52 protein-coding genes, 1 tRNA gene and 1 pseudogene are annotated in these 56,711 nt (G+C 66.8%); 31 read left to right on the top strand and 23 right to left on the bottom strand.

Annotated elements, in window-relative coordinates:
- Positions 1–131 precede the first annotated feature (131 nt).
- Positions 132–1,124: a DsbA family protein gene (locus tag F6B43_RS08630; protein ID WP_150448564.1), complete on the top strand. Its 993-nt coding sequence runs from the start codon at positions 132–134 to the stop codon at positions 1,122–1,124.
- A gap of 74 nt (positions 1,125–1,198) precedes the next feature.
- Positions 1,199–1,274: transfer RNA gene (locus F6B43_RS08625), tRNA-Thr, on the top strand.
- 55 nt (positions 1,275–1,329) lie between these two features.
- Here the strand turns inward: F6B43_RS08625 and F6B43_RS08620 are convergent.
- Positions 1,330–2,130 carry an SDR family NAD(P)-dependent oxidoreductase gene (locus F6B43_RS08620; protein WP_150448563.1) on the bottom strand — a complete coding sequence of 267 codons (801 nt, stop codon included), beginning with the start codon at positions 2,128–2,130 and terminating at the stop codon, positions 1,330–1,332.
- 467 nt (positions 2,131–2,597) lie between these two features.
- Here F6B43_RS08620 and F6B43_RS08615 point away from each other — a divergent pair, with 467 nt between their 5' ends.
- Complete coding sequence (locus F6B43_RS08615; protein ID WP_150448562.1) at positions 2,598–3,113, top strand: AfsA-related hotdog domain-containing protein; 516 nt, start codon at positions 2,598–2,600, stop codon at positions 3,111–3,113.
- Between the two features lie 144 nt (positions 3,114–3,257).
- Here the strand turns inward: F6B43_RS08615 and F6B43_RS08610 are convergent, their stop codons facing one another.
- The 3 genes from F6B43_RS08610 to F6B43_RS08600 are packed head-to-tail and all read right to left on the bottom strand — an operon-like array spanning position 3,258 to position 6,435.
- Positions 3,258–4,268, bottom strand: a complete 1,011-nt coding sequence (locus tag F6B43_RS08610; RefSeq protein ID WP_170285605.1) for a saccharopine dehydrogenase NADP-binding domain-containing protein — start codon at positions 4,266–4,268, stop codon at positions 3,258–3,260.
- Entirely contained in the window at positions 4,265–5,617 is a 1,353-nt protein-coding gene (locus tag F6B43_RS08605; RefSeq protein ID WP_150448560.1) for an FAD/NAD(P)-binding protein, read from the bottom strand. The genes F6B43_RS08610 and F6B43_RS08605 overlap by 4 nt, the downstream gene beginning before the upstream one ends.
- Positions 5,614–6,435: an AfsA-related hotdog domain-containing protein gene (locus F6B43_RS08600; protein WP_150448559.1), complete on the bottom strand. Its 822-nt coding sequence runs from the start codon at positions 6,433–6,435 to the stop codon at positions 5,614–5,616. The genes F6B43_RS08605 and F6B43_RS08600 overlap by 4 nt, the downstream gene beginning before the upstream one ends.
- Positions 6,436–6,533: 98 nt before the next feature.
- Between F6B43_RS08600 and F6B43_RS08595 the strand changes: the two genes are divergently transcribed.
- Positions 6,534–7,226, top strand: a complete 693-nt coding sequence (locus F6B43_RS08595; RefSeq protein WP_150448558.1) for a ScbR family autoregulator-binding transcription factor — start codon at positions 6,534–6,536, stop codon at positions 7,224–7,226.
- A gap of 163 nt (positions 7,227–7,389) precedes the next feature.
- Here the strand turns inward: F6B43_RS08595 and F6B43_RS08590 are convergent, their stop codons facing one another.
- Positions 7,390–8,028 carry a GntR family transcriptional regulator gene (locus F6B43_RS08590; protein ID WP_150448557.1) on the bottom strand — a complete coding sequence of 213 codons (639 nt, stop codon included), beginning with the start codon at positions 8,026–8,028 and terminating at the stop codon, positions 7,390–7,392.
- Positions 8,029–8,560: 532 nt separating this feature from the next.
- Between F6B43_RS08590 and F6B43_RS08585 the strand changes: the two genes are divergently transcribed.
- Together F6B43_RS08585 and F6B43_RS08580 are read left to right on the top strand one after the other, a co-directional pair.
- Complete coding sequence (locus F6B43_RS08585; protein WP_150448556.1) at positions 8,561–8,746, top strand: hypothetical protein; 186 nt, start codon at positions 8,561–8,563, stop codon at positions 8,744–8,746.
- Between the two features lie 107 nt (positions 8,747–8,853).
- A complete protein-coding gene (locus F6B43_RS08580) occupies positions 8,854–10,110 on the top strand; it encodes an MFS transporter (protein ID WP_170285604.1) in 1,257 nt (418 codons plus the stop codon).
- 206 nt (positions 10,111–10,316) lie between these two features.
- Here the strand turns inward: F6B43_RS08580 and F6B43_RS08575 are convergent, their stop codons facing one another.
- A complete protein-coding gene (locus tag F6B43_RS08575) occupies positions 10,317–10,889 on the bottom strand; it encodes a hypothetical protein (protein ID WP_150448554.1) in 573 nt (190 codons plus the stop codon).
- A gap of 5 nt (positions 10,890–10,894) precedes the next feature.
- Positions 10,895–14,017, bottom strand: coding sequence for a putative Ig domain-containing protein (locus F6B43_RS19745; protein WP_211368094.1), 3,123 nt, complete (start codon positions 14,015–14,017; stop codon positions 10,895–10,897).
- Positions 14,018–14,465: 448 nt separating this feature from the next.
- Between F6B43_RS19745 and F6B43_RS08565 the strand changes: the two genes are divergently transcribed.
- The 3 genes from F6B43_RS08565 (at position 14,466) to F6B43_RS08555 (ending at position 18,450) form a co-directional block, all read left to right on the top strand.
- Positions 14,466–15,185, top strand: a complete 720-nt coding sequence (locus tag F6B43_RS08565; RefSeq protein ID WP_150448553.1) for a GntR family transcriptional regulator — start codon at positions 14,466–14,468, stop codon at positions 15,183–15,185.
- Between the two features lie 700 nt (positions 15,186–15,885).
- Positions 15,886–16,548, top strand: a complete 663-nt coding sequence (locus tag F6B43_RS08560) for a GntR family transcriptional regulator (RefSeq protein ID WP_150448552.1) — start codon at positions 15,886–15,888, stop codon at positions 16,546–16,548.
- A gap of 378 nt (positions 16,549–16,926) precedes the next feature.
- Positions 16,927–18,450 carry an amino acid permease gene (locus F6B43_RS08555; protein ID WP_150448551.1) on the top strand — a complete coding sequence of 508 codons (1,524 nt, stop codon included), beginning with the start codon at positions 16,927–16,929 and terminating at the stop codon, positions 18,448–18,450.
- Between the two features lie 535 nt (positions 18,451–18,985).
- Here F6B43_RS08555 and F6B43_RS08550 read toward each other — a convergent pair.
- Together F6B43_RS08550 and F6B43_RS08545 are read right to left on the bottom strand one after the other, a co-directional pair.
- On the bottom strand, positions 18,986–19,777 hold the full coding sequence (locus tag F6B43_RS08550; protein WP_150448550.1) for a bestrophin-like domain: 792 nt from the start codon (positions 19,775–19,777) through the stop codon (positions 18,986–18,988).
- Between the two features lie 123 nt (positions 19,778–19,900).
- Positions 19,901–20,392 (bottom strand): M23 family metallopeptidase, encoded by a 492-nt coding sequence (locus F6B43_RS08545; protein WP_170285603.1) that lies wholly within the window; start codon positions 20,390–20,392, stop codon positions 19,901–19,903.
- A 1,253-nt stretch (positions 20,393–21,645) separates the two neighbouring features.
- Between F6B43_RS08545 and F6B43_RS08540 the strand changes: the two genes are divergently transcribed.
- The 7 genes from F6B43_RS08540 (at position 21,646) to F6B43_RS08510 (ending at position 28,481) form a co-directional block, all read left to right on the top strand.
- Complete coding sequence (locus F6B43_RS08540; protein WP_246159882.1) at positions 21,646–23,424, top strand: glycosyltransferase family 2 protein; 1,779 nt, start codon at positions 21,646–21,648, stop codon at positions 23,422–23,424.
- Positions 23,421–23,753, top strand: a complete 333-nt coding sequence (locus F6B43_RS08535; RefSeq protein WP_150448547.1) for an STAS domain-containing protein — start codon at positions 23,421–23,423, stop codon at positions 23,751–23,753. The genes F6B43_RS08540 and F6B43_RS08535 overlap by 4 nt, the downstream gene beginning before the upstream one ends.
- Positions 23,754–23,957: 204 nt before the next feature.
- Complete coding sequence (locus F6B43_RS08530) at positions 23,958–24,542, top strand: hypothetical protein (RefSeq protein WP_150448546.1); 585 nt, start codon at positions 23,958–23,960, stop codon at positions 24,540–24,542.
- 69 nt (positions 24,543–24,611) lie between these two features.
- On the top strand, positions 24,612–25,355 hold the full coding sequence (locus tag F6B43_RS08525) for a YcnI family copper-binding membrane protein (RefSeq protein ID WP_150448545.1): 744 nt from the start codon (positions 24,612–24,614) through the stop codon (positions 25,353–25,355).
- Entirely contained in the window at positions 25,352–25,972 is a 621-nt protein-coding gene (locus tag F6B43_RS08520; protein ID WP_150448544.1) for a copper resistance CopC family protein, read from the top strand. The genes F6B43_RS08525 and F6B43_RS08520 overlap by 4 nt, the downstream gene beginning before the upstream one ends.
- Before the next feature lie 158 nt (positions 25,973–26,130).
- Positions 26,131–27,393 (top strand): ice-binding family protein, encoded by a 1,263-nt coding sequence (locus tag F6B43_RS08515; protein WP_150448543.1) that lies wholly within the window; start codon positions 26,131–26,133, stop codon positions 27,391–27,393.
- Between the two features lie 83 nt (positions 27,394–27,476).
- Positions 27,477–28,481 carry a DMT family transporter gene (locus tag F6B43_RS08510; protein ID WP_425486826.1) on the top strand — a complete coding sequence of 335 codons (1,005 nt, stop codon included), beginning with the start codon at positions 27,477–27,479 and terminating at the stop codon, positions 28,479–28,481.
- Here F6B43_RS08510 and F6B43_RS08505 read toward each other — a convergent pair.
- Entirely contained in the window at positions 28,478–29,047 is a 570-nt protein-coding gene (locus F6B43_RS08505; protein WP_150448542.1) for a nitroreductase family protein, read from the bottom strand. The genes F6B43_RS08510 and F6B43_RS08505 overlap by 4 nt on opposite strands.
- A complete protein-coding gene (msrB, locus tag F6B43_RS08500) occupies positions 29,044–29,463 on the bottom strand; it encodes a peptide-methionine (R)-S-oxide reductase MsrB (RefSeq protein ID WP_150448541.1) in 420 nt (139 codons plus the stop codon). The genes F6B43_RS08505 and msrB (F6B43_RS08500) overlap by 4 nt, the downstream gene beginning before the upstream one ends.
- Positions 29,464–29,601: 138 nt before the next feature.
- Here msrB (F6B43_RS08500) and F6B43_RS08495 point away from each other — a divergent pair, with 138 nt between their 5' ends.
- From F6B43_RS08495 to groL, 5 genes are all read left to right on the top strand, one after another.
- Positions 29,602–30,624 (top strand): DUF2332 domain-containing protein, encoded by a 1,023-nt coding sequence (locus F6B43_RS08495; RefSeq protein ID WP_150448540.1) that lies wholly within the window; start codon positions 29,602–29,604, stop codon positions 30,622–30,624.
- Positions 30,625–30,702: 78 nt separating this feature from the next.
- Entirely contained in the window at positions 30,703–30,978 is a 276-nt protein-coding gene (locus tag F6B43_RS08490; RefSeq protein WP_150449503.1) for a DUF3263 domain-containing protein, read from the top strand.
- A gap of 46 nt (positions 30,979–31,024) precedes the next feature.
- The gene (locus F6B43_RS08485; RefSeq protein WP_150448539.1) at positions 31,025–31,618 is read left to right on the top strand and encodes a LytR C-terminal domain-containing protein; all 594 of its coding nucleotides are present in this window, start codon (positions 31,025–31,027) and stop codon (positions 31,616–31,618) included.
- Positions 31,619–31,818: 200 nt separating this feature from the next.
- Positions 31,819–32,019: a cold-shock protein gene (locus F6B43_RS08480; protein WP_018172554.1), complete on the top strand. Its 201-nt coding sequence runs from the start codon at positions 31,819–31,821 to the stop codon at positions 32,017–32,019.
- 186 nt (positions 32,020–32,205) lie between these two features.
- On the top strand, positions 32,206–33,825 hold the full coding sequence (gene groL, locus F6B43_RS08475) for a chaperonin GroEL (protein ID WP_150448538.1): 1,620 nt from the start codon (positions 32,206–32,208) through the stop codon (positions 33,823–33,825).
- Between the two features lie 151 nt (positions 33,826–33,976).
- Here groL and F6B43_RS08470 read toward each other — a convergent pair whose 3' ends face one another.
- From F6B43_RS08470 to F6B43_RS08445, 6 genes are all read right to left on the bottom strand, one after another.
- Positions 33,977–34,264: a WXG100 family type VII secretion target gene (locus tag F6B43_RS08470; protein WP_150448537.1), complete on the bottom strand. Its 288-nt coding sequence runs from the start codon at positions 34,262–34,264 to the stop codon at positions 33,977–33,979.
- A gap of 280 nt (positions 34,265–34,544) precedes the next feature.
- Positions 34,545–36,278 carry a sensor histidine kinase gene (locus F6B43_RS08465; RefSeq protein WP_246159953.1) on the bottom strand — a complete coding sequence of 578 codons (1,734 nt, stop codon included), beginning with the start codon at positions 36,276–36,278 and terminating at the stop codon, positions 34,545–34,547.
- Positions 36,279–36,346: 68 nt separating this feature from the next.
- The gene (locus F6B43_RS08460; RefSeq protein ID WP_150448535.1) at positions 36,347–37,039 is read right to left on the bottom strand and encodes a response regulator transcription factor; all 693 of its coding nucleotides are present in this window, start codon (positions 37,037–37,039) and stop codon (positions 36,347–36,349) included.
- 58 nt (positions 37,040–37,097) lie between these two features.
- Positions 37,098–38,762, bottom strand: a complete 1,665-nt coding sequence (locus F6B43_RS08455; protein WP_150448534.1) for a DNA repair helicase XPB — start codon at positions 38,760–38,762, stop codon at positions 37,098–37,100.
- A 128-nt stretch (positions 38,763–38,890) separates the two neighbouring features.
- Positions 38,891–40,615 carry a helicase-associated domain-containing protein gene (locus F6B43_RS08450; RefSeq protein WP_150448533.1) on the bottom strand — a complete coding sequence of 575 codons (1,725 nt, stop codon included), beginning with the start codon at positions 40,613–40,615 and terminating at the stop codon, positions 38,891–38,893.
- A 1-nt stretch (position 40,616) separates the two neighbouring features.
- Positions 40,617–40,886, bottom strand: a complete 270-nt coding sequence (locus tag F6B43_RS08445; RefSeq protein WP_150448532.1) for a multidrug ABC transporter ATPase — start codon at positions 40,884–40,886, stop codon at positions 40,617–40,619.
- 110 nt (positions 40,887–40,996) lie between these two features.
- Between F6B43_RS08445 and F6B43_RS08440 the strand changes: the two genes are divergently transcribed.
- On the top strand, positions 40,997–41,380 hold the full coding sequence (locus tag F6B43_RS08440; RefSeq protein ID WP_150448531.1) for a cold-shock protein: 384 nt from the start codon (positions 40,997–40,999) through the stop codon (positions 41,378–41,380).
- Positions 41,364–42,068 carry a DUF3027 domain-containing protein gene (locus tag F6B43_RS08435; protein ID WP_150448530.1) on the top strand — a complete coding sequence of 235 codons (705 nt, stop codon included), beginning with the start codon at positions 41,364–41,366 and terminating at the stop codon, positions 42,066–42,068. Before F6B43_RS08440 ends, F6B43_RS08435 begins: the two co-directional genes overlap by 17 nt.
- An 82-nt stretch (positions 42,069–42,150) precedes the next feature.
- On the opposite strand, the gene serC is transcribed toward F6B43_RS08435, so the two are convergent.
- Positions 42,151–43,263: a phosphoserine transaminase gene (gene serC / locus F6B43_RS08430; RefSeq protein ID WP_150448529.1), complete on the bottom strand. Its 1,113-nt coding sequence runs from the start codon at positions 43,261–43,263 to the stop codon at positions 42,151–42,153.
- A 96-nt stretch (positions 43,264–43,359) separates the two neighbouring features.
- Here serC and F6B43_RS08425 point away from each other — a divergent pair, with 96 nt between their 5' ends.
- From F6B43_RS08425 to F6B43_RS08415, 3 genes are all read left to right on the top strand, one after another.
- Positions 43,360–44,061, top strand: a complete 702-nt coding sequence (locus tag F6B43_RS08425; protein ID WP_150448528.1) for an iron-dependent transcriptional repressor DtxR — start codon at positions 43,360–43,362, stop codon at positions 44,059–44,061.
- Positions 44,062–44,342: 281 nt separating this feature from the next.
- Complete coding sequence (locus F6B43_RS08420; protein WP_246159881.1) at positions 44,343–45,257, top strand: M23 family metallopeptidase; 915 nt, start codon at positions 44,343–44,345, stop codon at positions 45,255–45,257.
- 356 nt (positions 45,258–45,613) lie between these two features.
- Positions 45,614–46,111 carry an HNH endonuclease gene (locus F6B43_RS08415; protein ID WP_150448527.1) on the top strand — a complete coding sequence of 166 codons (498 nt, stop codon included), beginning with the start codon at positions 45,614–45,616 and terminating at the stop codon, positions 46,109–46,111.
- A gap of 136 nt (positions 46,112–46,247) precedes the next feature.
- On the opposite strand, the gene msrA is transcribed toward F6B43_RS08415, so the two are convergent.
- The 3 genes from msrA to F6B43_RS08400 all read right to left on the bottom strand — a co-directional run bounded on the left by msrA (position 46,248) and on the right by F6B43_RS08400 (position 47,936).
- On the bottom strand, positions 46,248–46,805 hold the full coding sequence (gene msrA, locus F6B43_RS08410; RefSeq protein WP_150448526.1) for a peptide-methionine (S)-S-oxide reductase MsrA: 558 nt from the start codon (positions 46,803–46,805) through the stop codon (positions 46,248–46,250).
- Positions 46,802–47,275 carry a peptide-methionine (R)-S-oxide reductase MsrB gene (msrB, locus tag F6B43_RS08405; RefSeq protein WP_150448525.1) on the bottom strand — a complete coding sequence of 158 codons (474 nt, stop codon included), beginning with the start codon at positions 47,273–47,275 and terminating at the stop codon, positions 46,802–46,804. Before msrB (F6B43_RS08405) ends, msrA begins: the two co-directional genes overlap by 4 nt.
- A gap of 106 nt (positions 47,276–47,381) precedes the next feature.
- Entirely contained in the window at positions 47,382–47,936 is a 555-nt protein-coding gene (locus F6B43_RS08400) for a MarR family winged helix-turn-helix transcriptional regulator (RefSeq protein WP_150448524.1), read from the bottom strand.
- A gap of 40 nt (positions 47,937–47,976) precedes the next feature.
- On the opposite strand from F6B43_RS08400, the gene F6B43_RS08395 reads away from it, so the two are divergent.
- From F6B43_RS08395 to F6B43_RS08375, 5 genes are all read left to right on the top strand, one after another.
- Positions 47,977–48,915, top strand: a complete 939-nt coding sequence (locus F6B43_RS08395; protein WP_150448523.1) for an EamA family transporter — start codon at positions 47,977–47,979, stop codon at positions 48,913–48,915.
- Positions 48,912–49,469 (top strand): cysteine hydrolase family protein, encoded by a 558-nt coding sequence (locus F6B43_RS08390; RefSeq protein ID WP_150448522.1) that lies wholly within the window; start codon positions 48,912–48,914, stop codon positions 49,467–49,469. The genes F6B43_RS08395 and F6B43_RS08390 overlap by 4 nt, the downstream gene beginning before the upstream one ends.
- A gap of 223 nt (positions 49,470–49,692) precedes the next feature.
- The gene (locus tag F6B43_RS08385) at positions 49,693–50,475 is read left to right on the top strand and encodes a hypothetical protein (RefSeq protein WP_246159880.1); all 783 of its coding nucleotides are present in this window, start codon (positions 49,693–49,695) and stop codon (positions 50,473–50,475) included.
- Positions 50,476–50,623: 148 nt separating this feature from the next.
- Positions 50,624–52,252, top strand: coding sequence for a DNA polymerase Y family protein (locus F6B43_RS08380; RefSeq protein WP_425486840.1), 1,629 nt, complete (start codon positions 50,624–50,626; stop codon positions 52,250–52,252).
- Between the two features lie 132 nt (positions 52,253–52,384).
- Positions 52,385–55,945 carry an error-prone DNA polymerase gene (locus tag F6B43_RS08375; protein ID WP_150448520.1) on the top strand — a complete coding sequence of 1,187 codons (3,561 nt, stop codon included), beginning with the start codon at positions 52,385–52,387 and terminating at the stop codon, positions 55,943–55,945.
- A gap of 5 nt (positions 55,946–55,950) precedes the next feature.
- On the opposite strand, the gene F6B43_RS08370 is transcribed toward F6B43_RS08375, so the two are convergent.
- Positions 55,951–56,427 carry a hypothetical protein gene (locus tag F6B43_RS08370; protein WP_150448519.1) on the bottom strand — a complete coding sequence of 159 codons (477 nt, stop codon included), beginning with the start codon at positions 56,425–56,427 and terminating at the stop codon, positions 55,951–55,953.
- Between the two features lie 28 nt (positions 56,428–56,455).
- Positions 56,456–56,711: pseudogene (locus F6B43_RS19575) on the bottom strand (hypothetical protein); the annotation flags it as partial.

Genomic DNA, 56,711 nt, shown 5'->3' with positions numbered 1-56,711 from the left:
GCCCTATTATGTCACGGTCCTCGCGGAGCCTGCGTCTGGGTATTTCCCAGCCTGCCTGGTTAGCATCGTCGAGGTCGCTTTCCCTGTGCGGCCGTGCCGGTTCACCGGCCCCGCGTCTCTCAAGAGGTTCCATGTCCAGCGACGAATCACCCCCATCGCCTGCGCCGCAGGATCGGCGTGAAGCCGTCCGTGAGAAGGCGCAGCAGGTGCAGGCGAAGCAGTCGCGGGCACGCGCTCTTCGGCGCGTGGCGATGGGTGTGGGCGTCGTGGCCGTCGTTGCGGTTGCCGCAACCGTTGTGACGTGGGCGTTCACGTCGTCGTCGAAGCCGCAGCTCAGCCCGGCCAACATCAGCAACGACGGCTTCACCGTCACCAGCGTCGCTGGCGTCGCCGTCGACACAGCGAACGGTTCCGCCCCCGACGCCGGCGCGACGGCGTCGCCGACCCCGTCGCCGGCCGTCCCGACAGCGGCCGCGACGCCGGCCGCGACCAAATCGGCTCCGGTCGATATCCGCGTCTATGTCGACTACCTCTCGTCCGGCTCGCGCGACTTCCAGATGGCGAACGTCCAGCAGCTGTCCAAATGGGTGAGTCAGGACGCCGCGACTTTGACGTACTACCCCGTCTCGATGCTCGCCTCCAAGTCGAATGGCACCAAGTACTCGCTCCGCGCGGCCAGTGCTGCCGCATGCGTCGCCACACACGCCCCCGACACCTTCTTCGCCTTCAACGACGCCCTTCTCCGTAAGCAGCCCCCCGTGGACTCGGATGGCCTCAGCGACGCCGATCTCGCGACTCTTGCGATCGCCTCCGGCGCATCAGATCCGAAGGCGGTGCGCTCGTGCATTGAGACCGAGTCCTTCGCCTCGTGGGCCGCCGGAGCAACCGATCGCGCCCTTCAGGGTCTGCCCGACACCGACTCGGTCTCGCTGACTGCCACCCCGACGGTCCTCGTGAACGGGATGCCCTACGTCGGCAAGCTCGACGATCCCAAAGAGTTCGCGCAGTTCGTCCTCACGATCGCGAGTGATGCCTATTACAAGACCGCATCGCCCACCCCGACCGCGAGCCCGAGCCCGAGCACGACGATGACGACGACTCCTCTGCCGAGCTCCACGCGCTGACGTGGGGCCGACCGGTGACATGCGAAGGCGTCAGACGTCGGTTGCCGCATCCTCGTCGATAGAATGAAAGTCTTGCCGACTTGGCGCAATTGGTAGCGCACCTAACTTGTAATTAGGGGGTTACGGGTTCAAGTCCCGTAGTCGGCTCCATGAAATCTGCCGCGCCGGCTTCTGTGTCCTTGCTCAAGGAGGACCGGGGCGTCCCTTACGACTGACCTTGCGATCTCCTGATCGTGTCGGACATGTACTTGACGCCACCGCTCGAGCTGAATCCACCGTCGATCGGGATCTCCGCGCCGTTGATGTAGCTCGAGAGATCGGACAGCAGGAATGCCACGACGGCGGCGACCTCCGCGGGTTGTGCCGTGCGTCCGAGCGGGGTGAGCGCCCGTTGCGTCTCGGCCATGATCTCGGGCGCCGCGGCCATCATCGCTGTCTCGACGTACCCGGGGTGGACGATGTTGGTGCGGATGCCCCGGCCGCCGAACTCGGTGGCGGCGACGTGCGTCAGTCCGCGCAGACCCCATTTGCTTGCTGTGTAGGCGACAGTGTGATGGGCGTTCAGAGCCGCGAGTGACCCGACATTGACGATCGAAGATCCCTCCCTCAACTGCGGAGCAAGAGCCTGAATCCCGAGCATCGGGCCGGTGAGATTGATGCGCATAACTCGGTCCCAGTCATCGAGGTGGATGTCGCCGAGCCGTGCACGAAGCGGGATGCCGGCGTTGTTCACCAGACCTGTGAGTCCGAGGGGGAGAGTGAAATCGGCGACTCTTGCCCAGTCGTCGATCGAGCCGACGTCGAGCTGCTGATAGAGGAGGGTTCCGGGCAACCCCTCGGCGGCCGCCGTGAGGTCGTCAGTGATCGACGATGCGAGGTCGGTCGCGACCACGTGTGCACCGGACGCCAGAAGGACTAGTGTCTGGGCGACGCCTTGACCGCCCAGCGCCCCGGTGACGACAACGGTCTTGTCTGTGAGGCCGGGTAACCCAACGGGAACCGTCATTGCTCACTCCATTCAGTGCTGAGCCACGTCGTACATGCCACGCTATGGCGGACGGGTCGGCCGGAGAACCTTCTCTCCCTGATGGACGATATCGGTCTGATGGACGATATCGGTCCTGCTCATGTTCGACCGGGCTGCGGAACCTCGCCACTCACCCGCACGACACATCCGGACGTCGCCAACCGTCCAGGCTGACTGAATCCCCGAGATCGGGCGCATCAGAGGAGTCGAATTGCGGCTGCCGGCCACAGCAAGAGAGGAGGGCGCAGATTGGGGTGGTCTGCGCCCTCCGGTGAGAGGGGTGACCACTCTCGAGCTGGGGTGCTGAAAGTCTATCCTCTGAAATACTAGAATGCAAGTCGACCATCCGTGCGGTGATCTCGTCCGCGCGCAGTTGCGAATGGCCTCATTCCGCGGCAGTATAACTCTAGTTAGGTATACTATAAGTCAGTGAGAGGTGGTCGAAGATGATCGAGGCTGTCGCATCCGAACCACGACGCTCAGGGCGGTGGATGTCCGCAGAGGTTCTCATCGCCGACCATATGGTTGCCGATGGCCGATTGCAGGTCGATGTGTGCGTTCCCAGTGCTCATCCGCACGCCGTTTCGGGTGCGGGAGCGCTGTCGTCTGCACTTCTGCTCGAGGTGTGGCGGCAAGGGGCGTTTCTCGCGGCCCACGAGGTGATCGGTGTCCCGGTGGATTGGCAGTTCGAACTCGGGGAGATCACACTCACGTGGACACAGCCCCCGCCCTTGCTCTGCAGCATGGGCGCCCTATGGGGAGAGGTGTTCGTCACGACCGAGGCGGCGGATTGCTCGAGCGTCCCGAGTGCGATCACCGGGGAGTTCGAGTTCCAGGTGAACGGTCGCGTCGTGGCGGTCGGTAGATTCGCGGGATCGGCCTCGCCGTCCAACGCCTGGGCGAACCCGCGACACGGCGACCTCGCATCCTCCGCCGACGCTTCTTCTCGCTTGCGCCGGTAGCTCCGAAACGGCCCGGGCGAGGCAGATCGATGGGCACCGAACGTCGTGAACTATTCACCGGAGAACTCCGACGTCCGCGTCATCGCCTTTCGCACCGCACGCGGGGGAGTGCTCGCACGTGGCCGGCATCGGAAGACTCAGGCGTCAGATGCGAAGTATGCGAGCTTGAGCGGCAAGCTGACCTGGCCTGGTGCCGAGGATCTGGTGGGGCGTATATGTGCCGGCTCGCGGATTCAGGGCGAGTATGGCGGCGACGACCTCGGCGGTGTATCGGGCGCTGTCATCGGTGATGAGCGTCGAAGCATGGATGCTGCCGCCCGCCCCCGCGCAATAGCCCCAGAGTTGTGCGGTCCGCGCGGGAACGACAGGCGACGAGGAACCTCGCGGCCGCACCCGTGACGCGGCGACTCGGCGGATGAGGGGGATCATGAGGCGAGCAATCGGCGCGACGAGCGTGACTGTCGCGTACACCACCACATTTGCGGCTCCTTGCGAGCGAGTGAGCGCACAGAGATTTCCGTCTGCAATAGGCACCATCGTGACTCTGCCGATGCCGGGAAGGCTCGTCGAGCGGATCGCCGTGAGGTCCCGCGCAGTCGTGAGGTGCCCGTCACTGCGCCTACGAGGCGGGGTCTTCAGGATGAGGCGAGTCGAAGCGCGTGTCGCCTCGGTCCTCGGCCCCTGTCTGGTGCCGAGCACGATTTCGAGGTCCGCGGCCGCGCTCACCTGCGTGACGAGATGATCGGCAAGGCTCTCTGCGGCATGCGTGCCGAAGCCAGCGCCCGGGACGATCATGATCCCTCGTTCGATCGCTTCATCGTGAAGAGAATGCGCCATTCGGTGACTGTCCCACTCGTTCGACACGTCGAGGTAGTGAGTGCCCGAGTCGAGCGCCGCGCGGAAGAGCACAGCGCTCGTTTCACGAAAAGGGCCGGCGGCGTTGATGATTCCCGTGGTCTGCTCGAGAAGTCGGCGCGTGCCTGAAGGCTCGTGAAGGTCCACGACACGGTGAGGGATGCGGAGCTTTTCGGCCAACCCCACAACAGCGCTTTCCCGGCGCCCTGCGAGGACGACCGCGTGTCCGTGTTCTATGGCACACGAGGCCACGGCTCGAGCGATGCTGCCGGTGCCGTAGACAACCCACCGACGCGTCACCGCGCGCCCTCGGCATGCGCGGCTTCCCGGAGTGAATCCGCGACACGCGCAGCTTGACGTCGGAGCAGCGCGACGCCTGAATTCTCCCAAACCTGATCGCCGATCAGCAGCCCGGTGGCCCAGAGGCGCGTGTGAAGCGGGCCGGCCACGCGCCCGTCAGCGGTGAGGTCGATCGCCGGACCATGTGCGGTCGCGAATCCGTCGTCGATCAGTTGCGAGATGAGCCCGCGACCCATTCTCCGAGGGTCTCTGGACCAGCCCGTACAGTCGATCGTCAAGACGGGGTTCAGCGTCTTCGGCCCACTAGGTGTTTCGACGACGAGTCTCCCGGCATCGTGCTCGGTCACGCGGCCGCGAAGGATCGAGAGCGTGTCGTTCGCCTGTAACTCCGCAATCGTTCTGGTGGTGTGAGGCGGCATCCGGTGACGCAGTTTCTCCCATACCGGCAACACGTGGCGCACAAGCCGAGCTCGCTCCACCTCGGACATGTTGTTCCATACAGCAGGCAGATACCCGCGTAGGCCGTCGATCACCCGTTGCCATTGCTCCCCGCCGGCGCAGGCGGCGCGCGTGCGGTGGATGAGGTCGCTGGCACGGGAAGCCTCCGCGATCCTGGCGACGGTCGGTCCCGTGTCTGGCCATTGCAGCGACGCGGGGTGAGCGGCAGGGAAAGTCCCGCTCGGAGAGACGGCAACAATGGATGTGCAGCCTTGCCGCGCGAGCGTACCGACGATGTCGGCGGCGCTGAGCCCCGTTCCTATGACGACGATGGGCTGCGATGCACCCGCGTATCTCGAGATGGCAAGATCGCCCTCGCGTGACCACGGTTTGATTGCCACCTGTCGCGAAGGTGCCCGCACCGGATTCGGGCTCCCCCATCCGACCGCGAGGACCGCGAAATCGGTGGAGACAGTCTCGCCGTTGTCGAGTTCGATCGCCACGCCGTCGCCGCCGGTCCCGGGCTGCAGCCGGACCGCTGTCTGCTGACGATGGGTGAAGGCGGCTGCGGATGATTGCACCGCCCTCGCCAGCGTCGCGCGCAGATACTCTCCATAAACGAAGCGCGGCGCGAATGTCGTGGCCGTGCCCTTGCCTTGCTGCGAGAGGTAGGACGCGAAATGCTCAGGCTGATCCTCGTAGGCGCTCATCATCATTGCCGGGATGTTGAGCAGATGGTGCGGATCGTCGGTAGCGAATGCGATACCGGCCCCTAAGAGCCCTTGCGGCTCGACGACCTCGACGCGGTCCGCCGCGCCGAGCACGTCCAGCAACCGGATCGCGGCCAAGATGCCGGCTGCTCCACCACCCACCACCGCGACGGCCACACCCTCGACCGCGTCGGCAGTCACGGGCGAGACACCGTTTTACCCGATGCCACAACTTCAGAGCCTTGAGCGAACGTGAAGGTTCGAGAAGTGCTCGTGGTCCGGATGTGGGCCGCAACCAACTCGCTCAGCTCAGCGAACTGATGAAATCGCACCGTGAACGTGTCCGGGAACGGGTCGATACTGAGCATCGCGTCGATGAGAGCCATCCCGGGCACGTGATCGACGGGATGGTCGAAAAGAAGTGGGTCGTGGGGTTTCCACCCCACAACACGCTGCCCGTTGGGCCCTGCGGAGAGCGGCGCTGTCGGCACCTCCACACGCCGCTCGGGAACCGCAGCCCTCCTTCGGAGCGCCGGATAATTCGCCGCCGAGATGCAGCGCATGGAGGCTGTGGCGATCACCACGACGCTCCCGGCGACGATCCACGAGCCGGCGAACGTCAGCCCGCACACTTTGCCTTGCCGGTAGCGGACGCTCACCACCGCCACCTCCAGCTCTGCTTCGAACGGTGCGTCGCACGGCACGACCGGATGGTGGTCGGGAAACAGGACCGTGACCTCATCCAAGAGATACTGTTGGTCCAGCCCGACCTCGAGCCCGACGTGGGAGATCGCTAGTCCTGCTTGTCTCGATGCTTCGATCACGAGGGGTATCGGCAAAGCACCGCCTTTATGAGGCGCTCTCATGTGGCCCCGGGAGATTTGCACGCCACATGTCCACCGTTTTTCGCCCGCGGGGATAATGGAGGTGATGAACACCTCGCCGACGGCTCTGCGATGAACGAGCCGTCGGTCAACGCATGTGTCGAAAGACACCTGAGCGCGCGTCGCTTCAGACATTCGTGGACCGTTGGCTGTCCGGAACGGCAAGGTGTCCGACGGATACTGATAGATAGTGAAACATTGATATCACCCTCGTTTTGTTAGGAGACGAACACATGGTCGGTAACGCTTCGGCACTGGTCCCCCCGGATCGCGAACAAGAGCGTGCCAAGAGGACTCAGCATGAGATCCTGCTCGCTGCTGCGAGTCTGTTCGCTTCGCGTGGATATCGCGGGACTCGCCTCGTGGATATCGCCTCGCAGGCCGGGGTGACGACCGGTGCGTTCTACTTCAATTTCAAGGGCAAGAAGGAAGTTGCCCACTACATGGTGCAAGAGCAGCACCGCCTGTCCAGCGAGCGCGCTCAAGAGATCATGGGCCGAGAACTCCCCGGGGTCATTACTCTCATGCACCTGTCTGCGTCGATGGGGTACGACATCATCACCGATCCGATCGTTCGCGCAGGAACCGCCCTGTCCAGCGAGACTCAGTTGTTCCCCGAGGTCGATCGGCGACCGTGGGAGGACTGGATCAATGCGGTGAGGGGCTTTCTGCTGCGCGGTGTCGAAGACGGCGACGTGAGCTCTACCGCGAACATCGACGCGCTCGCGCACCTCATCGGCCCTGCATTCGCGGGTGTCCGGATCGCATCTGCAGTCCTCACCCAGTACGAGGATCTGCTCGAGCGTCTCCAGGATCTCACCGAGGCTCTCATTCCGGCGTTCGCGGCTCCCGGGAGGGCAGAACACCTCATCGAAGCGACGCGCTCCATCTTCTCCGAGTATCGCGAGCGACTGGCCCTCAGGTAGTCCAGAGAGTCCTTCCGGGCGGGCCGGTGCGGACGTTCGGTTCACACCGACACCTCCCCCAGCAGGGGGATGTCGCTCGAGCTGATCTCTCGACGTGAGCGCCGAATCGCAGACCCCCGCTCCGTGAGGCATTGAAGCACCTGAGCTCCGTGGGTGGCGCATCTCAGGCGCTTCCGGGCGCGGGAGTCCAGGTCGTGAGGGCAGCGAGTGCGTGATCAGGGTTCCGTGTGACCAGGGTGTGAATGACGGCGTTGTGCAGCCTGGTGTGCGCGCGAGGACGATGGGGAAGGGCGGGTTCAGCGAGGCGGAGTCGGTACGCGGAGGCGGCGGCACCGAGGGTGATCGTGGAGTGCGGCGCGGCCGTTCGAAGGGTATCGAAGAAGGTGAAGTTGCCGGCGCGCACGTGCTCGGGGTGAGTTTGGCCCACGAGGAGGTCGCGCACGCGGCAGAGCCGGTCGGAGAGATCTTCCAGGGGCTCTTTCACGAGTGCGACGGTGAGGGCATGGTGCAGAAGAGCCCAATCGCGTGCCTCGTATGCGGCTTGGTCGGCACCGTAGGCGCGAAGGCGGGTGTATCGGGCAGCGGCCACTTCGAGCAGGCCCATTCCGTGCAGATGTCGTACGGCCTCGCGGATGGGGGTACGTGAGACGCCCAACACAGATGCCCATTCGTGATCGTGGAGCACGTCGCCTGCGACGAGCTCACCGGCGGCGATCGCGGCGAGCAGGACTGCTTGGACCTGCCGCGCGATTGGTTCATCTCCGGTGATCTGCTGTCGATGCGCCATCTCGCGTATGTCCATCACATTGTCCTCCTCATCAACGGTGTGTGGGCTCACGCTATCACCAGAACATCACACTACTTAGGAATAGTAGTATCCCTGATGTAGCCGCGTGATCATTGAAGCCGCACGTAAGGAGCCAGATATGACAATGCGATACCCATCGCGCCCGCGAAGAAGAGTGCGGCGGCGATGAGGCCGGCGGCGACCAGGTCCCGTCGATTCTTCACTGCTCGCGCCCGCGACCCGCGCCCCGCAGCGTGAACCGACCCCGAAGGTCCGCGCGCGTTCTGGGGCTGTCTTGAGGCCCGCGCGAAATCATTGCCGTCCCTTGTTGTCGATGATCCGGCAGTCGCACCGCCGGTGGAAGTCCCGGTCTCTTACTATACTGATATATGTAATGTGCTATGCCTGGTTTCTCGCAGGCGAACTCGACCGGCGGGGAGCGTCAGGCACATTGGGAAGAAGGACTCACGACGTGACTCGCGACTCTCGCGGAACGAGCAGATTGTCGGCTCCCTCTCACGGGCAACGCCCTGTTCATGCTTGCACTTTGACGCTGGCAGCCGCGCTCATCGACGACACAGCATCGAACGCCGACACGCGCGCGTTCGATGCTGCTGTCTCTCTGCGGCAACGCGTGAGTCCACGTCGGGGCGGTGTGCTGCTTGCCGTGGGAGTCGCGGGCCTGCTGCCCAGCGCAGCAGCATTGTCATCGCTCGCCCCGTGCGCACGATGACGGCTGAACGAATGTCGACTCGCGTGAGCACCTCCCGCTCGGCTGCACGTCGAGGAATATTCGCGTGGGTGTCTTGGGATTGCGGCTCCGCGGCGTACAACACGACCGTGACGTCGTTCGTGTTCACCGTCTACCTGACAAGCGGGTCACTCGGGCAACCGAGCGTGGTTGAGTCTTCGATCGCGTGGTGCCTCACGGCGGCCGGCCTGATCGTCGCAGTTCTGGCACCGTTGGTGGGTAACATCACTGATTCGTTCGGACGCCCCGTCGTCTGGTTGGGTATCCAGACGGCGCTGGTGGTAGTACTCATGACGCTGATGGTTCTGGTTCAGCCCCACGAGGCCTACCTGTGGTTCGGACTTCTCCTGCTCGCCGCGAGCAACGTCGCGTTCTCGCTTGCGGGGGTCACCTACAACGCGCTGCTTCCGGGCCTGACTACTTCGCGGGACATAGGGCGCGTGTCGGGTCTGGGAATGGGCATGGGATTCGTCGGCGGCGTGGCCGTCCTCCTTCTTGCGCTTTGCCTCGTCACCACTCCCGCGATCGAACTGCTCGGCATCGGATCCGGCGACGATCTCAGAGTTCGTGTGGTGCCGGTAGCGGCGGCGGTGTGGTTTGCCTCCTTCGCGGCGCCCTTGTTCCTGCTCCGCTCGCAGGTCTCGCAGCGAGCGAACAACGCGCGGCGCCAGTACACGCCGAAGGCGATCCTCTCCACCTACGCCGGGATTGCGCGCCGCGTTGCGGCGCTGTGGCGCTACCAGCGGGCGACGGCCCTGTTCCTGCTCGCGAGCGCCGTGTATCGCGACGGCTTAGCAGGCATCTACACGTTCGGCGGCATCCTCGCTGCGGCCGGATACGGTCTTTCCGCTTCTGACGTCATCGTCTTCGCGATCGTCTCGAACGTTGTTGCAGCGGTGTCAACCATGGCCGTCGGCAGACTGGATACGAGGACCGGCGGCAGTTCGCTGATCCTGGTCTGCCTTGTCGCGTTGCTCTGCGCATGTACAGTGCTGTTCGTTCTGCATGGCACCGGACCGCTGATCTTTTGGATTGCGGGCCTGACAATGGCGGCACTGGTTGGCCCGGTCGAGTCGGCGAGCCGGTCCTTCCTCGGGCGACGAATTCCCATCGGGCAAGAGGGTGAGATGTTCGGGCTCTACGCCACGACGGGCCGCGCGGCTGGCTTCTTCTGCCCGGCCGCATTCGCGGTGTCCACGCTGATGGGCGGAACGATCTACTTCGGGATCCTTGGAATCGCGACGGTGTTGGCTCTGGGGCTGGGTATGTTCGTGGTGACCCTGATCTGGACACGAAACACCGTTGGCGTCGTCGAGGCTGCCGGGTCCGACGAGGCGCCCCGCTGAACCGTTCTCCGGCACGGTTCAGTGCCCGACCTTCGCGCCCGGAGACCATCCGCCCGCCGGCGGCGACGCGACAAGACCATTCGATCTGGATCGACTCGATCTGGATCGACGCGTCGGCCGCGCCAGCGGTCTGATGCGCAATGAAGGACGCCGTCCGGGGTGTCCCGGGCGGCGCCCTTCATTGTTGCCGGCGGTGAAGGAGGCGACTACTGGCTGGGTTTGATTTTGAGCTTGGCGAGTTCGGGGGAATTGGTGGTGGTGAGAAGGGTATAGGTGGTCGTGTCCGGGATGCCGATTTGGGTGCCGGTCTTTTCCGTGATCCGCAGGACTGTCGTGTCGGTGAGGAGGGTCCATCCGGCACCGTCGGTGTAGCCGGCTTCCCGGGCGGCGCCGTCGATCTGGGTCTTGTGAGCGCCGGGGATGAGGAGCGTGTGTTCCGCGGGTTCCGTGGCGCCGGATGGGAGGGTGCGTTGGCCTTGGGTGGTGGCGGCGCAGAGGGGTGTGTCCGGGAGGGTGAATCCGAGTTCACTGGTGGCGGTGTCGGTGGGGAGTTCTTCCACGGTGGCGTCTTGCGCGTTGATCGTGCGTTCTTTGGCGAGGTACTGGAGGAATTCGCCGGGGCAGTCCTGGGACTGTCCGATCTGCGCGTCCGGGATGCCTGCGGCTGCGGGCCGGGGTGTGGTGGTGCAACCGGCCAGGAGTGCAGTGGCGATGACCAGACCGCTGGCGATACCGATGAGCTGGTAGCGGGCACGGGTGGTGGGCGTGAGTGGAGACATCGTGCTTACCCGTTGTCCTTCTCTTTGTTCTTGACGTAGGCGTTGACGATCGGGACGCGGTCACCGTGGGTGATGAGGTCGGTGGTGAACATTCCGATGAAGCCGAATCGTGCGGGGTCGCCGAGGTACGCGCGGCCACCGGTGATGCGGAGCCCGTCGGTGACGATCGGTTGCGCGGCGGCGTTCTTGCCCGCGCTGCCGAGGGGGAATGCGCCTGACCCGGTGATGGCGGTCGCGTTGAGCTGGAGCCCGATCGCGGTCTCACCCATGTTGAAGAGCGCGGGACGCGTCTCGGTGACCGACTGCAACTCCAGCAATCCCTCGGCTTGCGTCTGGATGTACAGACCTTCGGTGCCGAAACCACCCGGCTCGTACGCGAGCTTGTTTGGGGAGACGGAGATGATTCCACTCGTCGCCGTGGAGAAGTCCGCGCCGGTCGCTTTGAAGACCGCCTTCACTGCCCGGTCCGTGATGTCCGTGGACGAGAGGAATGCTCCCTGGGAGGCTGCCTGCAGCGCGATGCCGTCGTTGGAGTACTGTCCACGCTCGTGCGTGACGCTCACCATCCGTCCCGGATCGGTTGCGCTGCCCAGCCCCGTGATCAGCCGGGAGTTCGTGTCTCGGAAGTAGACCCGGTCGTACAACGGCGCGTAATTCGGATCCATCGCATCCAAGCCCTGTCCGTTGGACGAGCCAAGGAGGCTGTACGTGAAGGGAACCTGATCCAAGCCGTTGGGTCGAACTGCCACATTCAAACTGTTTCCCGCCGTGCCCAGAATCAGCTTGTTCACGACTCCGGGTGCGGGTGGGGGTGGGGTGAGTTGGGTGGTGTTGATGGTGTTGGAGGTGGTGGTGCCGGAGTGGACGCGGAAGTGGGTGTAGTCGGTGGCGCCGTAGGTGGTTTGCCAGTCGAATGAGCTGGTGCCGAGGGTGATTTTGTTTCCGTCGCGGTCGGGGTTGGTTTGCGGGTTGAGGGTGCCCAGGGTGGTCCAGTTCGTTCCGTCGGGGGAGCCTTCGACGATCATCGCGGGGAGTGTGGCGCCGGCGCGTTGTGCGGCGTTGGGGATGTCCCATTGTGCGCCGGTGACGGTGAAGCGGTAGACGGGGCGGGAGGGGTCATCGACGTTCGCGGTGGGCTTGTATCCGTCGGCCATCGCGGGGGTCAGGCGTGCGCCGGTGACGGTGGGGGCGGTGATCGCGGTGGGGGCGGTGAACTGGTCGGTGACGGTCAGTTTCCAGTCTCCGAGCACGGATCCGGCGCGGTCGTTCGGGGTCAACGCGACGGCGTACTGGTTGTCGCCGGCGGTTTCGAGGACGCTCAGTTTCCAGGGTTCGTTGATGTCGGTTCCGATTTTCACGATCTGGCGGGCGTTGCCGGTGGTGTCGGTGACTTCGGCGAAGAACACGCCGCGTTCGGCTGCGCAATCGCCCGCGCCGGTGAGGGTGGCTGTGCCGTAGGGTGCCGACTCGGTTGCCGGGGCGACCTTGAAGGGCAGGCTGGGCCACGGCGTTGCGCCGGGGAACACGGAACCGACCCAGCAGCCGTTGTCGCGGTTGCGTGAGGAGTAGAACTTCACCGATACGTCCCCGGCGGCAGAGTTGGCGACTTTCACCGTGCCCGCCCGGTAGCCGGGCACGAAGTACTTCGCCAGAGTGACGGCACTTGAGGTACTGCCCGTGTCGATTTCGGTCACAGACTTCCAGCCTCCTCCTGCGTCGATCGACCCGATCTCGGAAATACCATCTCGTTGGATGGCGAGCATCTTCTGTCCGTCGACGTCGGTGAAGAACCGCAGGCCGGTCACTTTCGAGTCTCCCGCGACGCTCGACAGCTTCGCACCGGTCTTCGCGTCCAGGATGTCGACCTTGTTCTGCTTCCACCAGCCGATCGCGACCGCGACCTCACCGTTCGGACCGTACTCCCCGAACGACACCAGATCCGGCACCACCCGATCTTGAAGCGTGGCGTGCCAGTTATAGGTCCACAGCTGCGCACCCGTCAACGCATCCGAAGCCACAACCGACCACGCGTCATGCGTCCACCGGCCCGCCACCGACACCAGTTGGCCACCACCATCACCCGGCAACACACCCAAGCCCACCATTGTCGCCACATCCATATCCACAACTAAGTCGTACCGACTCCAGTCGGTGTGCAGTTGAGTCCTATCCTCAAGGGTCTTGCCGTCGAGAATCCGCACGCCACCTCGCGTCAGGCCTACCGCGAGATAGGTCCTCCCATGGACACTCTGCGCGGACAGAGAGGTCACCTGATTCGGGAAGGCGAATTCACGTGACCCGAGTAGCGCTCCATCGCCGCCGTACCTGAACACTCTCATCTTCGGTGCCTCAGAACACGGCAGAACCTCGGGGCAGGTCTCCTTATCGAGGACGACGCCGGCGACGTAGACACTCCCGCCATCTACAGTCAGACGCGCGGTAGGCAACGACATCCCGCCGAGGCTCCCGAGAGAGGTGGCGAACCCCCACCTGTCCCAGCCGAGCTCGCTTCTAACGAGTGCCGGGAAGGACCGGATGACGTTGCCGCCGCGGTTTTGGGGTTCGCGGATTTCGACGTTGGAGCCGTTGATTTGGATGACTTGTTCGTAGCCGAGGCCGAGGACGTCGCCGGTCGCGGCTGCGGAGTTGGGGGCGATGGTGATGCCGGCGCCGGTGGGGATTTCTGCGGCGGGGGAGTGGGCGGGCTCGGAGACGGTGATGGTGTCGCGGTGAAGACCGCTGCGGTCGGCGGATTTCCAATAGATCTGGTAGGAGTATGTTCCGAGGGTGGTGGGGGTGCCGGTGATGGTTCCGGTTCGTGCGTCCAGGGTGAGTCCGGGGGGGAGCGTCCCGTCGGTGATCTGCGCTTCTTGCGTGGTGATGCCTTCACCGAAGTTGTAAGCGAAGTTGTAGGGGGTGTTCGCTCGGGCGTCCAGCGCCGGCTTCTGCAGTGCCGTAACGGGAAGCTCGCAGTGCAGTGTGACCTTGACCGATCGGGGTCCCCCGAAAGGGTAAAAGTTGGTCATCCCGATCCCGGTCGCGCCAGCGCGGTTTCCGGCAGCATCCATGAGGTCCACCGCCGAGACCCCGACCCCGCCGGGCTCGTCCACCTGGACGCCGCGGGGCACCAGGCGTCCCGGTGAGTAATCATGGTCGTCAAGCCTGAAGCTCGGCGGACATTGCAGGGACGCATTGACAACGGGCTTGAAAAATTCGACCGACCACCACTGGTGGGGCGTGGCCGACAGGGAGCCCCCCGTCGTCGCGGCCTGCGCGGCCTGCGCGGCAGTCGGGACTGCCACCACACCGGCGACCAGACCTGACATGACCACACTCGTGACAACGAAAGAACTTTGACGCTTCAACTCAGACACCAATCCTCAGCTCGAATGGATACCAGTATACCATCATCGAGACTCGATTGGCTGTGTGTGGGCCCCCGTTGCCGACGACGGTCGATCGAACCCGTTCTCGCATGCACTGCCGCATCCGCGGACGCGACTCCCGCGCAACGCGATGGAAATCAAGAGCGAGTGTTCCCATCTATTGGGTGGGATTGTTGATATATTGCGGTACATGAACGCCAGCAACGGGACCTTCGCCTCTACGATCACCGGCCCACGACCAACGGTTGGTGATGCGATCTACGACATGTTGATGGAGGCGGTCTTCGACGGGCGTCTCGCGCCGGGTGAGCGCATCAACGACATCTCGCTAGCCAACGAACTGGGTGTCTCGCGCACCCCCGTGCGGGAAGCGTTGCAGAAGCTGCGATCCGTCGGCATCGTTGAGTCGGAACCCAACAGGTTCACTCGCATCGCCGCCGTGACACCCGAGCAGGTCCGAGACCGTCTCGTCGTGTGGACGGCGCTGATGGAGCCCCTCATTCGCGAGGTCGTCGGCGACATCTCCAAGAGCATCCTCCGCGGAATGGGCCAGCAGCATAAGAAATTTGCGCAGGCAGTGTCAAACCTTCAGGGCATCGAACCGGATGACGCGCATCTCGAGAGTCGCATGCGCGAAGCTCGCGAGATCGCCGAGGCCAACTTCAAGTTCTTTACCGCGATCACGCCTTTGAGTGCCAACAAGGAGCTGGTGCGTGCTCTCGAGACGGAGCAGCACGTCATTCGCCTCGGGAGCCTGTCGCTGCCGAATTGGATCGACCTGGCCGCTCTCAGCCTCATTCAGGAGTCTTTCCTTTCCGGCGCCACCGACGGTGATGGTGACGTCATGTCGGGATCAATCAGAAGACTCTCGCTGCTCGCCATTCCAGGAACCGACGCGCAGCAGGGTTAGTCGAGTCCGCGAGTATCACTCTGCTCGAGAGAACCGGATATCAGCAGTCTCATGATCGTGGCGTAACCGTCACACGACCTCGAGGGCGACTGGTGTCCTCGACGGAGGGGTTGCGCGCCCGAAGCGTTGCTCCTCGTGGGGTGCGCGGAACTCGGCGCGAGCCGTGGGTGGTGCGAGCTACTTCTTCTCCGGCGCCGCAGGAATCGGCCTATAGTGCCGACATCACACTCTCCGCGAGGACCGAACGCAGGGTGAAAGCAACGGGATCGCGTCTGGAGAAGGTGCGTCAAGGCCGGGTCGGCGACGCCGCGATCGAGGGTACGACCTGGCGCGGGGATCGACCGTGAAGACCGATCCGTTCGACCCGCACGACGTTGTTCTGACGATTCCGACAGCCGGTGCTTCATGAGGTCCGCAGTTCTCGTACCGTCTTGACGCTTACGGCCTCGCGTATGGATGCCACCGACAGCCGCGCGAGTGGGGCGGAGGCCCGGGCGTGAGAGTGGGCCCGTGTGGGGTACGCGTCGAGGAATCACGGGATGTATCGCGACCGTGAGCGTCGGCGGGCGCCACCACGCGAGATTTGGACACTGTGACGGGCGTGCCGCAGACCCTGGTTCGACTGGGAGTCTCCTCATGATCCGCGCATATCGACAACATCTATTTGCCCCCTAACACTAGTTAGGCTATAATAGATGTTATGTTCACTTACGACAGATATTCGATGACCGACTCCTCCCGTGATGTGAGGTGGGCCCGCGTGGCGGACCAAGTTCACGATGCCTTGCTCGAGGCGATCGTCGAGGGGAAGTTGATCGCTGGCCAGAGCATCGATCACCGAGAATGGGCCGAGCGATTGGGCGTCTCGCGTACCCCGGTGCGAGAGGCGATTCTGCGCCTCGAAGCATTCGGTCTTGTGGATGTCGAAGCCGCGTGTTTCACGCGCGTCACATCCTTCACCCCGGAAGCCGCCGCTCGCGAGCTACGAGATTGGCGTGTCATGCAGCAGGCAGTGATTTCCACGCTCAATCCTGCAGTCCTCCCGGAACTGCTTTGTCAGCTCCGGGAGGCGATTGCCGCCATCTCCAAGAGTCTCGACGATGTTCAGCAACGGGCTGCGGCGGACTTCGCGTACTTTGCCTTGCTGCGTGCGGCCAGTGATTCGCTCTCGCTGCGGCTCGGGGCGACTGCGGCCGCATACCGACTCAGGCTGGCTCTCCCGAATTCTCCCGTCGACACGGAACTACACGAGGCCATTGCGGCGGCGCTCGAGGGTGGAGCGCCGAGTGCTGCGACTACTGTGCTGGGTGGATGGCCGGCGCTTCGGGCGTCGGAAGCCGCTCATCTCTCTGACGCCGCTTAAGAAGATCGACCAGGCTTCGCTTAGCTGACGTTGTGGTATTCTAATATTGCGAGGTCGAGCATTGAGCTCTCTTGCAACCCAACCGGGCGCTCACCACGCCCACTGGTTACCCCCTGTAGCACCCACGGGGGGTAACCAGGCCCTCGGCTCCACGATGGTGGGCCGGGCTTCCTCCTTGACTATCGGCCGCGACAGCCATTCTCAACGAGAGTGCTAATATACGAAAAAGCCGAACCACACGGACTTCTCGTGCGCGTAGGAGCGGGTGCGTTCGCTGCCGCGGGCTTGTCGGATCCGCTTCGGTGTTCGGAGCGAGATCGCAGGCGAGATCGCGTTGCGCATTCGCACTCATCACTGTCGTCACGGAGGTTCCCGTCCTTGAGTTTGTTTCGTACCAAGTCCGTGGAGAGGTCGATCGCTGATACTGACGCTCCGGGGTTCCAGCTCAAGAAGTCGCTGACCGCTCTCGATCTGACGGTTTTCGGGGTGGGTGTCGTGATAGGCGCCGGTATATTCACCCTGACCGGTCGCGCAGCTCATGAGGTTGCCGGGCCGGCGATACTCGTCAGCTTCGTCGTCGCGGCCATCGCTTGCGGACTGGCGGCGCTGTGCTACGCGGAGTTCGCTTCGACGGTGCCGGTTTCCGGCTCTGCTTACACGTTCTCGTATGCGTCTCTCGGCGAGCTGTTCGCCTGGATCATCGGATGGGACCTCATCCTCGAGATGTTCTTGGGCGCGAGTGTGGTCGCACAGGGCTGGAGCGCCTACCTCGGAACACTCATGGAGCAGCTCGGCGTGGCGATTCCCTCAGCGATCGGGCACGGCGGGACGGTCGACGTGATGGCCGTCCTTCTTGTCGTCGTCCTCGGGGCGATAATCACCTTCGGGATCAAGGAGTCGTTGCGCGTGAACCTCGTGCTCGTCGCAGTGAAGCTGTTCATCGTGCTCTTCGTCATCGTCGCTGGAGCGCTCTTCGTCGACCCTGCGAACTGGTCGCCGTTCGTGCCGGAGGAAGCACCTCGCGAGATGGCCACGGGCCTGAGTCAACCCTTGTTGCAGTTCTTCTCTGGAATGGAGCCGACAGCGTTCGGTGTGGGTGGGGTCCTCGCAGGTGCCGCTCTGGTGTTCTTCGCCTTCATCGGCTTCGATGTTGTTGCTACCACTGCGGAGGAGACGCGGAATCCGCAGCGGGACATGCCCATCGGCATCATCGCCTCGCTCATCATCTGTACGCTCCTCTACTGCGCGGTCGCGCTCGTCGTGACAGGCATGGTTCCTTTCGGGGAGCTCGACCCCAACGCGGCGCTGGCCAACGCGTTTGCGTTCCACGGTCAGGTATGGATGGCCACGCTCATCTCGGCGGGGGCGGTTGCAGGTCTCACAACCGTCGTCATGACTCTCATGATCGGTGCCACGCGCATCATCTTCGCGATGTCGCGTGACGCGCTTCTCCCGATGGGACTGGCCAAGGTGCACCCCCGCCTCCGGACTCCATGGGTTATCTCGATCATCGTCACCGCGGTCGTAGCGCTCACTGCGGGTCTGACACCCGTTGGCGTGCTGGAGGAGATGGTCAATATCGGAACACTGTCAGCATTCGTGATGGTCGCAGTTGGCGTGATTGTGTTGCGTCGCAAACGCCCTGACCTCCGTCGCGCGTTTCGGGTACCTTTGAACCCCTGGCTCCCGGCGGTGTCCGCCCTGGTGAGCCTGTATCTGATGCTCAACCTCACAGTCGAGACGTGGCTGCGATTCCTCGTCTGGCTCATGGTCGGTCTTGTCGTCTACTTCGCGTACTCCCGGAAGCGATCTCGACTCGCGCAGCCGGGGTATGCCGACTTCGCGTTGCCCCACGTCATCTCGCCCGAGCCCGACCGGGCGGGAAAGAACCCGCACTCGTAGCCTGTGCGCGCTCCTGCACGCGGCCTCTCTTCCAGGGGAATGTCGATAGTGACCGCTACAAGTGACGCGGCACGTTCACACCATGTCGGGCGGACCGATTCGCAGTGCGGAGATCGTGGTCGCCACTCTGAGGGGAGCGGGAGGCATCTCTTCCGGCGCCGTTACCGAACGTGAGTTGTGCGTGGCAGGCGTGTACACGGTGCACACGCGTGAGGTCCCCCGTGTACGGAGCCGACCGATTGCCCGTCGAACAAGCTCTGGCTCGAGATAACGTGGGCGCGCATGCGATGATCGGCGACGCGAGCGATAACGGTTGCGAGTGCGGCTTCCCACGGATTGCACCGGCGCGACCGAGGTCGGCAACCACGAGGCTGCCCCGAAGATGATCACGATGCACGGTCGGGTCTTGGAGCGATGCACTCTCTCTTGCGGTTGTTGAATCGCGCTCTCCGTAGGAAGCACCACATAGCCGCTCGACCATGCAGGAATTCGCCCCGACCGCCCCGCGGCCTCCTCGATCGTTCTGTCATCCCGGTCAATGATGCGTGTCGACGATCTGTTGGAGTAATCGCTCGAACGGGCCTGGACCGATTGCGATCGCTCCCGCGTAGGGATGGTCCATTGCCGCGGTCACGAATATAACGAGCCCGATGAACAACGCCAGGAGGCCGGCCATAAGCAGATGCAAGCGGAGATTCTTCACCATGATGAAGCTGATGAGTATCGCATTCACCGCGGCACCGACCCATATCACTCCCCACAACAGTGACGGCAAAGCGAGGGCGGTGGCATCGATGCGTGCCCGCCGGGATTCGACAAAATTGTCGAACGTCAGAAGCAGCTGTTGCAGGCGCGCTTGCTCATCGCCTGGGCCTGCGGCAACCGTGTTCAACAACGCCTCCAACTTGTCTACTTCGGAGTCGCTGGCAGTAGGCAGTTGCCCGTCTCGCTGCATCGGGAAGTCGTCGTCGACGACGGTATGGACGTAATCATCGATTACCCGTCGCGCGGGGTCGCCGACCTCGCTCGGTAGTCCGGACGTCGCACGATAGAGGGCGCCCAACTGCCCCGCCTCTTCAATCGTGGTGACTCTGGTCGCAGAGAAATTGTCGTAGACCGAAACGGCGACGAGCGCGAGCAGAATTCCGAAGAAGACCCCGAAAGTCCCGACGACATGGGCGAGGGCGCGATCCCACTCCTTCCCGTCGGTGACCAACCGGGAGACTACCGGTCGCAGCACGATGACGATCGCACAGGACAGGATGACGAACCCACCCACGAATATTGGCAAGATGATCGCGATGTCTGTCTCGTAGAACCATCTCATCGCGGTATCCTCGCGACGACAGTGCGATGACCGGGTTGCTTCATGCCTACAATTCCCTCAACCTCACCGTGGTGCGGCGATCGTGAAAATGCGGATCCCCTTGCCGCTGCGTTTGCTGAAATCCTAGTATACGCTCCTCGCGGCGATAGTGTCGGGGAGCCAGGCGAGTGGATCGCTGGGGCGGTCGTTGATGTGGACCTCAAAGTGCAGGTGGGCTCCATAGGAGCGCCCCGTGTTTCCTACGAGCGCGATGACCTCATCAGCGCTGACGTGTTGCCCTTCTTCGAATTTGCGAGAACCGAACGAAAGATGGGCGTACAGCGTAGAGGTCCGTTCTCCCGTAGGTTCGGGCACTTCGTGATCGATGATGATCGCAACGCCGTACCCTCCATGGTCTTCGCGCGAAACCCTGATGGTGCCCGAGGCTGCTGCGCGAACGGGTGCCCCCTCGGCGGCCGGCAAGTCGATCCCCATGTGCGCGCCGTCTCGTGCTCCGATCCCATCTCCAATGACGACTGCGCCCGATAACGGCCACCGTCGGTCGCGATCGCTCTGGATTGCGGTGACCTCTTGCAGGGTCGTGGCTGAGTATCCGTCTCTGGCGAGAGGCGTCACGGCGGCAGTAGCAGGCGCACGGAACTGTTGTGCGTCCGTTTGGTGGCTGGACGACCTGGAGTCGGTCTCGGGGGCGAGGGCGGATGACCGCATGGGCAAGATTCCCATTCCTGCAACCAGAAGCGTGACGATGCCGGCGTCCGCTCCGCGACGCAACGCGGTGGGGTGGGCGCGATCACGCCTGATCGATACGCCGGTCGACGAAATCATCATCCCTCCTGATATGCAAGTATATCAGAAACGTCAAAGCGAGTGCGACGTGGCCGCGACACCTAGTCCGACGTCATCGCGTCGATGTCGATCTGCGTCGCGGATTCGGCGGAACGTGCGGGGTGCTCGCGGCGCACGGATATGCGATTTTGTCGCTCCCTGTACATCGCAACTGCGATTGCCATGGCGGCGCCGGTCGACGCGAGGATGACCCCGGCTCTGCTCAGTCGGCCCCCAGCCGGTGACTCTGGGCTGACCAGCAGGCCGACCGCGAGGAGGGCGCCGCCGAGGAGTGCGATTGAGGAAGCGGCCGCGAGCAGCGCTCTCGATGCGGAGTGTCTATCGGCGCGCGGTCGAGTGGCAGCCTTCGGGGCTCCTTCCGCGCGGCTCGTCGATGTGCTCGGATTCACTGCACGTCCCTTCCTCGACGCTCATGCCAGGGCTGTCGCGGATCGCGACGACCGGAGGCGATCGCGTAGCGCGGCATGCCTGCATGGCGATCTCCTATCTCCTTGTTGCGATACTAGTCGATAGTGGTATATTGATATCTGCGCGGGGGGATCCCTTCGGCGCGAGGGTGGGGCTCGCCCGAACGGGCCCCACCCTTACTCGCCCGCCACGTGAAGCGCGCAGCGCCCCCCAAATCAGACCCATTGCGGGTGATCGAGTGGCTGCCGAAAAGGTCGTGGCGCCTCCGGTTTCGATCGACACCGTGATCACGCCCCTTGATGACGGTGTAGCTCGCGTTGATGGCGCTGGCCTGCCCTCGTTGGTGCATTCGCGATGAGGTGGGCGAGCGATGTCATCATCCGGACATGTATACTAGAATGTCAGTAAGATGTATGGAGGAGTGAACCCATGGGGATGCCGCGGACGGATGCGCCATCGAGCGAACGCAGCCTGCTGAGCACGATCGCGGCGCTGCTGCGTTCATGGATGGTGAGCGTAGCGCCGTGACACAGGTGATCGTCCCCACCCGGGACAGGTCTCGCGCGGAGCTTGCGTCGCCTAGGCGGGCGCTGACGCTTCGGGTGATCGCCGTGATGAGCGTGATTCTCGGCGTGAACTACATCGCCTGGCGTTGGCTGGACTCCATAAATTGGAGCGCCTGGTGGATATCGATTCCTCTGGTCGTCGCCGAGACGTACGGCCTGATCGACATTTCGCTATTCGCAATGACGATGTGGCGGTCGCAGGGTCGGCCTGCACCACCCGCGCCCGACCCCGGCGCCACTGTCGACGTCTTCATCACGACCTGCAACGAGCCTCTCGAGCTCGTGATGAACACCGCGATCGCCGCGCAGAAGATCCGCTTCCCTCACCAGACGTGGATTCTCGACGATGGCGAACGAACCGAAATGCGTGCTGCGGCTGAAGAAGCCGGGATCGGGTACGTGACCCGTTCGGCAGATTGGAAGGATCGCCCGCGACACGCGAAAGCCGGCAACCTCAATAATGCGTTGGAGTGCACCGCCGGTGAGTTCATCCTCGTCCTCGATGCTGACCAGATTCCGCGACCGGAGATCCTTCACAACACTTTGGGGTATTTTCGCGACGAGGGCGTCGCCGTCGTACAGACCCCCCAGGTCTTCTCCAACGTGCCGGAGGGTGATCCGCTGGGCAGCCAGGCGGAGTTGTTCTACGGTCCGATCCAGCAGGGGAAGGACGGGTGGAACGCTGCGTTCTATTGCGGGTCCAACGCTGTGCTGCGGCGCGAGGCTCTCATGCAGCTCGGAGTCGTCGAGTATGCGCGCGAGGTCGATGAGCGGATTGCTGTCGCGCTCCCCGCTGCGGCGCGCGTTGTCGAGCGGGAACGAGCGCGCGGCGCCGGCCGGGACGAGTCCACCGACAGAGCGTTGAGTGAGACCGCGCTCGCTCTCGAGGAGGCTCGTGCCGCGATGGGCGCGGGAGTGGCTGTTGCCTCCGTGACGTTTGAGCTGCATCGACGAGTGAGCACCGCGGACCGCCCGCTCAGCGATTCAGTGCGCAACTCGCTGAGCCAGATCGTGATCGGGAGCCCGGGGGAAGCCCAACCGATCATGCCCCTGGCCACCGACTCGGTAACCGAAGACCTCGCCACATGCATGCGCCTACACGGTCTGGGTTGGAAGAGTGTCTACCACCACGAACCGCTCGCTGATGGATTGGCGCCCGATGATGTCGGGAGCATGCTCACGCAGCGGCTGCGTTGGGCACAGGGAACGATTCAGGTCTTCCTTCGCGAGAATCCCCTGGGTAGGAAGACGTTGACGATCCCGCAGCGATTGATGTACTTCGCCACGATGTGGACATACCTGAGCGGCTTCGCAACGGTCGTCTACCTCGCCGCACCTATCATCTTCCTGGTTTTCGGCATCCTGCCCGTCGCGACCACCGCGCTCGAGTTCTTCATCCGCTTCATTCCCTTCATCGTCATGAACTGTCTACTGTTCTTCGTCGCTGCCCATCGCTTGACGTTCTGGCGGGGGCAGCAGTACAGCGTCGCGCTCTTCCCGGTGTGGATCTCGGCCTGCGCGACCGCCTTCACCAATGTCGTCTTCCGTCGGCCGTTGGGCTTCGCCGTCACACCGAAAACGCGGCAGGAGTCAGCCGGGCACTGGCGGCTTGTTCGAGTGCAATTGGTCACGATGGCGCTACTGGTCTTGGCCATGATCATCGGATTGTTCAACCTCATGTTCCACCGCGCGGATCTCATCGCGACCGTCGTCAATCTCGCTTGCGCGACTTTCGATCTGGTCGCCCTCAGCGTCTTGATCGTCGGCGTCAGATACCAAGGCTTCACGTCTTCGAGAGCAGCCACCCGAGGCGCGAGGTCCTCATGACGTTCACGGCCGAGAAGGTCTCTCCGGACATCGTGATCGTGCGGGGAGCCGGCACGCTCGACATGGTGAGCGCCCTCGAGCTGCGGGCGATCATCGCGGCAGCGATCTCGCGCGGGGACTGCCGGATCGCAATGGACCTGAGCGGAATCGACGACGTGGACTGGTCAGGGCTCGGAGCGCTCGTCAGTTGTCTGACACGGGCGCGTCGAGCGGGGGGCGACCTGAGAATCGCGGAACCGAGTGACGCGGTCGTGCTCGGATTACACCGATCGAAGCTCGAGAGGGTGTTCGAGGTATTCGACAGTGCCGATGGCGCATATCGGGAGTGATGGCGGTGACGCCGCCTCGCCCGCCCGATCGCTCGACAGCGGGGCATAGGGCGGCGACGGGCCCGCTATCGCCGATCGTTCGAGAACGAGGAACATATGCGCGCGTTGGTCGTCTACGAAACCCTGGGGGAGCAATGCGGAGACGGAGGCGACCGGCGAACCCGTCGCCGCGAGGCTCGCTAGGCTGGCTTCGGAGGTGCCTTCGTGTCGCGGTCAGGTCGTGCAAGTCGCGCGTGGCGCGGCATTGCCGCTGCCGCTGTCGCGACGTTCTTCGCGACCGTCTCGCATGCGGCGGCCGACGGGACCTTTCCTTCGTGGTGGGGTGTGGTCCTTGCCCTGGCGCTTGCCGCGCCCGTATGCGTTCTGTTCGCCGCCCGCGGATTCTCATGGTGGAGAGTATCGGCCGCCATCGTCATCAGCCAGGCACTCTTCCACGCGATCCTCTCGCTCGACCTGAGCGGGTCGGCTGCAGCATCCTCTGGTCACGTCCATGCGCTCGCGGTGGCGTCTGAGATCGCGACAGGTGACTCGCATACCGGGGCGGCACCGGGAATGTGGATGGCGCACGTGGTCGCGGCCATCTGCACCGTGCTGGTGTGGGGGCGCGGTGAGCGGGCCGCTCGCGCGCTCTGGGAGCTGGTGCGCAGCCCGTTCCGTTTGGTGCTGGTGCCGATCAGCGCACGGCCGGTGGCTGCCGCCCCGGCTGTTGCCGTGCGCCCCATTCCGCCCTCGCGGCGTCTCGCTGTTCTGTCGGTGATGAGGAGACGTGGACCGCCGGTCACGGCGTAGTCCCTTTCTTCCACCCCCTTTTTCGCGCACCCCGTCTCTCGGCGTGCGCTGACAGAAAGCAGCATCCGCATGTTTGAAAAGCACATCTTCCGCGCCGTCGCCGGAGCAACAGCCGGTCTCGCCCTCGCGATCGGTATCCCGCTCGCGGCCTCGGCACACGTCACGGTCACTCCGAATACCGCCGACCCGGGGAGCTACAAGAGCGTGCAGTTCCGCGTCCCCAACGAATCCGAGGCTGCGTCGACCGTCCGACTGGAGGTGCAGTTGCCCACCGATACGCCCTTCCTGAGCGTGCTCTACGAACCGGTACCGGGGTGGACCACGACCGTGACCGAGAGCACGCTGCCGGCACCGGTCGTCGTCGATGGCAACACCATCACGCAAGCAGCGACCAAGGTCGTCTTCGAAGCGGTGGACGGGGGCATCCGCCCCGGGCAGCTGCAGAATTTCACGCTGTCACTCGGCCCCGTTCCCGAGGTCGGGAGCATCGTGCTGCCCGCCATCCAGACGTACGACGACGGCACCGTCTCGGAGTGGACGGCGACGCCCGCCCAGGTCGCGGCCGACGACACGCTCGAGCCCGCACCGGTCCTGTATGTGCAAGATGCGGCGCCCGGGGATGCTCATGGCGCCTCTCATGGCGCAAGTCCTGCGCCGAGCGCGACCGCGACCGAAGGCGGTTCGGCGACTGCATCCTCCGATCCCTCCTCGGGGATCGCGCTGGGAGTGAGCATCGCCGGACTCGTTCTCGCCGCGGGTGCGGCCGTGCTTGCGGCGATCGCCCTCGCGCGGGGTCGGAGCAAGGTCTCATGACCTTCCGTCGTGGGTCGGCCGTCGCGGTCGCGGGGTTCGCACTCGCGATCGCGGCGGTCGCCCTCGGCGGGTCCGCCGCATCGGCGCACGATTCGCTGGTCGATGCGACACCCGCTGAGGGACAGAGCGTGGCAACGCTCGACGAAGTGCGCATGGAGTTCAGCGGCGACCTGCTCGGGGCAGACGAGGGCGCCGACATCATCCAGGTGGTCGGCGCCGACGGAACGCACTATGAAACGGGATGCGCCGCGGTGGCCGGGCCCGTGATCACGGTGCCCGTCGCACTGGGCGGGGCCGGCACCTACACCGTGCAGTGGCGGATCGTCTCGTCCGACGGTCACCCGGTGGCGCAGGCGTACACGTTCGACTACGACCCCGCCGAAGGCACTCCGATCGCCCGGGGCTCCGGCGCGTCGCCGTGCTCCTCCGCTGCGACGACCGCCGGCACCGATGCACCCGACCCGGGTGACGCGAGTACGGCCGCGAACACGGTGAATGGTCTGTCGATCGGACTCGTCATCGGGGGAGTCGTGGTGATCGGCGTCCTCATCGCGGTGGTGGCGATCCTCCGGCGTTCGTCGTCTCCGGCGTCGGGCGAGAACGACCCGCCGGAGTAGGAATCCTTGGCCTGCGGCGCCGCGCCGCAGGCCAAGGTTGTCTCAAGGCTTCCCCGTGATTCCACCGCTCGCGGTGGATCCGTGGTAAGCCAGCAGTAGGCGCAGATTCTGCCGACGCTCGGAGACGATCACTGTTCCTGCCTACGAAGGGCTCGAACATGGTCGCATTCCCGCCTCACACCCGTGTCGTCGCAGCAGTATTCGCCGCGTCGCTCTCGATTCTGCTTCCCCTCTCCGCCGCGAACGCGGTCACCACGATCGACGGTCCCGTCGACCTCGGCACTGCAAAGCCGTTCGCCGTGCTCGCAGGCTCCGCCGTGACGAACACGGGAACATCCGTCCTCAACGGCGATGTCGGACTCAGCCCTGAGACGTCCATCACAGGATTCCCGCCGGGCACCGTGAACGGAACGATTCACCCGACCGACGAGGTCGCTGCTCAGGCACAGCTCGACCTGACGACCGCTTACGGAGTGGCCGCGGGTCTGACACCCATGCAGAGCGGCTTGGGCGACCTGACCGGTCTCACGCTCACGCCCGGGGTCTATTCGGGTGGCGAGTTATCCGTCACCGGTGCGCTCAGGCTGGAAGGGACCGCCGAGTCGGTCTGGGTCTTCCAGGCGGCATCCACACTCCTCATCGGCGGAAGCGGCATCGTGACCGTCACCGGGGGAGCCAGCGCCTGCAACGTGTTCTGGCAGGTGGGGTCGTCCGCCACGCTCGACCCGGGCGCACACCTCGAGGGCACCGTGATGGCTGATGTGTCGGTGACGGCGAAGACCGCCGCGACCATCACCGGTCGGCTGCTCGCCCGCACAGGCGCGGTGACGCTCGACACGAACACGATCACCCTGCCGAGCGGATGCGACACGGCGGTCGGCGCCGTGCGATCGAGTCCGACGATCACCTCGGCCGCCCCGGCGAGCGGGGAGGTCGGCACCGCTTACTCCCACACCTTCACCGCGTCGTCCGTACCCGCATCCGCATTCAGCGTGACCGCTGGCGCCCTGCCTTCGGGCCTCACGCTGGACAGCGCGACCGGAGTGCTCAGTGGACAGCCGACGACGGCGGGGGACTTCGACTTCGATATCACCGCCTCGAACGGCACCTCGCCGGACGCCGTCGCGTCATACACGATCGTCGTCGGTGCGGCGACGGTCTCGGCCGTGACTCCGACCAATGGCGAGGTCGCCATCGAAGCGAGCCTCGCTGAGAGCGGCTCCGCCGGCATCGGCTCCACGCCGTGGGTGGCCGGCGCGCTCCTGGTCGTGGGTGTGCTGCTCGTGATGCGTTCGCGCACACGAAGACTCGCCGCCGTCGCGCCCACTCGCCGAAACGGTCTCGCGGAGGCCTCGCTCCGCCGTGAGACCTTCGTCAGCGCTCGCACTGCGCGCAAGGGCACCCGCAGCGATCGCTCCTGACGCACCACCTGTTCGGCTCGCCCTGCGCGGCACCCCTTCCTTTTCCGGAATGATGAGGGATACCGACGCAGAAGAGGACCCAGGTGCACGCGTTCGATGTCGAGCGGAACGATCGCCGTGATCGCGCGCGGATCCCCCTCTGGGCCGCGCTTGCGGGCGCCGTCCTCGTCGGGGTGCTGACCGCTGTCCAGGCACGCATGAACGGGCAGCTCGGTCTGCGGCTCGGCGACGGGTTCACAGCCGCGGTGATCTCGTTCGGGTCGGGGCTCGCCATCCTCATCGTGCTCTCGCTGGTCTTCGCCTCCGGCCGTCGGGGAGCGATGCGGTTGGTTCGCGAAGTGCGAGCACGGCGGATTCCGTGGTGGATGCTGGCGGGAGGCGCCGCGGGCGCCTTCACGGTAGCGACCCAGGGGCTGGCGGTGGGCCTCATCGGCGTCTCGCTCTTCACCGTCGGCGTCGTGGCGGGCCAGACCGTGTGCGGACTCATCCTCGATCGCACCGGCTACGGACCGAGCGGGGTCGTCGCCGTGACCGTCGGGCGACTCGTCGGCGCGGCTCTTGCCCTGGTCGCTGTCGCGATCTCTTTCGGCGGAGGCTCGGCGGGCATCCCTTTCTGGATGCTGGTGCTCCCGTTCCTCGCCGGTGCGGGCATCGCCTGGCAGCAGGCCACGAACGGCCGGCTGCGTGCCAGGGTAGGCGCTCCCCTGACGGCGACGCTCGTGAACTTCGCCGGAGGAACTGCGGTCTTGACAGTCGCCGCCGTCGCCCGGATCGCGATCGTGGGCCCGCCGACGGCGTTCCCCACGGAGCCGTGGATCTACCTCGGAGGAGCGGCCGGCGTGGTCTACATCTTCCTGTCCGCCGCGCTGGTCGCCTATACGGGCGTGTTGCTCCTCGGCCTGGGTTCCGTCGTGGGGCTGCTGATCACATCCATCGTGCTGGACGCTGTATGGCCCGCCGCCGGGGACCCGGGTCTCGCGCGCGAAGCGGTCACGGTCGGAATCGCGCTGATCTCCGTCGTCGTCGCCGTCGTTCCGTGGCGGCGCGTCCTCGGACGCGGGCAGCGCGCGGACGGCACCGGGGCCTAGGACGCGGCGTCGCCGGTGCCCTTCTTCTCCCGCGGCATGCGAGACAGGTGGTGGCGCGCGTCCACGGCCTTGCGCCTGCTCGGCCGGGTACGCGGCGGCTTGCCTCCGACGTAAAGCCAGCCGAGGAGCTCTTCGTTCTTCTCGAGTCCGTGCGCCTTGGCAACCGGCTTGCTGCGCGTGTAGTGGCCTGTGCGCCACAGCACGCCCCAACCGGCGTCGTCCAGCAGCAGGCTGAGCATGTGCGCGACACCTGAGGCGACCGCCTCCTGCTCCCAGCGCGGGATCTTGTCGCTCTTGCGATAGCTGGCCACCACAGCGATCAGCAGGGGAGCGCGCAATGGCTTCGTCGACGAACCGTCCTTGCCCTCGGCCTTGTTGATCGCGCGTCCCAGCCTGTCGCGATCGGCCCCGCGCAGTTCGATGAGACGCCATGGGCGCAGTGACGAGTGATCGGCGACGCGTCCAGCCGCCGAGACGAGGGGGACCAGCTCTGCGCGAGTGGGCGCAGCATCCGTCACCTTCGACCAGGACCTGCGGGATGAGACCGCTTCGAGAGCGCCTGTCACGCCTCGGCGTCCGGTGAGAACGTGAGCGAGATCGAGTTCATGCAGTATCGGTCGCCCGTCGGGGTGCCGAAGCCGTCGGGGAAGACGTGCCCGAGGTGGGATCCGCAGTTCGCGCAACGGACCTCGGTACGGAGCATCCCCATGCTGCGGTCTTCGATCAGTTCGACGGCCTCGGGACGCACCGACTCGTAGAAGCTCGGCCACCCGCAGTGCGAGTCGAACTTCGTTCCGCTGCGGAACAGCTCCGCTCCGCACGCCGCACAGGTGTAGAGGCCGGCGCGGCTCTCGTCCAGCAGCTCGCCGGTCCACGCGCGCTCGGTCGCCGCCTCACGCAGAACGGCGTACTGCTCGGCGTCGAGTTCTGCTCGCCACTGCTCGTCGGTCTTCGTGACGGCGTAGTTCGATTCGTCTGCCATGGGTCCTCCTTGTTCGGTCCCGGCGATCGCGGTTTCATCGCGGCGCGAGGGGATCGGTCTCGTCTATTCAACCCGACGCGGAGCGCGGGTGTCTCGGCTCGATACGTGCGGCGCTGGATGTTCGCCCAGAATGGGCGCATGGAAACGGATGCCGCTGCCGCCGTCTCCGCCCGTTATGCCCGCTTCGCGGTCGACGAGGCGCCCGGACGGTCGGACCTGTACGCCGAGTGGGCGGGCGGCGTGGCGACCGATCCCGTCGTGGCGGCGATCCTCGCCCGGATCGCTCCCGCGCATCGGCAGCCCCCGCTCGTTTTCGCGGTGAGCCGTCTGCTCGGGGCACCAGAACAGGCCTATCCCCATTGGGCGGAGTGGATGCGCGACCACGCGGACGCGCTGGTCGATGAGTGCGGGCGGCGGAGCATCCAGACGAATGAGCCGCTGCGGTGTGCGGCGTTGCTGCCGGCGCTGGGTCTGGTGGAAGGGCCCATCGCGCTTCTGGAGATCGGCGCGAGCGCGGGACTGTGCCTCTACCCCGATCGCTACTCCTATCGCTACCTGGACGGCGACGAGGTGACGCGCGTCGATCCGCGAACCGGACCGTCCCGGGTCCAGCTCGAGTGCGAGCTGCGCGGCGATCGGCGGCCGCCCGTGCGGGAGATGCCGGAGATCGTGTGGCGCGGCGGCATCGACCTCGCGCCCCTGAACGCGACGGATCCAGACGACCGGCGGTTCTTGACGACGCTCGTGTGGCCCGGTGAGACGGGGAGGGCCGACCGCGTGCGCGCGGCGCTCGACGTTGTGGCGCACGAGATTCTGGTGGGGGATCCGCCGGCGGTGATCACGGGCGACGCGACCGACCCCGATCTGCTTGCGCGCGTGGCCGCGATGGCCCCGCGCGAGGCGACGTTGGTCGTCACGACGCCGGGCGTTCTCCCGCACATTCCGCGCGAGGGGCGCGAGCGCCTGATCGACGTGGTGCAGAACATGGACGCGGAGTGGATCACCATCGATCCCGGCGGACTGCACGACTGGGATGCAGCGCTCGATCCCGGTGAACGGAACGAATTCCTGCTGGGGCTCAACAGCAGGCCGCTCGCGGTCGTCGACCCGCTCGGCGGTTTCGTGGAGTGGCGCCACGGCACATCCAAGACCGCGGGCTAACGTGAGGGCGTGCCCCAGACCGACATCGCAGACACGACCCGATCGACGATCGGTGATCGGTCGGCGCACGCCGCGTCGATGGGGGCCGATACGGACCCGGACGCCGGCGATCTGTCTGAGCGCGATCGCGCCATTCTCGACTTCGAGGCTGCGTGGAGCAGGCATGCCGGAGCCAAAGAGGAGGCCATCCGAGCCGAGCTCGGGCTCACTCCGGCGCGGTACTACCAGTTGCTCGGCCGCCTGCTGGATTCAGCCGAGGCGGTCGTCTACGACCCGATGCTGGTCAAGCGACTGCGGCGCATCCGCGATGCACGAGAGCATGCCAGGCTCGCGCGCGCGGCCGCCGGTCGCTGAGGATGTCGCGACGGCGGCCCTCAGCCCGGCCCGATAACATCGGGGGATGCCGAATTCGACCTACCCGAGGGATCGCTTCGACGACCTCCCTCAGGCGCCCGGCCGAGTCGGCGCGCACCGCGCCGAGAACCCCCATATGCGGGGCTGGGTGGTCTTCTTCTGGGCCCTCATCGCGACGGTCATCCTCATCGCGCTGGGCATCTTCGGCACCCTCGTCGTCTCGGGCAAGGTGACGCTCTTCCCCACGCCGACGCCGAGCGCCACCCCGACGCCGGTCGTCACGCCGGTGATCGATACGAGCTACACGGTCCTCGTCCTCAACGCCACCCCTGAGACGGGCCTGGCGACGCAATTCCGCGACCGCATCGTGAACGCCGGCTGGTCGGCCGACAAGGTCTCCGCCAGCGGCGCGGGGTCGACCGACTTCCCGACGACGACCATCTATTACGCTCTGCCGTCCGACGAGGCGGCAGCGCTCGGACTCGCGCAGGTGGTGGGCGGTGCGGCGATCGCCCAGAGCAACGCCTACCAGGCCACCGACGATCCGGGCACCGCTGCCGACGAGAGTCAGGCCCGCCAGCTCACGGTCGTGATCGGCATCGACAGCACGGCTGCCGCGAGCTCGACGCCCACTCCGTAGCTCGACGCCCGTTCCTCTGCTCGGCGCCCGTTCCTGCGCTCGGCGCCCGTCCACCGGCGTCGTCGTCCCCGATTTCGAGGCCTGTGTTTCACACCGGTAAACAGTTCGATGCACGCGCGTCAACAGTTGCCTGAGACGCGTTTGAGCTGTTCCCGGCGTGCATACGATGACCCTGTCCCACCAGCAACAGGAGAGATCGCATGACCCAGGGCACCGTCAAGTGGTTCAACGCCGAAAAGGGCTTCGGCTTCATCACCGTCGCGGACGGCCAGGATGTGTTCGTGCACTACTCGAACATCGACATGTCGGGTTTCCGCGTGCTCGAAGAGGGCCAGACGGTCGAGTTCACCGTGGGCGCCGGTCAGAAGGGTCCGCAGGCCGAATCGGTCCGCGTCGTCTGAGAACGGCATCCGTCGACCCGGACCCTCCGGGGGCTGCGGGTGCACGATGACGCTGCGTGGCGGCATCCCTCCCGTGGCTTGCACTCGCATGGGTCGAGTGCCAGAATGGATTAGCACTCGTTATTGTCGAGTGCTAATGACCATTCGCTACGTCCGGACGAGACGTCCGGGAGGGACGACACACACATGGCAAAGATCATCGCTTTCGACGAGGAGGCCCGCCGTGGTCTCGAGCGCGGCCTGAACATCCTGGCTGACGCCGTCAAGGTGACACTCGGCCCCCGCGGTCGCAACGTCGTGCTCGAGAAGAAGTGGGGCGCCCCCACGATCACGAACGACGGTGTCTCCATCGCCAAGGAGATCGAACTCGACGACCCGTACGAGAAGATCGGCGCGGAGCTCGTCAAGGAGGTCGCCAAGAAGACCGACGACGTCGCAGGTGACGGCACCACGACGGCTACCGTTCTGGCTCAGGCGCTCGTCAAGGAGGGCCTCCGCAACGTGGCCGCCGGCGCCGACCCGATCTCGCTCAAGCGCGGCATCGAGAAGGCTGTCCAGGCCATCTCCGACGAGCTGCTCGCTTCGGCCCGTCCGGTCGAGTCCAAGGAGCAGATCGCTGCCACCGCGTCGATCTCGGCCGCTGACCCGACGATCGGCGCGCTGATCGCCGAGGCGATCGACAAGGTCGGCAAGGAGGGCGTGGTCACCGTCGAGGAGTCCAACACCTTCGGCACCGAGCTCGAGCTCACCGAGGGCATGCGCTTCGACAAGGGCTACATCAACCCCTACTTCGTGACCGACCCGGAGCGTCAGGAAGCGGTCTTCGAAGACCCTTACATCCTGATCGCAAACCAGAAGATCTCGAACATCAAGGACCTGCTGCCGATCGTCGACAAGGTGATCCAGGAGGGCAAAGAGCTCGTCATCATCGCCGAGGACGTCGAGGGTGAGGCTCTCGCGACTCTCGTGCTCAACAAGATCCGCGGCATCTTCAAGTCGGCCGCTGTCAAGGCACCCGGCTTCGGTGACCGTCGCAAGGCGCAGCTGCAGGACATCGCGATCCTCACCGGTGGTCAGGTCATCACCGAAGAGGTCGGCCTCAAGCTCGAGAACGCCACGACCGACCTGCTCGGCCGTGCGCGCAAGGTCATCATCACGAAGGATGAGACCACGATCGTCGAGGGTGCGGGAGAGTCGTCGCAGATCGAGGGTCGCGTGACCCAGATCCGCCGCGAGATCGAGAACACCGACAGCGACTACGACCGCGAGAAGCTTCAGGAGCGTCTTGCGAAGCTCGCCGGTGGTGTCGCCGTCATCAAGGCCGGCGCCGCGACCGAGGTCGAGCTCAAGGAGCGCAAGCACCGCATCGAGGACGCTGTCCGCAACGCGAAGGCTGCCGTTGAAGAGGGCATCGTCGCCGGTGGTGGCGTTGCGCTCATCCAGGCGGGCAAGAACGTCTTCGCGACGCTCGAGCTCACCGGTGACGAAGCGACCGGGGCGAACATCGTCAAGGTCGCCATCGAGGCCCCGCTGAAGCAGATCGCCCTGAACGCCGGTCTCGAGCCGGGCGTCGTCGCCAACACCGTCGCGGGCCTCCCGATCGGTCACGGCTTGAACGCCGCGACCGGTGAGTACGGCGACCTGTTCGCGCAGGGCATCATCGACCCCGCCAAGGTCACGCGCTCGGCGCTGCAGAACGCGGCCTCGATCGCCGGTCTGTTCCTGACGACCGAGGTCGTCGTCGCAGACAAGCCGGAGAAGGTCTCGGCTCCGGCCGGCGACCCGACGGGCGGCATGGACTTTTGATGCGTGACGGATCATCGCGAGCGTAGCCCGCGGTGATCCGGCTCGGATCAAGGTCGAGTAGCGCGCTTGTGTGCGCGTCGAGACCCTCGTCCTCGACAGAACGGCCCCTCCTCAGGAGGGGCCGTTCTGCGTTTCCGGAGCAGTCTCGGGATCAGCGGAACAAGCTCAGGTTCATCTGCTCGGCGTCGGCGTACTGCTGACCTGCCGAGGCCAGAGCCGAGCTGATTCCCGCCAAGGTCTCTTCGACCTGACGCTGCGTCGCGCGCCACTGATCGATGTTGCTCTGGAACGCGATCGCGGCCATGCCGGTCCACGAATGCTGAAGCAGGGTGAGCTGCGCGAGCATCGCGTTCGAGTCGGCCTGGAGCCTGTCGATCGTCTGCCGAACGGCGGAGGTGGCGGAAAAGACAGCGTCGCTGTCGACGGAAAAGGCGGACATTTCGCTCCTTGAATGGTTCGGATGTGGTCACGTTACGGACCGCGTAGTGCCGAAGCGTCGGTCTCCACCGGACTCTCACCTCCGTCACGGTGGCGATGCCGTTGGGGAGGAACCGGCGCTCCGTAGGCGGGTGCGGCAATGGCACCGCCTTCGCGGACATCTCGGAGGATCGGCGGGGCGGGAGTCGACGAGATCGGCGCTGACGCCGGGCAGCCGCGTGATCGATCCTTCGAGATGTCCGCATCCGCCCGCAGCCTCGCCGCGGGCGTCGCTGAGCGGATCAGGGAGTGGGGATGCCGGAACCACGCGTCATCGGAAGCGGCTGCGTCTCGATCAGCAGGTGCTCGGCGGCATCGGCGGGAGGAGCGAGGGGGAACCCGACACGGAAGGTCGCGCCGCCTCCGGAGGTCTCCGTGACGTCCACCGATCCGTGCAGGGCCTCGACGATCGATGAGACGATCGACAGACCCAGGCCCGCGCCGCCCGTCTCACGTGTGCGCGATGTGTCTGCGCGCCAGAAACGCTGGAAGATCTTGTCGCGCAGCTGCTCGGGGATGCCTTCGCCGTGGTCGATCACTTCGATCCAGCCCATCCGCGTGGGGCCGTCGACGCCGACCTTCACCTCGATCGGCGAGTCCTCCGAGGTGAACCGCCGCGCGTTGCCGAGGAGGTTCGTCACGACCTGGCGGATGCGATTCTCATCGCCGAGCACGATGGGCGGGGCGCTCGCGGGCGCGCTCGCGCGGAGGACGTCATCCGACGGCGCTGCCGGTGGCGGTATCTCAGCCCCAGTCGCGCGGCTCGCCGGCACGGGGCGCGGGCGCCGCCGGAGCAGCGACAGGGTCGATACTCCGGCCCGGGCGATCGCCGAGGTGGGAGGCGCCGCGCGCCGCGACGGTGCGTCGGGGCCGAGCTCGACAGCAGGCTCGGCAATGAGCTCCGGCTCGGGCGGCGGTGGCGCGACGATCGTGGTGTCGATGACGGTGACCGGGCGCTGAGGTGCCGCGGCGCGGACGTCGAGCGCAGCATCCCGAGCCACCGGGCGCAGATCCACCGGCGCGATCACGACGTCGCGGCGCTCGTCGAGCCGGGCGAGTGCCAGCAGGTCTTCGACCAGCACGCCCATGCGCTTGGCCTCCGATTCGATGCGGCTCATCGCCTGGGCGACGTCTTCGTCGCTCGTGATCGCGCCCATGCGGTAGAGCTCGGCATACCCGCGTACGGTCACCAGCGGGGTACGCAGCTCATGACTGGCGTCGCCGATGAAGCGCCGCATCTGGCGCACGGTGGCATCGCGCTCCGACAGGGCGCCGTCGATGCGACCGAGCATGGTGTTGATGGCCGTCTTGAGGCGGCCGACCTCGGTGCCGGGCTCGATGTCGGTCATGCGCTGGCTGAAGTCGCCCGAGGCGATCGACATCGCCGTCGTCTCGACCTGGCCGAGGCTGCGGAACGCCAGAGTCACGAGCAGGCGGGTGAGGAATGCACCGGCGATGATCGTGATGAGCGCCAACACACCGTAGATCCCGAGGTAGGACGTCACTACCCGGTCGACCGGTGCGATCGACTGCGCAACGAGCTGCGTGTAGAGGTTCCCGCCGTTCGGGCCTTCCAGCACCGACACCACGGCGTGGTAAGGCGCGCCGCCCTCGGCGCTCGCGAGTTCGAACGAGTCGGAGCTCGTGACAGCCAGCTCGAGGGGGAACGCCGGGGGAATGACCGGTGAGGCGACGTCACGACCTCCGGTGTGAGCCTGGAGGACGCCGTCCGGCCCGTACACGGCGAGGAAATAGTCCGGCTCGACGGCGTTCGGATCGACCACGAAGGTCGTGCCGTCGCTGGCGAGGGAGAAAACGGATTTCGCGGGGTCCGTCGCCGCGATCTGGGCGAGTTGCTCGTTGAGGTTCGCTATCAGGGTGTTGCGCAGGAAGACCGCGGTGCCGAAACCCGCAGCGATCAGACCGATCGCGAGCAGCGCGACGGTGACCCCGGTGATCTTCGCGCGCAGGCTGATGCCACGCCACCATCGGGTGACCGTATCCGTCTTCTCTGTCAGGGCGGCCCCTCTCGTCAGGGACCGCGTCAGGCGGTCTTGCCCGCCTTGAGCATGTAGCCGAACCCGCGCTTGGTCTGGATGAGCGCCTCAGTGGAGTGCGGGTCGATCTTGCGTCGCAGGTACGAGATGTAGCTCTCTACGATGCCGGCGTCGCCGTTGAAGTCGTACTCCCACACGTGATCGAGGATCTGGGCCTTGGACAGCACGCGGTTCGGGTTGAGCATCAGGTAGCGCAGCAATTTGAACTCGGTCGGGCTCAGGTCGATCGAAACGTCGCCGACCTGCACGTCGTGCGTGTCCTGATCCATCGTCAGCTCGCCCGCCCGGATCAGCGATTCCTCGTCGGCCTGCATCGTCCGGCGGAGGATCGCCTGGATCCGCGCCACGATCTCGTCGAGGGAGAACGGCTTGGTCACATAGTCGTCACCGCCCGCATTCAGCCCGGCGATCTTGTCTTCCGTCTCATCCTTCGCCGTGAGGAAGAGGATGGGGGCGGTGTAGCCGGCACCGCGCAGACGCTTCGTGACGCTGAACCCGTTCATGTCGGGCAGCATCACATCGAGGATGATGAGGTCGGGTTCTTCCTCGAGCACAGCCGAGATCGTCTGTGCACCGTTGGAGACGGCTTTCACCTGGAAACCCGCGAACCTGAGGCTCGTGATGAGCAGGTCGCGGATGTTCGGCTCGTCGTCGACGACGAGTATGCGCGGAGCGGTCATGACCCCATTATGCTGACGGATCGCCTGTGCCCGCTGGATATCGCCCGGAACGGCGCAATCACGCGGCCTGCGCGGTGATGCGGTCGGCGTCGAGGATCGTGTAGCTGTACCCCTGCTCGGCAAGGAAACGCTGCCGGTTCTGCGCGAAGTCCTGATCGACGGTGTCGCGGGCGATGAGCGTGTAGAAGCTCGCGGTGTGGCCGGACGTCTTGGGGCGGAGAAGCCGCCCGAGGCGCTGCGCCTCTTCTTGCCGGGAACCGAACGACCCCGACACCTGGATCGCGACCGATGCCTCGGGCAGGTCGATGGAGAAGTTGGCGACCTTGGAGACGACCAGGACCGAGATCTCACCCACGCGGAAAGCCTGGTACAGCTCTTCGCGCTCATCGACGGGTGTCGCGCCCGTGATCTTCGGGGCATTCAGCGCCTCGGCGAGGACGTCGATCTGATCGAGGTACTGGCCGATCACGAGGATCCGTTCGCCGTCGTGGCGCGCGACGAGGCTGCGCACCACGTCGATCTTTGCCGGGGCCGTCGCGGCGAGGCGGTAGCGCTCGTCGTCGGCGGATGCCGCATACTCCAGCCGTTCGGAGGCGGGAAGGTCGACCCGCACCTCGTAGCACGCGGCCGGCGAGATGAAGCCCTGAGCTTCGATCTCCTTCCACGGCGCGTCGAACCTCTTCGGTCCGATGAGGCTGAAGACATCGCCCTCACGCCCGTCCTCGCGCACGAGGGTGGCCGTCAGGCCCAGGCGCCTGCGGGCCTGGAGATCTGCGGTCAGCTTGAACACCGGCGCAGGAAGCAGGTGCACCTCGTCGTAGACGATGAGGCCCCAGTCGAGAGCATCCAACAGGGCAAGGTGCGCGTATTCGCCCCGTCGCTTCGCCGTCAGGATCTGGTAGGTCGCGATCGTCACGGGCTTGACCTCTTTGACCTGGCCCGAGTACTCGCCGATCTCGTCGGCGGTGAGCGACGTGCGCTTGAGCAGCTCGTCGCGCCATTGCCGTGCGCTGACGGTGTTGGTCACCAGGATCAGTGTGGTGGTCTTGGTGTCGGCCATCGCGGCCGCGCCGACGAGCGTCTTGCCGGCACCGCAGGGCAGGACGACCACGCCGGAGCCGCCTTCGGTGAAGATGTCGACGGCTTTGCGCTGGTAGGGCCGAAGAGTCCAGTCGGTCTCGTCGAGTTCGATCGCGTGCGGTGTGCCCGGCGTGTAGCCGGCGCGATCTTCGGCCGGCCATCCGATCTTCAGCAGTTCCTGCTTGATGTGGCCGCGTGCCCAGGCGTCCACGACGTAGGTGCCGGGGGAGGGGTGACCGATCAAGAGGGGCTGGATGCGCTTGTTCCGCGCCATCTCGGCGAGCACGGGGGCGTCGGTCGAGCGCAGCACGAGCACGTTCTCGCCGAACCCGTCAACGTCGTCGCGTTCGATCACGAGCCTTCCGTAGCGGCCGACGGTCTCACGGATGTCGATCGAGACCGAGGGCGGGACGGGGAAGCGCGACCACCGGTCGAGGGTCGAGAGCATGTCTTCGGCATCGTGGCCGGCCGCGCGTGCGTTCCAGAGCCCGAGCCGCGTGATGCGGTACGTGTGGATGTGTTCGGGCGCTCGTTCCAGCTCGGCGAAGATGGCCAGTTCGTGGCGCGCGCTCTCTGCGTCCGGATGTGCGACCTCGAGCAGCACCGTCCGGTCGCTCTGCACGATGAGGGGACCGTCAGCCATAAGGAATCAATTCTACCCGGGCGGTTGCGCGTACGGCGCGGGGCGTAAGGGTTCGCGTCCGGAAGACGGCTGCTCGGAGCGCGCTCGCCTGCCAGCTGGCGGACATGAAGGCAGCGGTGGGTACCCGGTCAGACCGGACGGACGCTCACGATGCTCGACACCGGCAGCGTTCGCTCGATGTCGGCGCCGCGGTCGCGACCACGAAGACGTCCGCCGCCGAGCCCCGAGGCTTCGAGCGTGAAGGTGCGCTCTGTGCCGTCGGGGAGGCGCACCGCGACTTCGATGATCGACCGCGCACGCACCGCCTGGTCGAGCTCGCGGCCGAGCCAGGCGGCATCCTCGTCTCCGCCTTCGCTCGCACGCAGCGTCGTGATGAGGCGTGCGTACACGTCGTCGGCGCTGCGCGGCGGCGGTCCTGCAGGACGGCCACGGCGCAGTGACGCGGGTGAGCCGTCGTCGTCGAAGGCCACCACCGGGTAACGCGCGTCGACGAGTGACCAGTAGACCGCGTCGCGCGCAACGCGCGAGCTCAGCGCGTCGCCGTCCAGAATGAGCCCGAGCGGACGGAGCGCCTGGTCGACGGCGATCGTGTCGCGCAGGGCATGATCGTCGCTCTCGACACGGGTGCGGCCGGTCGCTGCATCCGTTCTCACCGTCACGCGCCCGTGGCGGGCGGCCGTGCTCGAGATCAGATAGTCCAGCGGCTGCGGAATGCCGGTGAGCGAGATCGCGCTGAGGAACTCGCGGACCGACTCGGCGCTCTCACCTTCGGTCATGCCGGCGCCCAGCGAGTCGACGCTGAAGCGATACGTGGATGCTTGGGCCCGCGATTCGCGGTGCGCGATGCTCCTCAGCCGGAGGTCGAGCGCGGGGGCCAACGGGCCGGGAGCGATCGCGGTCAGGTCGGCCTGGAGGTACACCCGATCGATTTCTGCGGGCAGGTGGCGGGCGAGGCTCGCAATATCGGGATGGCGCCCCTCGCGCAGGTCCGTGGCCCAGGCGGGCTCGGCACCTTCGGGGGTGAGCAGCGTCCAGTGACGGGCGATGCGGAGGAGCCGAGCGACCCGATCGGGCCACTCGGGATCCAGCGGGAAAGCGGTCTCCCATGCCGACGGCGGCATGTACCCGCCCTCAGCGGTTCGGAGGGGTTCAGGCAGCTCCGATCGGAGGCCTTCGGCGATCGCTCGCCAGCGCTCCGGCGTAGGCAGCTGGAGCCAGTTCTCGGCTGCCGTCGTGCCCACCCATTCGCGCTCGGCCGCCCGCACCAGGCCCGCGGCCGCGGCAGCGGCCACCAGATCGTCGAGGTCTTCCGGAGTGGTCAGCGCGCCCGACTCGACGAGACGGCGGCGGTCCGCCGCGCTCACTGCGCCCGTTCCGGTGCGGGTGAACGGGGCGTGCAGGCAGGCGAGGAGTACGTCGGCCAGCGCGGCGACGGTCGTGAAGGCTCGCTCGGCGGCTGCAGCCGCGGCCGCATCGCCGGCCCGAGGCGGCGGCTGGAATCCCTCCAGCGGGCGGACGGCATCGGGGTTCGCCGTGGCGACGGCGCGGGCTCGGGCGGTCACGGCGCCGTAGGGGAGTCCGCCGTCGGCGGCAAGGGCGCGTGCTTCGAGGCGAGGAGCGACCGAGCCGGGCACGACGCCGTCGCGGGCGAGGGCGGCCAGGGCCGTGCGGGGGAGCTTCTGAAGGGCGCGATCGATGGATGCCGCATCCAGAAGTGCGTCCGCCGCGTCGAAGAAGTCGCGCCAGGGCACGCCCGCCGTGACACCGCGAAGGGCGAAGACCGAAGCCAGCCGCTCGTCACTCAGTCCGGCCAGGCGGATCGCCAGGGCCCTTTGATCCGAGGAGTCGGCCACGTCAGTTACCTCGGTTTGCCCGCGCCCTTCGGACGATGCTCATGATCAGCACGGAGACGATCATCAGGAAGGCGATCGGCAGTGCGATCAAAGGGAACACCACCAGGAGCGGCCAGATGCCGCTGCTCATGTCGGTGACCCCGAGCGGTTTGGCCGCGATCACGGCGAAGAAGCAGATCACGGAGACGAGCGCGAGCCCGAGACCTGTCACCGCCAGGTAACGGTCGATGCGACGGATAGGCACGTCGTCGCCGGGGGTTCGGTTGCTCATCCGCTCCAGCCTACTGCCCGGCGGGCGTGCCGTAGGCTGAGAGGCAGGGCTTCTTCGGCCCTGCTCCGCCATGCCCGCATCCGCGGGCCGTTCCCCCCAGCGAGGTCTTCATGCCCACCGGCAAGGTCAGGTTCTACGACGAGGAGAAGGGCTTCGGCTTCATCACGACCGATGACGGCCAAGATGTCTTCCTGCACGCCACGGCCTTGCCCGCCGGCTCGCCGCCTCCGAAGGCAGGCGCTCGGCTCGAGTTCGGCGTAGCCGACGGCAAGCGGGGTCTGCAGGCCCTCTCGGTGCGGGTGCTCGAAGCGCCGGTCAGTCTCGCGAAGCGTTCCCGCAAACCCGCCGACGACATGGCGATCATCGTCGAAGATCTCGTGAAGCTGCTCGACGGCGTCGGCAACGACCTGCGTAAGGGCCGGTACCCGAGCGGTTCGCACGGCAAGACCGTCGTCGCCGTGCTGCGCAAGGTCGCCGATGAACTCGACGCCTGACGACACCTTCGCGTTCTCCGGGCGGACGCCGTCGGTCGCTGACGATCGGCTGATCGCGGCGCACGATCTCGCACGTGCTGCGCTGATCGAGATCACGCCAGAAGTGACGATCGGGGCACCCGCCGGGTACACGGTCGAGAACGACGGGGTCGTCTCGCTCCGCTTCGAGAACCGGCTGGCGGGCTACCCGGGTTGGTTCTGGACCGTGAGCCTGGCGCGAGTTGAGGATGCTGATCCCACCGTTCTCGAGGTCGAGCTGCTTCCCGGTGACGCTGCTCTCCTGGCTCCTGATTGGGTGCCGTGGGCGGTGCGCCTGGCTGATTACCAGGCGGCGCAGGAGGCGATCGCCGAGGCGAACGCCGCCGCGGGGATCGACGCGGATGACGAGGCGGACGCAGATGATGACGAAGACGAGTTCGCCGACGAGCTCTCGGACATCGACGACCTGGATGCTGCGGACTTCGACGCGGACGCGTCGCCGATCCTCCACGCCGGAGACGTCGACGGGGTGGATATCGACGAGCTCGATGTCGACGCGGATGACGACGACGCAGATGATGACGACGACGCGGATGACGACGACGACGCAGATGACGACGACGCAGATGACGATGACGACGACGCGGATGACGACGACGCGGATGACGATTTCGTGGATTCCTACGACGAGGGTGCCAGGGAGTACTGAGCTACCGCCAGTGATCGGCTAGATCGACGACGCGGTCGAAGTGCGGACGACTCGTCGAGTCATCCCTCCTCACGTCACCCGGTCAGCTGTTCTCCAGCACGAAATCGATCGATCGGATGAGCCGGCGCACATCGTCGGGCTCGATCGAGACGAACGTCGCGATCCGCAGCTGATTGCGGCCCAGCTTGCGATACGGCTCGGTGTCGACGATGCCGTTGGCGCGGAGCGTCTTGGCGATCGCGGCGGCGTCGATCGTGTCGGCGAAGTCGATCGTCACGACCACCGGTGAACGGTCGGCCGGGTCGGCCACGAACGGCGTCGCGACAGCGGAGGCCTCTGCCCAGTCGTACAACGCCGACGACGACTCCGCCGTGCGAGCGCTCGCCCATGCGAGGCCGCCGTTGCCGAGCATCCACTCCAGCTGGCTGTCGAGCAGCACGAGCGTCGTGATCGCCGGGGTGTTGAGGGTCTGCTCGAGCCGCGAGTTGTCGACGGCGTTCTTGAGGCTGAGGAACTCGGGGATGTAGCGGTCGGATGCGGCGACCCGCTCGATCCGCTCGATCGCGGCCGGCGAGACCGCCGCGAACCACAGGCCGCCATCCGACCCGAGGTTCTTCTGGGGGGCGAAGTAGTAGACGTCGGTCTCGGCGATGTCGACGTCGATGCCGCCTGCGGCGCTGGTCGCGTCGATCACGGTCAGCGCACCGGGGTCGCCGGCGACGCGGGCCACCGGCGCCGAGACGCCGGTGGAGGTCTCGTTGTGGGGCCAGGCGTACACATCCACGCCCTCGACGGGTTCGGCGGTGGTGCGGGTGCCGGCCGCGACGGTGCGCACGTCGGGGGCCTGCAGCCACGGAGCCTTCGCAGCTGCGGCGAACTTGCCGCCGAATTCGCCGAACACGAGGTTCTGCGCACGGTTCTCGATGAGGCCGAAGGCCGCAGCATCCCAGAATGCCGTCGATCCGCCGTTACCGAGGATGATCTCGTAGCCGTCCGGAATGCGGAACAGCTCGGCCAGGCGCGCGCGCACCGAGCCGACGAGGTTCTTCACCGGCGCCTGCCGGTGCGACGTGCCGAGCACTCCTGCTCCCGCGCTGACGAGGGCCTCGAGCTGCGCGTCGCGCACCTTCGAGGGCCCGCATCCGAAGCGTCCGTCGGCGGGCAGCAGGTCGCGAGGGATCTCGAGGTGAGGCATCCCACGATTCTAGAGGCGTGGGCCAGGGCGCCCCGGTCTCGTGACATGCGGCTGGGTTAGGCTTGCCTACCACCCCCACAGCAAGGATGCACCGGCATGGCCGACCTGATCGACACGACTGAGATGTACCTGCGGACGATCCTCGAACTCGAGGAAGAGAACATCGTTCCGCTGCGCGCGCGCATCTCGGAGCGCCTCGGGCACTCCGGGCCGACGGTTTCTCAGACGGTGGGTCGCATGGAGCGCGACGGACTCGTGGTCGTCTCAGACGATCGCCGTCTCGAGCTCACCGACGCGGGTCGCAACAAAGCGGTCGACGTCATGCGCAAGCATCGGCTCGCGGAGCGGCTGCTCAGCGACGTGATCGGCCTGGACTGGGCCTACGTGCATGAAGAGGCGTGCCGCTGGGAGCACGTGATGAGCGAGCAGGTCGAGCGCCGCCTGGTCGAGCTGCTCGGGCACCCGACGGAGTCGCCGTACGGCAACCCGATCCCCGGTCTCGACCAGCTCGGCGATATGCCGGCGCGCACCTTCGAAGAGGGTGTCGTCGGTCTGGTCCGCCGGCTCAACGATGCGGGGCAGCCGATCGTGGGTACCGTCCGGCGCCTCGCCGAGCCCGTCCAGGTCGACCCCGAGCTGCTGCAGCAGCTCAAGGCCGCGGGCGTCGTTCCCGGCGCGCACGGCGACTACCGCTACAGCGAGGGGTACGTCCTGGTGCAGATGGATGGCAACGACGAGGGGCTCGAGCTTCCGGTCGAGGTCGCGTCGCACATCTTCCTCGTCGACGACCGCGTCTGAGCGTCACGGCCTCGCATAGCGGGGCTGATGGGCCGGTCCTTCGGCTCCTCCCCAGGTATTGGCTGTCTGGGGATCTCCGCAGATACCTCTGACGAAAGTGACAGATTCGTTACCTTCCGGTAGCCTCGGAGAGTCCACAGGTGAGAAGCCCACCGTCGGACCCCCGATGCACTGCCTCTCCGGCTCGTCGTGCACAGGGTGAAACCCGCACAACGTGCCACTGACGCAGAGTGCCGACGAGCCAGTGCCGTTCCCACGACACAGAGGCGCCGGAGGATAGCTTGGCTGAACTGAACGATTCGTCGAACGAACCCGAAATCGACTCGACGAGCCTCACGCGCCGCGATCGCGCGCGTCGGAACCCTGCGCCGCGAACGCGCCCTGCGAAGCCTCGCAACGGGAAGGCAGTCGCCGTCTCGTCGGCCCCGCCCGCTCCGCGCCCGAAGGCGAAGACGAAGCCGCTGCGCAGCGCCGTCATCCTCACGGTTGTCGCCGGTCTCATCGCCACGGTCGCGCTTCCGGCCTACGCCGCCACCCGCCCGGCGTCCGATGCGGTCACCCTCCAGCAGGCCTCGCAGAGCGACGCGCAATCGCTCGTCATCGCCTCCGACGCGACGTCGAGCGTGGTCTCGCGCGACAGCTACGACGCCACGACCGCCGCCGAGATCGAACAGAAGAAGGCTGAAGCCGCTGCGGCAGCCGCCGCCGCGGCCCGCGCGGCAGCGGCGACCACGATGTCGACGTCGACGTCGGTGCCGCTCGTGGCCATGATCTCGCCCGGCTCCGGTGAGGTGCGCTGGCCGATCCTCTCCTTCACCAAGGGACGCGGGCTCTGGGACTCCGGGTACCACCAGGGTCAAGACCTTCTCGCCCCCGCGATGACGCCGATCTACGCGGCCGCGGCGGGAGTCGTCGACATCTCCGCGGAGAGTGTCGGTGGCTACGGTGTGGGGATCGAGATCCAGCATGTGATCGCCGGGCAGCAGGTCACCACGATGTACGGGCACATGACCTATGGGACTCGACAGGTGCAGGTCGGCGACACCGTCGCCGCGGGCCAGCTGATCGGCTTCGTCGGCAGCACGGGCAGCTCGACGGCGAACCACCTCCACTTCGAGGTGCATGTCAATGGGTCGGTCGTCGACCCGTGGGAGTGGCTCATCGCCAACGCCGGGCCATCCCCCAGCGGGACGTAGGCCAGCGGCGACCAAGCCGTATCTCGGGCGCGGGTCGACAGCATCCGCTCGCGTTCTCCGACACGCCACCGCGCGTTAACCGGGTTCGCGACCCCTGTGGTCGTGGCGGTGCATTACCCTGAAATCCGACGCTGAGAAGAAGCGGAGGGCGCCGATGGGCAGCACACCACGCATCCGAACCATGGATGCGCTCGGTCTGCTGGTCCTACGGCATCGTGTGAACGACGACCGCGGCATAGCCGTGGCGCCAAGGCGCTGTCCATGAGACAGCGCCTTTTTTCATGCCCCCGCGCCGATCGAGGCGTCGTTCGAATCGAATTCCGGGAAGCCGTCCCGGCCGTTCGGGAGGATGGGGAATGCGCACTCTTGTGCTGAATGCGGGCTACGAGCCGCTTGCCGTCGTGTCGTTCAAGCGAGCTCTCGTGCTCGTGATGAACGAGAAGGCCACCGTCATCGAGTGCGTCGATGGCGAGCCGATCTGGGGTGCGCGCGGCGCCTACGACAGACCGGCGGTGATCCTGCTGACGCGGTACGTCCGCGTGCCGGGCGGCCGCCACATCCCGGTGACTCGTCGCGGTGTTCTGCGCCGTGACGCCCACCGCTGCGCGTACTGCGCGAAGTCGGCGTCGACGATCGACCACGTGCTCCCGCGCTCGCGCGGCGGAGCGGACTCGTGGGAGAACCTCGTCGCCTGCTGCCTGCGCTGCAACAACGTCAAGGGCGATCGCACGCCGCAGGAGATGGGGTGGGAGCTGCGACTGGCCCCACGGCCCCCGCGCGGTGTGCAGTGGACCGTGCGCGGGACCGACCGCGCCGACCCTCGCTGGAGTCCCTACCTCGGACTCGCGGCGTAGCCGGCGCACCCGCAATCATGTGTCTCGCGACGCGGGCGGACATCTGAGAGGACGCGCGGTTCGCGTGTTCCCCCGAGTGGCCGAATCGGCGCGCTCGAGCGACATCGATCCTTCCAGATGTCCGCCGGTGAGACCCCTAGACCGCCGAGGTCTCTTCGCGACGCGGCAGAACCCAGCCGGGCCGCACGAAGTGGCACGTGTAGCCGTGCGGGATCCGGACGAGGTAGTCCTGGTGCTCGGGCTCGGCCTCCCAGAACGGGCCCAGGGGCTCGATCGTGGTGACGGCCTTGCGCGGCCAGAGCCCCGACGCGTCGACATCGGCGATCGTCTCGCGGGCGACCTTCTCCTGCTCGGGCGTCGTGGGGAAGATCGCCGACCGGTAGCTGGTACCGACGTCGTTGCCCTGTCGGTTCAGGGTCGACGGGTCGTGGATCTGGAAGAAGAACGCGAGGATGTCGCGATACGTCGTCTTCGTCGGGTCGAACACGATCTCCACGGCCTCGGCGTGACCGGGGTGACGGTTGTACGTCGCGTGGTCGTTCGTGCCGCCGGTGTAGCCCACGCGGGTGTCGAGCACGCCGGGCTGGCGGCGGATCAGGTCTTCGACGCCCCAGAAGCAGCCGCCCGCGAGGACGGCGGTCTCGGTGCCGGGGGCCTGGGTGATGGTGCCGGTGTCGCTGCTGCCACTGGTCATGATGCGTTCTCCTGAGTGGTCGTGGTGTTCTCGAAAAGGTGGCGGTACTCACCGTATCCCTGCGCCTCGAGCTCCGCGACGGGGATGAACCGCAAGGCCGCCGAGTTCATGCAGTAGCGGAGGCCTCCGGCATCCCTGGGTCCGTCGTCGAAGACGTGCCCGAGGTGGCTGTCGGCGCCGGCGGAACGCACCTCGGTGCGCTTCATCCAGAGCTTGCCGTCGACGTGCTCGGTGACGGCGCTGGGTGCGAGGGGCTTGGTGAAGCTCGGCCAGCCCGAGTGGCTGTCGTACTTGTCGGTCGACGAGAACAGGGGCTCGCCCGAGACGACGTCGACGTAGAGGCCGTCCTCGTGGTTGTTCCAGTACTCGTTGCGGAACGCCGGCTCGGTGGCGTCCTCCTGGGTGACCCGGTACTGGTTCGGGGTGAGGCGGCTGAGCGCCTCGGGAGTCTTGCGGTACTCGTGTGACACGGTTCCTCCTTGGATGCGACGCGGCTGGCTGCTGCGTCTTGTATTCAGAACGCAGGGACCGATCGGATTGGTCCCGCGAACCTGGGAGCGGGCCGTGAGTTCTCGGTCAGCCGGCATCCAGCGCGCGCAGCCAGCGCGCGAGGATCCCGCGGAGGGCTTCGGCGTCGTCGCGACCCAGGTCGTCGAGCAGGGCGTGCTCGTTCGCCAGGTGCGCGGTGAACGCCCGGTCGATCACCTCGAGTCCTGCCGCGGTCAGGCGGATCGTGCGACGACGGGCATCGGATGCCTCGGCCCGCCGTTCGACGAATCCGCGGGCCTCGAGCCGGTCGATCCGCTTGGTGAGGCCGCCGGTCGTGATCATGGTGTGGTCGGCCAACTCGCCCGCCGCCCGCTCGTACGGCGCGCCCGCGCGGCGGAGCGCCGCGAGCACGTCGAACTCGCCCTCGGTCAGCCCGAACTCTCGGTAGGTCTCGGTCAGGCGTTCGGTGAGGGCGAGCGCCACGCGGTGCAGGCGGCCGATCACGCCCTGCGGCGAAGGATCGAGGTCGGGGCGCTCGCGGAGCCATTCCGCCTGGATCTCGGCAACCCTGTCGGGGGTGTCGGCGACACGTTCGGCGGGATCGGTGCGGTCGCGGGGTGCGGGGGAGGATGCAGCATCCATGCCCCCACTATATCTTCCGCGGAAGCTATATACTTCTTCCATGGAAGATAAATCCCGGCGCTGGATCGCCGTCACTGCGATCGCGCCGATCGCGTGGGGGAGCACGTACTTCGTGACGCGGCAGCTGCTGCCACCCGACGTCCCGCTGTGGGGCGGGCTGCTGCGCGCGCTCCCGGCTGGCCTGCTCGTGCTGCTCCTCTCGCGGCGCCTGCCGGCGGGGCATTGGTGGTGGCGTTCGCTCGTGCTCGGCACGCTCAACGTCGGTGGCTTCTTCGTGCTGGTCTACGTCGCCGGGCAGCGGCTGCCCTCGAGTGTCGCGTCGACGCTGATGTCGACCTCCGCCGCCGCCATGATGCTGCTGGCGTGGCTGCTCATGCGGCAGCGCCCTCGCCTCGCTGCCGCCCTCGGGGCGGTCGTCGGGATTGCGGGTGTCGTGCTCATGCTCGGCGTCGGCGGCGAACCGGTCGACCCGATCGGCGTCGTCGCGTCGATCGCCGCGATGTTCGCCTCGTCGATCGGGTTCGTGCTGACATCGCGGTGGGGCGCGGATGTGCCCGCCCTGGCGATGACCTCGTGGCAGCTCATCGGCGGCTCGCTCGTGCTGCTGCCGTTCGCCGTGGTGCTCGAGGGTGGTCCGCCGGTGCTGACTCCGGTGTCGGCCGTGGGGTTCGCGTACGTCGCGATCGTCGGGACCGCGGTGGCCTACGTCGCCTGGTTCACGGGGCTGCGACGCCTCAGCCCCGCCGCGGTCGGGATGATCGGGCTCTTGAACCCGCTGACCGGCGTGCTGCTCGGAGTCGCCGTCGCGGGTGAGGTGTTCGGCCTCGCGCAGGCGGTGGGGTTCGTTCTGGTCGTCGCCGGGATCGCCCTGGGTCTCCTGCCGCCTCGGTCGCGGCGGCACGAACGGCAGTCCGCCGACCGGATGCGGCAGTCCGGGCGCGCCTCTGCGCTCGCGGTCCGTGATGAGATGAGGGCATGACTCAGGCACTCATCGTGATCGACATGCAGCGCGGCTTCGACGACCCGGTCTGGGGGCCGACGGCCAACCCGGACTGCGAGGCGAACGTCTCGGCCCTGATCTCTGCCTGGGAAGGCCGCTGCCCGATCGTCGTGGTGCGGCACGACTCGCGTTCAGCGGGATCGCCCCTGCATCCGGATGCTGCGGGCAACGCCCTTGTCCCCTCCGTGGCCGCGGTGGCCCCCGATCTGTTCCTCGCGAAGCACGTCAACTCGGCGTTCTACGGCGACCACGATCTGCACGCGTGGCTGGGCGAGCGGGGGATCACGGAGATGGTGATCTGCGGCATCCAGACCAACATGTGCGTCGAGACGACCGCGCGGATGGCGGGCAACCTCGGGTACGACGTCGTCGTGGCGCTGGATGCGACCCGCACGTTCGATCTGACCGCCGAGGTGGCCGGTGTCGGCATGGTGACGCGGTCGGCGGAGGAGCTCATGGCGACCACGGCGCTCGTGCTGCAGCAGGGCGGGTTCGCGCGCATCGCGACCACGGCGGAGCTTGTTGCGGGCTGAGCCGGGTTGCTCGGGTATTCGAATGTCGGAGGATCGCGCGAATGTCGGAGGATTTCGCGGGAATCCTCCGACATCGGGCTGATTCTCCGACGTTCGTTGGGTGGCACCGATGGTGGATGAGTCTCGAACATAGGAGTGAATGAGGCAGGATTTGGATGTCTGTGGCCGAGGCTAACGTCGTACCCGGGTAGAAATGCTAGAACGTATGTTCTAGCCTGTACCGATGGGGGCGAACATGCGCAGCAGCGTCGACGAGGTGGGGCACCTCCGCGCTCAGCTCGAGCGCGTGCAGGGCCGCAAGCTCGACGCTCCCGTGCTGCCCACCCACCCCGCCCTCGCCGAGCTCCTGCCCGGCGGGGGGCTTCGGCCGGGGTCGGCCTATTCGCTCCCCGCCTCGGGGTCGCTGCTGCTGGCGCTCATCGCGCGCGCGTCGCAAGAGGGGTCGTGGTGCGGGGTGATCGGCATGCCCGAGCTCGGGGCCGAGGCCGCCGAGCGCCTCGGTGTCGATCTCGACCGCCTCGTGCTCATCCCCGATCCTGGTCCGCGCTGGCTCACCGTCGCCGCCACCATCGCGGATGTGCTGCCGATCGTCGCCGTGCGACCACAGGGCCGGCCGATGGGTCAGGAGGTCTCGCGGCTCGCCGCGCGCCTGCGCGAGCGCGGCGCTGTGCTGCTCGTCGAGGGTGCGTGGCCGCAGGCCGAGGCCGCACTGCGGGTGAGCGAGCCCGAGTGGTCGGGGCTCGGCGAGGGGTACGGCTATTTGGCCGGTCGCGCCGTCACCGTCACCGCGTCGAGCCGGCGCTGGCCTGTACCTCGAACGTCGCGGATGCTGCTGCCCGCCGCAGACGGCACGGTATCGGCTCTGCGCGATGAGGGCGGGCAGCGCGCGCCGATCACCGCGATCGGCGGCGGCGCACGTGAGGCCGCGCGCGATGAGTCCCTCGGGGCCTCGAGTGATGCCGCGGAGGCAGCGTACGCACCGCTCCAGGTGAGAGCGGCGGGCTGACATGACTCTCGCACCCGCGCCCTCGCCCCCCGGGCAGGCTCCCGTCCGGAGCATCGTGCTGTGGTTTCCGGACTGGCCGGTCACCGCGCTGCTGCGCGACCCCACAGCGAGGGTGGTGGGGATCCCGGGCGGGGCCGGCCCGAGCGGGATGACCTCGAGCGGCGTGGTGTCGAGTGGGGCGGCGCCGCCGATCGCCGTGATGGAGCGCAATATGGTCGCCGCCTGCTCTCCGGCTGCCCGGGCGGAGGGGGTGCGGCGCGGGCAGCGGCGTCGCGACGCTCAAGCCCGGTGTCCGCGACTCGTCGTCGTCGCCGCCGACCCGGGGCGCGATCACCGCCTGTTCGGGCCGGTGGTGTCACTCATCGAGGAGCGGGCCCCGGGGGTGCAGATCGTTCGGGCGGGGTTGTGCGCGCTGCGCGCGCGGGGCCCTGCGCGCTACTACGGCGGCGAAGAGGAAGCCGCGCGGATGCTGCTCGCGGCGCTCGCCGAAGAAGGGTTGCACGGCGTGCGGGCCGGGGTGGCAGACGGTCCGTTCACCGCCGAGCAGGCGGCCCGGTTCGGTACGGGCGGGCCTGTGCGGGTCGTGCCGCCGGGCGGGGCCGGCGCGGCCGGGTCCGGCGCGGCCGGGTCCGGCGTGGGCGGGTCCGGCGCGGGCGGGTCCGGGCCGGCCGGGTCCGGCGCGGGCGGGCCTGTGCGGATCGTGCCGCCGGGCGGGGCCGGCGAATTCCTCGCGCAGCTGCCCGTGACGGTGCTGGGCGACGCCTGGTCCGCATCGGGCGCGACCGACGATCTGGTGGGTCTGCTCGCCCGGCTGGGCGTGCAGACCCTGGCCGACTTCGCCGCCCTCGAGGTGGAGCGCGTGCGCGAGCGGTTCGGCGACCGCGGTCTCCGTCTGCATGCACTCGCCGCTGGCCATGACTCCCGGCCGGTGCAGCCGCGCATCCCTCCACCCGAGTTGCATCGTGAGGTGGCGTTCGAGCCTCCGCTCGAGCTCACCGACCAGGTGGCGTTCGGCATGCGCATCGCCGCTGATGAGTTCATCGCCCGGCTCGGTGCGCACGACCTCGTCTGCACCGAGCTGAGGGTCGAGCTGGCGGGCGAGCGCGGCGAGAGGTCGGAGCGGGTGTGGCTGCATCCTGCGTCGTTCGATGCGGCGGCCGTCGTCGACCGGGTGCGCTGGCAGCTCGGGGAGGCCCAGGGCGGGGGCGTCCTGGCGAGCGGGGTCGCACACGTGCGGATCTCACCCGCGGCGGTGGATGCGGCATCCCATCACACTCCGGCGATCTTCGGCTCCGGAGCGGAGGAGCGCGTGCACCATGCGCTCTCTCGCGTGCAGGCGATGCTCGGGCACCGGGGGGTGGTCACCTCGGCGATCGGCGGCGGCCGCTGGCTCGCCGAGCGGCAGGTGCAGGTGCCGTGGGGGGATCGGGCTGTCGTGCGCCACGAGCGTGCGCGGCCGTGGCCGGGGAGCCTGCCCGACCCCCTGCCGACGACGGTGTACCCCGAGCCCCGGCTCGTTGAGGTCAGTGACGCGACGGGGACTGCGGTGCGGATCGGCGATCGTGGGGCGCTCAGCGCTCCACCCGCCGTGCTCGACGCGGATGGTCGGCGCAGGGGGATCGAGGCCTGGGCGGGTCCGTGGCCGGTGAGCGAACGCGGATGGGACGAGCTGCGCCGTCGCCGGGCGCACCGGTTCCAGGTGGTCGACGGCGACGGTCTCGCCTGGCTCCTGATCTGGGAAGAGGGCGAGTGGCGTGCGGAGGGTCGCTATGACTGAGTGCGCCGGCGTTTCGTCTCGCTTCGCTCGCTCAACGAGCGAGGGGTTCCGGTCGTCGAGCGAGGGGTTCCGGTCGTCGAGCGAGGGGCGCAGCGACGAGTCGAAACGCGTCCGGCGGAGGGGAGGCGCCTGATGGGCTTCCACAATCCCGCCGTGCCGTGGTCCGAGATGGAGCGGGTGCTCAGCGACCGCCGTCGGCCGACAGGCACTCCGGCGAACGCCGATGGCGGCGACAGCCCTGCCTGGTCGCACAAGCGCGCGAAATACGTGCCGCCCGCGATCGAGCGGCCCGACGACGCGGTGCCCTACGCCGAGCTGCACGCGCACTCGTCGTTCTCGTTCCTCGACGGCGCCTCTTCCCCCGAAGAGCTCACCGAAGAGGCCGAGCGCCTCGGCCTGCACGCGCTGGCCGTGACCGACCACGACGGGTTCTACGGGCTGGTGAACTTCGCCGAGGCGGCCGAACCGTACGGGGTGAAGACGGTGTTCGGTGCCGAGCTTTCGCTCGAGCTCACCAAGCCGCAGAACGGAGAACCCGATCCGGTCGGCGCGCATCTGCTCGTGCTCGCCCGCGGCGAAGAGGGCTACCACCGGCTGGCGGCGGCGATCACGCAGGCTCAGCTCGCCGGGGCCGAGAAGGGCAGACCTCGCTACGATCTCGCAGCGCTCGCCGACCACGCCGGCGGTCCGCGTGACTCGCCCTCGTCTGATTCGCACTGGGCGGTGCTGACGGGATGCCGGAAGGGGGCGGTCCGTCGCGCGCTCAGCGTCGGGGGGCCCGGGGCTGCAGCATCCGCTCTCGACGATCTTGTCGACCTGTTCGGCCGCGATGCGGTGCATGTCGAGCTCTTCGACCACGGCAATCCGGCCGACACGCGTGACAACGACGTACTCGCGGCGCTCGCCGCCGAGCGCGGGCTGCCGACCCTGGCGACGAACAACGTGCACTACGCGGCGCCCGAGCGCGAACTGCTGGCGGCGGCAGTCGCGGCGGTGCGCGCGAACCGGAGTCTCGACGAGATCGACGGCTGGCTGCCCTCGCACGCCGGAGCGCACCTGCGGTCGGGGGCCGAGATGGCGGCGCGGTTCGCCCGGTATCCGGGAGCGGTCGCCCGCACGGTGCCGCTCGCCGACGAGCTGGCCTTTCCCCTCCGCAAGGCCAAGCCCGCGCTGCCGAAGCAGAAGGTGCCGGAGGGGCACACGCCGATCTCGTACCTGCGGCAGCTGGTGTGGGAGGCGGTGCCGCGCAAGTACCCGCGGCTGACGGATGCTCAGCGCGAGCGCATTGCGGGCGAGCTCGACGTCATCGAGGCGAAGGATTTTCCGGGGTACTTCCTCATCGTGTGGGGGATCGTGCAAGAGGCGCGGCGCCGAGGCATCCTGTGTCAGGGACGGGGTTCTGCTGCCTCGAGCGCCGTCTGCTACCTGCTCGACATCACCGCGGTCGACGCGATCGCCTACAACCTGCCGTTCGAGCGCTTCCTCTCGCACCTTCGCGATGAGGAGCCCGACATCGATGTCGACTTCGACTCGGATCGCCGCGAAGAGATCATCCAGTGGGTGTACCGCGAGTACGGGCGCGAGCGCGCCGCGCAGGTGGCCAACGTCATCCAGTACAGGCCGAAGAACGCCGTGCGCGACATGGCCAAGGCGCTCGGGCACTCGCCCGGCCAGCAGGACGCGTGGTCGAAGCAGGTGGAGCGCTGGGGAGCGATGCTCGAGTCGGGGGCCGATCACGACATCCCCGATCAGGTGATCGAGTTCGCCTCGGCGCTGTTGAAGGCGCCGCGGCACATGGGCATCCACTCCGGCGGGATGGTTCTCACCGAGCGTCCGGTGGGGGAGGTGGTGCCCATCGAGCATGCGCGGATGGAGAACCGCACCGTCATCCAGTGGGACAAAGACAGCGCGGCATGGATGGGGCTCGTGAAGTTCGATCTGCTGGGGCTCGGCATCCTCGCCGCCCTGCAGTACTGCTTCGACCTGGTGGCGGACGCCACGGGCGAGCGCTGGACGCTCGACACGATGCCGAAAGAAGAGAAGGCGGTGTACGACATGCTCTGCCGCGCGGATTCGATCGGGGTGTTCCAGGTCGAGTCGCGCGCGCAGATGGGCCTGCTGCCGCGCCTGCAGCCGCGGCAGTTCTACGACCTCGTGATTCAGATCGCGCTCGTGCGCCCCGGCCCCATCCAGGGTGGCGCGGTGCATCCGTTCGTGCGCCGCAAGCTCGGGCGGGAAGAAGTCACCTACGTGCACGAGAAAATCCGGCCGGTGCTGGAGCGCACGATGGGGGTTCCGGTGTTCCAGGAGCAGCTCATGCAGATGGCGGTGGCGATCGGCGACTGCACCGCCGCCGATGCCGATGTGCTGCGCCGGGCGATGGGGTCGAAGCGCGGGATCGAGCGGATCGAGTCCATCCGCGAGCAGCTGTACCGGGGGATGAAGAAGAACGGTCTCACCGACGAGCAGTCCGATGACATCTACGCCAAGATCCAGGCATTCGCGAACTTCGGCTTCGCCGAGTCGCACGCTCTCTCGTTCGGGCTGCTGGTCTACGCGAGCTCGTGGATCAAGCTGCACTACCCCGCGGCCTTCCTCGCCGGGCTGCTTCGCGCTCAGCCGATGGGGTTCTACTCGCCGGCGACCCTCACCGCCGATGCGCGGCGGCACGGGGTCGAGGTGCGTCGCCCCGACCTGCACGCATCGGGGGTCGAGGCGTTGCTCGAGCCGGTTGCGGGGGATGTGGCGGGGGGCGAGGCGTTGCTCGGGCCGGGGGTCGAGGCGGGGGCTCCTGCCGAGGAGATCTGCACAACTGAGGAGCAGATCCTCCAGATAGATCCTCAGAAGCGCAGATCTCCTTCGTTCGCGCCCGGGATTGCGGGGACGGCGACGGGGTTGGATGCCTGTGCCCACAGCATCCAGCCTCCCGTGGGTCTCTTCGACATCAACGCCCCCGACGAGACCCTGGCCCATCGGCGCGACGGCGGGTTCGCGGTGCGGCTGGGCCTGGCTGGGATCAAGGGCATCGGGGTGACGGTGGCCACGAAGATCGTCGCCGAGCGGGAGGCACGCGGTGACTTCCGCGATATGCGCGACCTCGTCCGCCGCACCGGGGTCACGACCGTGCAGTTGGAGGCGATGGCCACCGCCGGGGCATTCGACTGCCTGGGGCTCAGCCGCCGTGAGGCGACATGGCTCGCGGGCTCGGCCGCGCAGGATCGCATCGAGTACCTCCCCGATTCGCTGATCTCGGTGCAGCCGCCGCTGTTCACCGACCCGACGAGCTACGAGCTGCTCGCGGCCGACCTGTGGGCGACCGGGCTCTCGACCACCGATCATCCGATGACCCACTACCGGTCGGGGTTGGATGCGCGCGGGGTGCTCACCTCGCTCGAGCTTCGCACGCACGAGTCGGGCCGTCGCGTCGAGGTCGCCGGACTTGTGACGCACCGGCAGCGGCCGGCGACAGCATCCGGCATCACGTTCTTGAACCTCGAAGACGAGCACGGTCTCGTGAACGTGATCTGCTCGGTTGGTGTGTGGAACCGGTATCGCCGCGTCGTGCGCGACTCACCGGCATTGATCGTGCGGGGGATGCTGGAGCGCTCGGTCGAGGGAGTGACGAACCTGCTCGCCGACAGGTTCGAAGACCTGCGGGTCGGGGTGGCTCATCACTCCCGCGACTTCCGGTGAGGTGGTCAGAACTCGAAGATCGTGGCGAGTTGGTCGGACAGCAGGATTGTGTACGGCAGGCCGCGCAGCGTCTCGGCGTCGACCGAGATTCCGCGCAGCTGAGCGGCCTGTGCGTACTCTTCACACGGGAACGTGCCGGGGTCGGGTTCGTCACCCTGCACCAGTGTCAGAACCTCCGCGATGACGTCGGCCGAGGTCCGCTTCCACGAGACGGGTCCCGGGCGCCCGTGACGGAACGTTGAGACTCCGCGATCCATGTCGAGTCGGATCATCGACTCGTCCGACAACCGCAGGTACTGGGTCATGCTCATGTTCAGCGTTGGCACCGAGTTGACGTGGGGTTGATCATCCAGCTCGCAGACGATGACCAGACCTGTCACGGACAGGTTGGCGAGGTCGAACGGCAGCCGTTTGGCGGGGGTCGTGCGCGCCGCTTCGGGGTCAAGCGGGATGTAGCGGATCTCTCCATTGGGGTCGCTCATGACACCGAACATTTCATGATCATGAGTCTCAGCGGGTGGGGCAGCCGATGCCGTGGGGGTCTTCGATGCAGTTTTTGTTGACGAGGGCGGTGTGGGCTTCGAGGACGCGGATGGTGTAGTTGCCGGTGGTGGCTTCGACGTTTCCGGTGACGGGTCGCCAGCCGTTGCCGAAGTTGACGTCGGCGGTGTAGAGGGTGGTGACGGTGATGGGGTAGGTGCCGCGTTCGGTGTAGACGTGGCTGGTGTCGGTGCGGGCCCAGGTGGTGAGGTGGAGGTCGGCCCAG

This window comes from Microbacterium rhizomatis, from assembly GCF_008710745.1.
Lineage (GTDB): Bacteria > Actinomycetota > Actinomycetes > Actinomycetales > Microbacteriaceae > Microbacterium > Microbacterium rhizomatis.
The sequence above is the reverse complement of the archived record's forward strand: the minus strand, read 5'-3'. Positions and strand labels throughout refer to the sequence as shown.

Bases quoted from the DNA above. Each gene is read 5' to 3' on its own strand.
- F6B43_RS08630 (WP_150448564.1), top strand. From the start codon at position 132: ATGTCCAGCGACGAATCACCCCCATCGCCTGCGCCGCAGGATCGGCGT.
- F6B43_RS08620 (WP_150448563.1), bottom strand. From the start codon at position 2,130: ATGACGGTTCCCGTTGGGTTACCCGGCCTCACAGACAAGACCGTTGTC.
- F6B43_RS08615 (WP_150448562.1), top strand. From the start codon at position 2,598: ATGATCGAGGCTGTCGCATCCGAACCACGACGCTCAGGGCGGTGGATG.
- F6B43_RS08600 (WP_150448559.1), bottom strand. From the start codon at position 6,435: ATGTCTGAAGCGACGCGCGCTCAGGTGTCTTTCGACACATGCGTTGAC.
- F6B43_RS08595 (WP_150448558.1), top strand. From the start codon at position 6,534: ATGGTCGGTAACGCTTCGGCACTGGTCCCCCCGGATCGCGAACAAGAG.
- F6B43_RS08590 (WP_150448557.1), bottom strand. From the start codon at position 8,028: ATGGACATACGCGAGATGGCGCATCGACAGCAGATCACCGGAGATGAA.
- F6B43_RS08575 (WP_150448554.1), bottom strand. From the start codon at position 10,889: ATGTCTCCACTCACGCCCACCACCCGTGCCCGCTACCAGCTCATCGGT.
- F6B43_RS08565 (WP_150448553.1), top strand. From the start codon at position 14,466: ATGAACGCCAGCAACGGGACCTTCGCCTCTACGATCACCGGCCCACGA.
- F6B43_RS08560 (WP_150448552.1), top strand. From the start codon at position 15,886: ATGTTCACTTACGACAGATATTCGATGACCGACTCCTCCCGTGATGTG.
- F6B43_RS08550 (WP_150448550.1), bottom strand. From the start codon at position 19,777: ATGAGATGGTTCTACGAGACAGACATCGCGATCATCTTGCCAATATTC.
- F6B43_RS08540 (WP_246159882.1), top strand. From the start codon at position 21,646: ATGAGCGTGATTCTCGGCGTGAACTACATCGCCTGGCGTTGGCTGGAC.
- F6B43_RS08535 (WP_150448547.1), top strand. From the start codon at position 23,421: ATGACGTTCACGGCCGAGAAGGTCTCTCCGGACATCGTGATCGTGCGG.
- F6B43_RS08525 (WP_150448545.1), top strand. From the start codon at position 24,612: ATGTTTGAAAAGCACATCTTCCGCGCCGTCGCCGGAGCAACAGCCGGT.
- F6B43_RS08520 (WP_150448544.1), top strand. From the start codon at position 25,352: ATGACCTTCCGTCGTGGGTCGGCCGTCGCGGTCGCGGGGTTCGCACTC.
- F6B43_RS08515 (WP_150448543.1), top strand. From the start codon at position 26,131: ATGGTCGCATTCCCGCCTCACACCCGTGTCGTCGCAGCAGTATTCGCC.
- msrB (WP_150448541.1), bottom strand. From the start codon at position 29,463: ATGGCAGACGAATCGAACTACGCCGTCACGAAGACCGACGAGCAGTGG.
- F6B43_RS08495 (WP_150448540.1), top strand. From the start codon at position 29,602: ATGGAAACGGATGCCGCTGCCGCCGTCTCCGCCCGTTATGCCCGCTTC.
- F6B43_RS08490 (WP_150449503.1), top strand. From the start codon at position 30,703: ATGGGGGCCGATACGGACCCGGACGCCGGCGATCTGTCTGAGCGCGAT.
- F6B43_RS08485 (WP_150448539.1), top strand. From the start codon at position 31,025: ATGCCGAATTCGACCTACCCGAGGGATCGCTTCGACGACCTCCCTCAG.
- F6B43_RS08480 (WP_018172554.1), top strand. From the start codon at position 31,819: ATGACCCAGGGCACCGTCAAGTGGTTCAACGCCGAAAAGGGCTTCGGC.
- groL (WP_150448538.1), top strand. From the start codon at position 32,206: ATGGCAAAGATCATCGCTTTCGACGAGGAGGCCCGCCGTGGTCTCGAG.
- F6B43_RS08470 (WP_150448537.1), bottom strand. From the start codon at position 34,264: ATGTCCGCCTTTTCCGTCGACAGCGACGCTGTCTTTTCCGCCACCTCC.
- F6B43_RS08460 (WP_150448535.1), bottom strand. From the start codon at position 37,039: ATGACCGCTCCGCGCATACTCGTCGTCGACGACGAGCCGAACATCCGC.
- F6B43_RS08455 (WP_150448534.1), bottom strand. From the start codon at position 38,762: ATGGCTGACGGTCCCCTCATCGTGCAGAGCGACCGGACGGTGCTGCTC.
- F6B43_RS08445 (WP_150448532.1), bottom strand. From the start codon at position 40,886: ATGAGCAACCGAACCCCCGGCGACGACGTGCCTATCCGTCGCATCGAC.
- F6B43_RS08440 (WP_150448531.1), top strand. From the start codon at position 40,997: ATGCCCACCGGCAAGGTCAGGTTCTACGACGAGGAGAAGGGCTTCGGC.
- F6B43_RS08435 (WP_150448530.1), top strand. From the start codon at position 41,364: ATGAACTCGACGCCTGACGACACCTTCGCGTTCTCCGGGCGGACGCCG.
- serC (WP_150448529.1), bottom strand. From the start codon at position 43,263: ATGCCTCACCTCGAGATCCCTCGCGACCTGCTGCCCGCCGACGGACGC.
- F6B43_RS08425 (WP_150448528.1), top strand. From the start codon at position 43,360: ATGGCCGACCTGATCGACACGACTGAGATGTACCTGCGGACGATCCTC.
- F6B43_RS08415 (WP_150448527.1), top strand. From the start codon at position 45,614: ATGCGCACTCTTGTGCTGAATGCGGGCTACGAGCCGCTTGCCGTCGTG.
- msrA (WP_150448526.1), bottom strand. From the start codon at position 46,805: ATGACCAGTGGCAGCAGCGACACCGGCACCATCACCCAGGCCCCCGGC.
- F6B43_RS08400 (WP_150448524.1), bottom strand. From the start codon at position 47,936: ATGGATGCTGCATCCTCCCCCGCACCCCGCGACCGCACCGATCCCGCC.
- F6B43_RS08395 (WP_150448523.1), top strand. From the start codon at position 47,977: ATGGAAGATAAATCCCGGCGCTGGATCGCCGTCACTGCGATCGCGCCG.
- F6B43_RS08390 (WP_150448522.1), top strand. From the start codon at position 48,912: ATGACTCAGGCACTCATCGTGATCGACATGCAGCGCGGCTTCGACGAC.
- F6B43_RS08385 (WP_246159880.1), top strand. From the start codon at position 49,693: ATGGGGGCGAACATGCGCAGCAGCGTCGACGAGGTGGGGCACCTCCGC.
- F6B43_RS08380 (WP_425486840.1), top strand. From the start codon at position 50,624: ATGACCTCGAGCGGCGTGGTGTCGAGTGGGGCGGCGCCGCCGATCGCC.
- F6B43_RS08375 (WP_150448520.1), top strand. From the start codon at position 52,385: ATGGGCTTCCACAATCCCGCCGTGCCGTGGTCCGAGATGGAGCGGGTG.
- F6B43_RS08370 (WP_150448519.1), bottom strand. From the start codon at position 56,427: ATGAGCGACCCCAATGGAGAGATCCGCTACATCCCGCTTGACCCCGAA.